Source organism: Actinomycetospora aurantiaca (assembly GCF_037401875.1).
In the GTDB taxonomy this organism is placed as follows: Bacteria; Actinomycetota; Actinomycetes; order Mycobacteriales; family Pseudonocardiaceae; genus Actinomycetospora; species Actinomycetospora aurantiaca.
Genome location: NZ_JBBEGN010000004.1, coordinates 1 through 56,049 on the forward strand (window position 1 = coordinate 1; position 56,049 = coordinate 56,049).

A 56,049-nucleotide genomic window follows, 5' to 3' on the forward strand; every position below is an offset into this window, starting at 1 on the left:
AACGGGCAAGACATCGAATCCGCGTCGTTCGGCTGGCGCGACCTCGTCAGGGAAGCTGCAATGACTCCAGCGCGGTCCGCCGCTCGCCCTCGATGGGGACCGTCTCCTCGCTCGCGCGGTCGATGAAGACCTGGGTGAAGGTGCCCTCGAAGAAGAGCTCGCCGTCGGGACGGCGCATGCCGACCTCGAACCGCACGCTCGACCGCCCGAGCTCTCCGACCCGCAGGCCGACCGAGACCACGTCGGGGAACCCGGCTTGCGCCCGGTACTCGCAGTGCACCTGCTTGACGAGCCCGACGGTGTCGCCGTGGTGGGGGTCGAGGCAGCCGTTCTCGACCATCCAGCGGTTGACGACGCTGTCCATGATGTCGTGGTGCACCACGTTGTTGAGGTGCCCGTAGGCGTCGTCGTCGTTCCAGCGCGTGGTGACGTCCTGCCAGTGGACGTAGTCGTCGTCGCTCACGGGGCCGGTGTTCGGCGATCCGGGCCGATCGGCAAACCCGGGAGGCCTGAGCGAGGCAGCAACATCGAGCACCTCCTGCGCACGATCGCGAGGTCCATGCCGACCTCGGCGCACCTAGGGTCCGCCCGGGACGACTCCGGGGAGGGCGCGCGTGTACGACCCGGCGGGGCTCACCGTCCTGGTGCTCTTCGGCGTCGCCATCCTGATAGCGCAGGTCGTCGCCCGGCGCACCGGCGTCAACGGACCGATCCTCCTGCTCGTCGCCGGCGCCGCTCTCGCGGCCGTCCCGGCGACGGCCGCACTCCGCGTCCCGCCCGAGCTCGTCGTCCTGCTCTTCCTCCCGGCGCTGCTCTACTGGGAGTCGCTGACCACGTCCCTGCAGGCCATCCGCGCCGACCTGCGGACGGTCGTGCTCTCGTCGGTCTTCCTGGTGCTCGCGACCGCAGCCACCGTGGCGGCCGCGGCGCACGTGGTGCTCGGACTGAGCTGGCCGGTCGGCTTCGTCCTCGGCGCGATCGTCGCCCCGACGGACGCGACCGCCGTCGCCGCGGTCGGGGTCCACCTGCCCCGCCGGCAGCTGACGATGCTGCGGGCGGAGAGCCTGGTCAACGACGGGACCGCGTTCGTGCTCTTCGCGGCGGCCGTGGCCGTCGCGAGCGGCGCGGAGCCGTTCTCCACGCCGAACGTGCTCGGGGACTTCGCGCTCTCCTACCTCGGCGGGATCGCGATCGGCGTGCTCCTGGCTCGGCTGGCCATGCTCGCCCGGCGCGTGGCACCCGACGCGCTCACCCAGAACGTCGTCAGCGTGCTCACCCCGTTCGCGGCCTTCCTGCTCGCCGAGGAGGTCCACGCGTCCGGGGTCCTCGCCGTCGTCGTCTGCGGCCTGGTCCTCAGCCGACTCGGCCCGCGGTCCATCGGCGCCGACACCCGGCTCCAGGCCCACGCCTTCTGGCAGATCGTCACCTTCCTCCTCAACGCCACGCTGTTCCTGCTCATCGGACTGCAGCTCCCGGCGGCGCTCGCCTCGGTGTCCGCCACGCCGGGGTTCGCCCTGGCGGCAGCGGCGCTCGTGTCGGCCGTGGTCGTGGTGACGCGACTGGTGTGGATGAACGCCGTCCCCTACCTGGTGCGGGCGCTGGACCGCCGACCGGGCCAGCGCACCCGGAGGATCGGGGCGCGGCAACGCCTCCCCCTCGCATGGGCGGGCTTCCGCGGCGCGGTGTCGCTCGCGATCGCCCTCGCCGTGCCGCTCACGACGGTCGACGGGGCCCCATTCCCGCACCGCGACCTGCTGCTCGTCGTCACCTTCGGCGTCATCCTCGTGACCCTGGTGGGACAGGGCCTGACCCTCCCCGCCGTCGTCCGCGCCGCCCGGTACGACCCGGACACCGCGGTCGATGACGAGATCGCGCTGGCGTACGAACGCATGGCGGACGCGGCGCTGGCCGACCTGCCCCGGCTCGCCGAGGAGCGTGGGATCCCCGAGGACGTCGTGGCCCGCCTGCGCGTCGAGGAGGAGCGCCGGCGCCGGCCCCCACCGGAGCCGGTCGGTGCCGACCGCGAGCACGACCTGCGGCTCGCCCTGGTGCAGGCGCGACGACGCACCCTGCTCCGGTTGCGCGACGCCGCCGTCATCGACGACCAGGTCCTGCTCCGTGTGCAGAGCGAGCTCGACGTCGAGGAGCTGGCGCTGCGTGGCGGGGCCGACCCGGGCTGAGCGGTCGGTCAGGTGCCCGCGAAGGTCCCGGGTGTGCAGCCGTACCGCTCGCGGAAGACGGCGGTGAACCCGCTGGTGCTCGCGTAGCCGCAGCTCGCCGCCACGGCCGCGACGCCGTACCGGCCGGAGCGGAGCATCTCGGCCGCCCGCTCCATGCGCAGGTCCGTCAGGTAGCGGTGGGGCGTCGTCCCGGTCGTCGCCGCGAACAGGCGCAGGAAGTGGAACCGGCTCAGGTTCGCCTGGCGCGCCATGTCGTCCAGCGTGACCCGCTCGCCGAGGTGCGCGTGCAGGTGGTCCACCACGTCCCCGAGCGTCCTCGTCGACAAGCGTCCCGGCGGGCCGACGTCGCGCGCATCGACCTCGCCCGACGAGCCGAGCAGCAGCTGGGCGCCGAGCGCCTGGGCGAGCGACTCGGCCACCACCGACCCGGCCCCGCGTCGCAGGGCGGTGTCCAGCGTCCCAAGCGTCGCCGAGACGACCGGGTCGACCAGGTGCAGCACATCGAGGTCGGCGATCGGGCGGAGACGCCCGGGCCGGGGAAGTCCCTCGCGGATCTCCTCGAGCAGCTCGACGGGCACGTGCACGTGGAGCGTGCTCCGTGGCCCACCCCCGGAGTCCCGCCAGCGCAGGACGTCTCGACGGTCCGGCGCGGTGACCCCGACGACGCCCGGACGGTACCGCGCCGACCGCCACCGCCCCCGGGTCCGCGACTCCAGCCGGAACGTCCCCCGCAGCACCATGACCACGCCGAGGTCCGGGGTCGGGGTCGTCTCGAACTCCGCCGCGGCCGCGGGTTGGTCGACGACCTGCACCAGGGGCGCCGCCCAGTCCAGGTCCGCGCTCGACGCGACCCGCCGTCCCGGCTGGTGCTCTGCGACCGCATGGCTGGCCGGCGCCGCCCTCACCCGGTCGGGTCGACCGGGAGCGCGAGCACCCGGCCGCCCTTGGCCGCCGTGACCACCAACCGGTCGTGACGGGGGCCGGCCAGGCACAGGTTCGTCGGGAAGGTGGGCCCGTCGAAGTCGATCCGGCGGTGCAGGTCCCCGTCGGCGGAGAGCACGAACACGGCGTCGGCGGTGGGAGAGGCGGCGTAGAGCAGGCCCCGGGCGTCCAGGGCGAGCCCGTCCGGTCCGCCCTCGGGCAGGGACACGGACCGGCCGGTCGACTCGAGGCGGCTGCCGTCCCAGTGGTGGGCGGTGATGCACCCGGCGTCGGTGTGGGCGAGGTGCAGGGTGTCGGTGGCGGCATCGAAGACGAGCCCGTTCGGGAAGTCCTGCTCGTCCAGCAAGGTCTCCGTGGTGCCCGCCGCCGGGTCGTGCGCGAGCACCCGCCCGTGACCGGTGTCGCCCGGGGGTCCGGGGTCGGTGAACCAGAGGCGGCCGTCCGGGCCGGCGACGAGGTCATTCGGGGCCCGGGTCCCGGGGATCGGGACGTCGACGACGACGCCGCCGGGTCCCTCGACGCTCTGGAGGCCCGGCCGGGTCGGCCGGGAGGAGCGGCTCGCGCGGACCGCGCCGCCGTTCTGCGCGACCCAGATCCGGCCGTCCGCGTCCTCGGCGAGCCCGTTCGGGCCGCCTCCGATCTCGATCTCCCCGAGCACGCCGCCGTCGGGGTCGATCTCGACGACGAGTCCCCGGGAGAGCGACACCACGAACAGCCGCCCGTCGCGGGTGGCCAGCGGGCCCTCCGTGAAGCCGATGCCCCCGGCGAGGGTGTGCACCGTCATCACGCACCCCCCAGCTGCTCGCGCAGGAGCTTCTTGCTGACCTTTCCGGTGCTGGTCAGCGGCACGTCCCCGCTCGCGAGCAGCACGATGCGGGACGGGACCTTGTAGCTGGCCGCCCGGCCGCGGATCCAGGCGACCAGGGAGTCGGGGAGGTCGGGCACGTCCCGGGAGGCGACCACCGCCGCCACCATGACCTCGTCGCCCGCCGCGTCCGGCAGCCCGACCACGTACGCCTCGCTCACGTCGGGGTGAGCGACGAGCAGGTCCTCGACCTCCAGGGGCGCGATGTTGATGCCCTTGACCTTGAGCATCTCCTTGCGCCGACCGACCACCGTGAGGCGGCCGTCGTCGTCCAGGACGCCGAGGTCGCCGGTGCGCATCCAGCCGCCGGGCCGGAAGACGCCGTCGTCGAGGTCGGGGCGATCGAGGTAGCCGCGGATGACGGCGCCCCGGACCTCGATCTCGCCGGTCGTGCCGGACGGCGCCGGGGTCCCGGACTCGTCGCACACCCGGAGTTCCTGGGTGGGGAGCGCGGTGCCGCTGGTCTGCAGCCGGACCTCGCGCGGGTCGTGCGCGTCGGACATGGCCGAGTGGCCGTACGCCTCGGAGAGGCCGTAGACGCTGCACACCTCGGCGACACCGAGCTCGTCGATGGCCAGGCGCTTCTCCTCGGCGCTGAAGCCCGTCGTCCCGGTGCGCAGCGAGGAGAGGTCGTGCTCGCCGAACGACGGGGCGGCGAGCAGCACCCGGGTGGCGGCGCCGAAGCCGTAGTAGACCGTGCAGCGCTCCCGGGCGATGAACGCCAGGGACTCCTCCCCGTCGATCCGCGGTTCGAGACACAGGGTGGCCCCGACGCCGAGGGCGACGGGCAGGGCGTTCGAGCACCCGTAGCCGAAGAACAGCGGGGCGCCGAGCCAGAGCCGGTCGCCGCGCTCCAGGTGCTGACGGCGGGCGATCTCCCGGGTGTTCGCCATCAGCGTGCCGTGCTCGAGCGGGACCGGCTTGGGACGGGCGGTGCTGCCGCTGGTGAAGAGGATCCACGCCAGGTCCCCGGGTTCCGGGCCAGGAAGGTCTGTGGTCGGCCCGTCGCCCGGCACGCCGTGCGGGAGGGGGTCCTCGGCCGCCCACACCAGCACGTCCTGCCCGGGACCGGGGAAGCCCGCGTCGCGCAGCTCCGCGACGGTGTCGCGGCCGAACACGGCGCGGTCGGTGACGACGAGCGCCACCGCGGCCTCCTCGAGCACGTGCTCGAGCTCGGCCGCGCGGTACCAGGTGTTCAGGGGGACGACCGTCAGGCCGGCGCGGTGGGCGGCGAGCGCGGCGACGATCCACCGCACCCCGTTGGGGAGCAGGACCGCCACGCGGTCCCCCCGGTGCAGGCCGCGCCGGAGGAGGTCGGCGGCGAGCTGCGCGGTCCGCTCCCGCAGCTCGGCGTAGGTGAGCCGACCTTCCCCGCCGACCACCGCCTCGTCGTCGGCGGGAGCGGCGTCGAGGGCGGCGACGAGCGTGGGGTGGGGGGCCGCGGTGTCGACCACCGGCGGCCGGGCGTGCGTCATCATGGATCTTCCCTGGGATCGGACGGGGTTCGGGCGGCGCGCGGAGGCGCCGGTCAGTCGCTGAGGACGCCGGAGCGCTTGAGCGCCGCCACGACCTGGTCGCCCTCGTGCTGCATGTGCTCGCGATTGGCCCGGTCCGCCTCGCGCGCGTCCCCGGCGCGCAGGGCCGCGACGATCGCGGCGTGCTCCTCGTTGGCCTGGCGGCTGGCGGCCGCGGGCAGGCTGTAGACCTCGCGGGGCAGGTTCCGCGAGAGGTGGCGCAGGACCGAGAGGGTGCGCCGGCTCGCCCCGGTGTGGTTGATCAGGGAGTGGAACTCCCAGTTCAGGTCGTGCAGGAGCTCGTGGTCCTCGCTGGCGACCATCTGCGCGTGCAGGTCGTCCAGCCGCTCGAGCACCGGGGCGGTGATGCGCCGCGCGGCGCCGGCCGCGGCCAGGCCCTGGGCCATCCCGTAGATGCGGTAGTGGTCCTCGATGTCCTCGGCCCGGATCGGGACCACGTAGGTGCCGCGGTGCGGCTCCGAGGCCACCAGTCCGTCGTCCTCGAGGGCGATGAGGGCCTCGCGCACCGGGAGCCGGCTGACGCCCAGGTCGGAGGCGATCGTGTCCTGGGGGACGCGCTGCCCGCCGGCCAGGGAGCCGTCGAAGATCATGCTGCGGATGTACTCCGCGACCTCGAGTCCGCTGCGCCGCCGCTGGATCACCGGCCGGTCGCGCCGGCGTCCCGTCACGTCCGCCTCCCGCCCGCCACGATCCGGATAACGTATCAGCATCGTCGGCGTCCGGTCGGCGGTCACGCGGCACCCACCGGCGCCGCGACGTCCCACCGTCGGAGTGCGGAGTCGAGGTCGGCCGGGTCCCCGGCGCCCAGCGGTGTGCCCGAGAGGCGCGGCGCCGGGGCCGGCCCGGGGTGGCCGTCGTCGTCGGGCACGAGGGTCCCCCGCGCCGTCAGGTGTTCGTCGACCGCGGCCTCCGCCATGCTCAGCACGGGTGTGACGCAGGCGTCGACGCCGTCGAACCGCTCGGTCCACTCGGCCCGGGTCCGGACGCCGAAGGCGGCGGCGATCCGTCGCTTGGTCTCCGGCCACCGCGCGCGGTCCCACTGCTCCCCGACCTCGGCCGGGTCGATCCCGAGCCCCGCGAGCAGCGCCCGCCAGAACGCCGGCTCGATGCTGCCGACGGCCATGTACTCCCCGTCCGCGGTCGCGTAGACGTCGTAGAAGGGGGCGCCGGTGTCGATGTCATTGGTCCCGGGCTCCCCCTGCCACCGGCCCTGGGCGGCGCGGCTCCAGATGCCGGTCATGAGCAGGCTGACGCCGTCGACCATGGCGGCGTCGACGACCTGGCCCCGGCCGGTGCGGCCGTCGCGTCCACGGGCGAGCAGCGCCGTGAGCACCCCGACCGCGAGCAGCATGCCGCCGCCCCCGTAGTCGCCGACGAGGTTGAGCGGCGGCACCGGCGCCTCGCCCCGTCGGGCGATCGAGCGCAGCGCGCCGGTCAGGGCCAGGTAGTTGATGTCGTGTCCCGCCTGGTGGGCGCGCGGGCCGTCCTGGCCCCACCCGGTCATGCGCCCGTAGACCAGGCCGGGGTTCGCAGCGCAGCAGGGTTCCGGCCCGAGACCGAGTCGCTCCATCACGCCCGGCCGAAAGCCCTCCAGCAGGACGTCGGCGCGGTCCACGAGGGCGCGGGCGGTCGTGAGGCCGGCGTCGGACTTGAGGTCGAGCCCGATCCACGGTCGCCCGCGCAGCAGCGCGCCGCCGTCGACCGGCCCGGCCGGGCGGTCGATCCGCACCACGTCGGCGCCGGCGTCCGCCAGCACCATCGCGGCGAACGGGGCCGGGCCGAGGCCGCCGAACTCGACGACACGGATCCCGTCGAGGGGTCCGGGCATGACTTCTCCTTCGGATGGGCCGGGTGGGGCCGCGTCAGGCGGCGTACGGGTCGGCGACGCTGCGGCCGCCGCAGACCGGGAGGACCTGGCCGGTGACGTAGGAGGCGCCGGCCAGGTAGGCGACGGCGTCCGCGACGTCGTCGGGACGTCCGGCGCGGCCGACGGGGATGGCGTCGAGGGTCCGGCGGCGGATCTCCGGCGGGAGGCCGTCGGTCATCGCGGTCTCGACGAAGCCCGGCGCGACCGCGTTCACGGTGATCCCCTGCGGACCCAGCTCGATGGCGAGGCTGCGGGTGGCGCCGACCAGCCCGCCCTTCGCGGTGGAGTAGGCCGTCGAGCCGAACGTGCCCAGCCAGGCCCGCGACGCGAGGTTGACCACCGCTCCCCCACCCCGGTGGGCCATCTCCCGGGCCGCGAGCCGGGTGAGGGCCAGCGGGCCCAGGAGGTTGACCTCCTGCAGCCGCCGGAAGTCGGCGGGGTCGAGCTTGGCCACCCGGGCGTCGCGCAGGACGCCCGCGCAGTTCACGAGGACCTGCGGGCCGCCGAGGTCCGCGCAGGTCCGGATCGCGGCGGTTCGCGACGCCGGGTCGGTGACGTCGAGCACGACACCGACGGCGCCAGGGACCGCCGTGGCGGTGTCGTGCACCGCCTCCCGGTCGAGGTCGGCGACGACGACGCGGTGCCCGCTCTCGGCGAGCCGGGCGACGATCGCCCGGCCGATGCCGCCGGCCCCTCCGGTCACCAGTGCGACGGGTGCGTGGGTGCTCACGGCCGCAGCCTCCCCAGGTCGGTGCCGGCGGTCAGGGAGATCTCCTGGCCGGTGACGTCCGCGCCGCCCTCGGACAGCAGGGCGTCGAGTGCGACGGCGAGCGCCCGGACCGACGGCGCGGCCGGGTCGACGGCGAGGACGTTGACGGTGATCCCGTCACGCGCCAGCTCGATCGCGAGCGTGCGGGCCATCGACAGCACGCCGTTGGTGACCGCCGAGGCCGCCGCGCCGTCGGCGAGGCCCATCAGCGGGGCGTGCGGGAGGACGAGCACGAGTCGCCCACCGGCGGTGAGCGCCCCCACCGCCCGCTGCACCTGCTCGAGGGCGTCGACGAGGGCGTCGCCCACCTCGCGGTCGAGCCGCACGTCGTCCAGGTCGCCCAGGGACGCCGGGCCCGGGACCCGGGGGACGACGCAGAACGCCCGGGTGAGGCCGGGGCTCACGCCGTCGAGCGCCTCGCGGACGGTCGGGACGAGGGCACCGTCGCCCAGCACGCCCGCGACGAGGTCCCGGCGGTCGTCGAGCATGCCGGTCATCGGCTCATCACCACGGTGGTCACCGAGCCCCCGTCCGTCCCGTTCACGGTGCCGCCCTTGCAGTAGGCGAGTCCGGTGCGGGCGCCCTCGACCTGCCGGCCACCCGCGTCACCGCGGAGCTGCCAGGTCAGCTCGCACACCTGGGCCGCACCGGTGGCCCCCACCGGGTGGCCGCGGGACAGCAGGCCGCCGGACGGGTTGACCGGCAGCCGGCCCCCGAGGGCGGTGTGTCCGGCGGCCGTCCAGGCCGCGCCGTCGCCGCGTGGAACGAGGCCGAGGCCCTCCATGCGCACGATCTCGGCGATGGTGAAGCAGTCGTGCATCTCGACGAGGTCCACGTCGTCGGGCCCCACCCCGGAGAGTTCCCACGCCTGCTCCCCCGCCCGGCGGGAGACGTCCTCGGCGTTCGGGTCGCCGAGCCCGGCCTGGACCGACCCGCTGACCAACCCCACGCCGAGCACCCGCGGGGTCGACGCGGTGATGCCCAGCCGACGCAGCCCGGCTGGGCTGCACAGCAGCACCGCGGCCGCGCCGTCGGAGATCGGGCTGCAGTCGAGCAGGCCCAGGGGTTCGGCGATCGGGCGGGCGTCGAGGACCTGCTGCAGGTCGATGGGCTTCTGGTACTGCGCGTAGGGGTTGTGCACCGAGTGCGCGTGGTTCTTCACCGCCACCGCCGCGATCTGGTCGCGGGTGGCGCCGTGGTCGGCCATGTACCGCCGGGCGCTCATCGCGTGCCCGGCGGCCATGACGTAGCCGACGGCGGCGTCGAGGTCCCCCGGGTCCGGGCGGACGCCACCGGCGACCCGGTCGGTCATCTTCTCGACGCCGATCACGAGGGCCACGTCGTGCAGCCCGGCGGCGAGGGCCACCCACGCCTCGCGGACCGCGGTGGCCCCGCTGGCGCAGTAGTTCTCGTGGTTGGAGACCGGGCGACCGTCGAGCCCGAGCTGCGCGGCGATGCGCTGCCCCGCGACCGGACCGCCGAAGACGTGACCCACGTACAGGCCGTCGACCGCGTCGAGCCCGGCGCCGGCATCCTCCAGCGCCGTACGCGCGGCCCGGGCCGCCATGTCCTCGAGCGTGACGTCCGCGGGGTACTTGCCGAAGCGGATCATGCCGACCCCGGCGACGTGGGCGGGCGCGAGCGTCATGCCGCCACCTCCTCGGTGCGGGCGCGGAAGCGGTAACCGAGCAGGGTGGTGCCGTCGTCGGCGGTCCCGACGGGGTGGAGCTCGAGCGCCACCGGCTGGTCGAGGGCCACCCGCTCGGGCGCGACGCCGACGACGATCGCCATCAGGCGCACCTCGTCCGAGCGCAGGTCCACCTGGGCGAGGACGTACGGCACCTCGACGCCCGGGGGCGCCTGCCGCACGACCGTGAAGGAGCAGATGCGCCCCTCGGTCGTCAGCGGGACCGTCTCGAGCTCCGCGCCGGACCGGCATCCCGGGCAGAAGCCGCGGGGCGGGAACGTGGTGGTTCCGCACGCCGAGCACCGCGATCCGAGCAGGCGCGGTGGATCGAGGGTGAGCAGGTCGGCCCGGAACGGGCGGTCGACCGTGGCGGTAGTGGACATCGCTCCTCCTGACTCGAGCGTCCGAGCTCGACGCTCCTCCTCAAACTAAATCCTTGATACAAGTTTGTCACCATGCGAAGGTGCTCGGAGTCACCAGCGAGACCGTCGCACCTTGTCAGAGCCCATCCAAGGTCAACTCGCTGGCGGCTCGTTTGTATCAAAGATCAGGTCAGGAGGAGTCGATGAAGACCCGTGCCGCTGTCCTCACCGGACCGCACACGCCGTTCGAGATCGTCGAGCTGGAGCTCGACGAGCCGGGACCCCACGAGGTCCTGCTCAAGATGTCCGCGTCCGGCCTGTGCCACTCGGACCTGCACATGATCGACGGGGACAACATCGTCCGGTTCCCGATCGTCGGCGGTCACGAGGCCGCCGGGGTCGTCGAGCAGGTCGGCTCGGCCGTCACCAAGGTCGCCCCCGGCGACCACGTCGTCTGCAGCTTCACCCCGTCCTGCGGCATCTGCCGCTACTGCTCCACGGGCCGGCAGAACCTGTGCGACATGGGCGCCACGATCCTCGAGGGCAGCATGCCCGACGGCACCTTCCGGATGCGCCACGACCGCCTGGGGGAGGTCGGGGCGTTCTGCATGCTCGGCTCCTTCTCCGAGTACGCCACCGTCTCCGACGCCTCCTGCGTCAAGGTCGACCCCTGGCTGCCGCTCGACACGGCAGTGCTCGTCGGGTGCGGCGTCCCGACGGGGTGGGGTACCGCCGTCAACGCCGGCGACGTACGCCCCGGGGACACCACGGTGATCTACGGCGTCGGCGGCGTCGGGATGAACGCCGTGCAGGGCGCCGTGCACGCCGGCGCGAAGTACGTGGTGTGCGTCGACCCGGTCGCCTTCAAGCGCGAGACCGCCCTGGAGTTCGGGGCCACCCACGTCTTCGCCGACGCCGCCGAGGCCGCGGCGACGGTGGCGGAGCTGACGTGGGGGCAGGGCGCCGACCAGGCGTTGTGCGTCGTCGGCGTCATGGACGAGCAGGTGGTCACCGACGCCTTCGACGTCGTCGGCAAGGGCGGCACCGTCGTGATCACCGGGGTGGCGAACCCCGAGAAGCTCACCGTGCACCTGTCCGGGTCGGCGATGGTCTACAACCAGAAGACCGTCCGCGGGACGCTGTTCGGCTCCTCGAACCCGCAGTACGACATCGTCCGCCTGCTGCGCCTCTACGACGCCGGCCGCCTGAAGCTCGACGAGCTGGTCACCGCGCGCTACACGCTCGACCAGGTCAACGACGGCTACCAGGACCTCCGCGACGGCAAGATCATCCGCGGCGTCCTGGACTTCGAGAAGTGAGCACCCCCATGTCCTCGACCACCCCTCGCTCGGTCGTCGTCGCCACCGTCATCGGCAACTTCACCGAATGGTTCGACTTCGCCGTCTACGGCGCCGTCGCCATCACCCTCGGCCGCGTCTTCTTCCCCTCCGTCGACCCGACGGCCTCGCTGCTCGCCTCCCTGGGGGTCTTCGGCGTGGCGTTCGTGTTCCGGCCGCTCGGCGGCGCCGTCCTCGGCTCGATCGGGGACCGGTTCGGCCGGCGCGTCGCGCTCTCGGCCGCCGTCCTCGGGATCAGCGGGGCCACCACGCTGATCGCCCTCCTCCCCTCCTACGCCGCGATCGGGATCGCCGCCCCCGTGTTGCTCATCCTCCTGCGCTGCGTCCAGGGCATCTCGGCGGGCGGAGAGTGGACCAGCGCCTCCGCGTTCCTCGTCGAGTACGCCCCGGCCGGTCGCCGAGGTGCTCGTGCCAGCCTCGTGTCCGCCTCCGGTGGACTCGCCATCGTCGTGGGGACGGTGACCGTCCTCGCGCTCGAGGCGCTGCTCGAGCCGGCCCAGATGCAGGCCTGGGGCTGGCGGCTGCCGTTCCTGCTCGCGGCACCTCTGGGTCTCGTCGGGCTCTACCTCCGGCTACGCCTCGACGAGACGCCGGTGTACCAGGAGTTGCGTCGCAACGACGATGTCCCGGCCCGGCCCCTGCGCGAGGCCCTGCGCACCGGCCGTCGCACGATGTGGATCGCCTTCGCGTGCGCCTCGATCACCGGGGTCGGCTTCTACTACCTGGCCACCTACTTCGCGAACGCGATGTCCGTCGGCGGCTCCCGCACCACCGCCCTGTGGGTCGCCTCGGTGGCGTTGCTCGTCTACGTCGTGCTCTGTCCCCTCGCCGGGCGCCTGTCCGACCGGATCGGACGGCGGCCCGTCTACATCGGCGGCGCGCTGGGCCATGCCGTGCTCGCCGTCCCGGTCCTGTACCTCGTCGGCTCGGGGTCACCCACGCTCGCGCTCCTCGGCATGTGCCTGTTCGCCGTACCGCAGGCCGGCCTCAACGTGATGTCGTCGATCGTGCTCGTCGAGCTGTTCCCGGCGCGGACCCGGTCGAGCGGTGCCGCGCTCGCGTACAGCCTCGGGGTCGGCCCGATCGCGGGGACCGCGCCTCTCGTGGCGGCTGCGCTGGCCGCGGGGACCGGGAGCACCGTCGCTCCGGCTCTCTACCTGGCCGGGATCGCCCTGGTCGTCGGCCTCGTCCTGGTCAAGGTCCTGCCCGAGACCGCGCACCGCGCGCTGAGCGACGCGCGCCCCGATGTGCGCGCCACGGCCTGAGGAGGTTCGCCATGCCCACGCTGGACGCCGAGGAACAGGCCGTCGTCGACCTCGTCCGCGAGTTCGTCGACAAGGAGGTCAAGCCGCAGGTCAACGAGCTCGAGCACGCCGACACCTACCCCGAGGACCTCATCGAGCAGATGAAGGAGATGGGGATCTACGGGCTCGCCGTGCCCGAGCCCTGGGGCGAGGCGCCCGTGTCGATGCCCTGCTACACGCTCGTCACCGCCGAGCTCGCGCGGGGCTGGATGAGCCTCGCGGGCGCGATGGGCGGCCACACCGTCGTCGCGAAACTGCTCGTCGCGTTCGGGACCCGGGCCCAGCAGGACCGCTACCTGCCGCGGATGGCGACCGGGGAGCTGCGCGCGACCATGGCGCTCACCGAGCCCGGCGGCGGCTCGGACCTGCAGGCCATGACGACCACGGCCCGACGGGAGGGGGACGGGTACGTCGTCAACGGCTCGAAGACCTGGATCTCGAACGCCCGCCGGTCCGGGCTGATCGCGCTGATGTGCAAGACCGACCCGCACGCCGAGCCCCGGCACCGCGGCGTGTCGATCCTGCTGGTCGAGCACGGCCCCGGGCTCGAGGTCTCGAAGGACCTCCACAAGCTCGGCTACAAGGGCGTCGAGACCTGCGAGCTGGCCTTCACCGACATGCGCGTGCCCGCCGACGCCCTGCTCGGCGACACCGAGGGGCGCGGCTTCGCGCAGATGATGAAGGGGCTGGAGACCGGCCGCATCCAGGTCGCCGCCCGGGCGCTCGGGGTGGGGACGGCCGCGTTCGAGGACGCCCTGCGCTACGCGCAGGAGCGCGAGAGCTTCGGCAAGCCGATCTGGCAGCACCAGTCGGTCGGCAACCACCTCGCCGACATGGGGACGAAGCTGACGGCGGCGCGGCAGCTGATCCTGCACGCCGCCGAGCGCTACGACGCCGGGCAGCGCAGCGACATGGAGGCCGGCATGGCCAAGCTGTTCGCCTCCGAGACCGCGATGGAGGTCGCCCTGAACGCCGTGCGCATCCACGGCGGCTACGGCTACTCGACCGAGTACGACGTCGAGCGGTACTTCCGCGACGCCCCGCTGATGATCGTCGGGGAGGGCACCAACGAGATCCAGCAGGGGGTCATCGCCTCGCAGCTGGTCCGACGGGGCGGGCTCGAGCGCCGGTGACCTCGGCGCGGCCGGGCGGGCTCGCCGGCTTCCTCCGGGCGGCACGCGCCCGGGCGAGGGCCCCGGCCGACGTCGGGGAACGCCCACGGCGGGTGCCGGGACTGCGCCGCGAGGAGCTGGCGAGAGCGGCCGGCGTCAGCGTCGAGTACGTCACCCGCCTCGAGCAGGGCCGCAGCCGGAACGCGTCGCCCGAGGTGATCGACGCGCTGGCCCGGGCGCTGGACCTCGGCGAGGTCGAGTACCTGCACCTGCACGACCTCGCGTTCCCCCGACGCGGCCGGCGCGACCGTCGCCCGGCCCGCCGGCACGTCCACCCGGCGGCGCTCGATCTCCTCGAGACCTTCGATGCCGTCAGCCGTCCGGCACTCGTGCTCGGGCGCCGACTCGACGTCCTGGCCTGGAACGACCTGGCCTCGCGCCTCGCGGCCGTCGACTTCGCCACCGTCTCCGCCCGGGCACGCAACGCGGCCCGGATGGTCCTGCTGACGCCCGGGACCGACGAGCGGGACGACCTCGCCGACCGGGTGGCAGCCCTCCTGCGCTTCGAGTCGGGCCGGCACCCGGACGACCCGCTGCTCGCGGAGCTCGTCGTGGAACTCGCGGCGGGCAGCGGGGCGTTCCGGCGCGCCTGGGCCCGGCACCGGGTGCGTCGCCACGGGTCCGGGGAGCACACCATCGTCCATCCCGTGGTCGGCGAGGTCACGGTGACCTACCAGGCGCTCAGGGTGGAGGGCGCCCCGGACCAGACCCTCTACGTCCTCCGGGCCGAACCGCACTCGCCCTCGGCGGCCGCGCTCGGGCGCCTGCAGGAGCTCCGCGGGACCTGACCCCGTCCGACGGTCAGGACGTCACGGCGTCGTAGACGGCGGCGACGTACTCCGCGCTGCGCTCCGAGCCGATGATGCCGGGCGACATCCGGTTCATGACGTAGGAGATCGTCATGCGGCGGTCGAGGTCCAGGACGACCATCGAGCCACCCCACCCGCCCCAGAAGGCGATCCGCCCGTCGGGGAGCCACGGGAGCGTCCGCCGCTGTGGGAGGCCGAACCCGATGCCCCACCGCAGCGGGATGCCGAGGACCAGGTCGGTGCCGTCGGCCTGGGGTTCGAGGATCCGCTCGACGGTGCGCGGACCGAGGAGCCGGATCCCGTCGACCTCGCCGCCGCGGGCGACCACCGAGAGGATGCGCGCCAGCGACCCGGCGTTCCCGTGACCGTTGACCGCTCCGAGCTCGGCGCGCTGCCACTGCGGGGTGTTCGCGTCGGTCGGGGCGGCACCCGCGGCGAAGGTCTTCGCCGCCGGACCGTCGACGGACGGCGGGCCAGGGTCGGCCCCGTCGGCTACGTCGCTACCGGACGGCGGGACGATCGGGGCCACCCGTGGCCGGTCGGCCTCGGGGACGCCGATCCGGAAGTCCGCACCCAGGGGCTCCGCGATCTCGTCGGCGACGAACCGGGTGAGCGAGCGGCCGGTCGTGCGGACGACGAGCTCGCCGATCAGGTGCCCGTAGGTCAGCACGTGGTACCCCGAGGCCGTGCCCGGCGTCCACCACGGCTCCTGCGCCGCCATCCGGGCGGCCGCCCCGCGCACGTCGTAGAAGTCCTCGAGCGTCGCCGGCGGCTCGAGCCCCGACACCCCCGAGGTGTGCGAGAGCAGGTGCCGCACCTCGACCCCGCCCTTGCCGTGCGCGGCGAACTCCGGCCAGTAGCGGGCGACCGGGGCGTCGAGGTCGAGCTCGCCGCGGTCGACGAGGACCAGCGCCGCGAGAGCGGTCACCATCTTGGTGCACGACCAGACGTTGGTGATGGTGTGCTCGTCCCAGGGCGACGTGCGCCCGGCGTCGCGGAACCCGCCCCGGAGATCGACGGCACGGTGCCCGTCGAGGTCGACCACCAGCGACGCGCCGATCTCGTCGCCGTCGTCGAGCCGGCGCTGCAGCGCCGCCCGGACGTGGTCGAACCCCGGGTCGCAGGATCCTCGCAGCGTGGTCACGGTGTTCCCTCCTAGGATCGGACATCGACGGAGCAGGGTGGAGCGAGTCGCGGAGGCCGGCGATGACCTCGCGCACGGAGGGGGCCCAGCCCGACCTCGCGGGCTTCCTCAGGGCGGCCCGGCGCCGGGCCGGAGCGCCCGGGCCGGAGGTCGACGGCCGCTCCCGGCGTGTCCCGGGCCTGCGCCGCGAGGAACTGGGCGAGCTCGCCGGGGTCAGCGTCGACTACGTCAAGCGGCTCGAGCAGGGCCGCAGCCGCACCGCCTCCCCCCAGGTGCTCGACGCGCTCGCCCGCGCGCTGGGTCTCGACGACGTCGAGCGGCTGCACCTGCACGACCTGGCCGCGCCACCGCTCCACGCACGCGGGCGTCGACCGCGTCCGCCGCGGGTCCACGCGGCCACGCTCGACCTGCTCGACACCTTCGACGCGGCCGGCCGCCCGGCGTTCGTCCTCGGCCGGCGCCTCGACGTCCTGGCGTGGAACGGCCTCGCGTGCCGGCTGATCGTCGACTTCGACGCCCTCGCACCCCGGGACCGCAACGCCGCGCGGGTGGTCTTCCTCTCGCCGCACGGCCGGGCGCTCTACCCGGACTGGGACACCGCGGCCACCCAGGTCGCGGCGAGCCTGCGCTTCGAGGCGGGGCGGCATCCCGGTGACCCCCTCCTGCTCGACCTGATCGGTGAGCTCCGGGAGACCGACCCCCACTTCGAGCCCGCCTGGTCGCGGCAACGGGTGCATCGACGCGGCGCCGGCCCCGTGACCTACCGCCATCCCCTCGTCGGCGAGCTCACCCTGCGCTACCAGGCACTCACGGTGAACTTCGACGCCGACCAGACCCTGTACGTGGGTCGGGCGACGCCGGGGTCCGAGGCGGGGCTCGCCCACCTGCGCGAGGCCGTCGGGGCCGCTCAGTCCTCGTGAGCTGTGGCCAGCGACCGCTCGCGCCAGAGGGCGAGATCGTCGGCCCGCCTCGCCGTCACGACCTCGTGCCGCTCGTAGGCGTCGCGACCGAGCAGCAGGTGCGTCGGGAGCTTGTCGGTGTCGACGACCTCCACGATCAGGGCGGCGCCCCGGACCGGGTCGCCGAGCTGCGTGTGGTTCGCGTCGTCCGCCCAGTCCAGCGTCGCGTGCGCCGGGGTGCCGTCGTACGCGTCGACCCGCGACGCCGGGGTCGCCAGTGAGCTCGCGTCGAGGAAGTCGGTCCGGAAGACCCCCGGCTCCACGACCATCGCCCGGACGCCGAACGGCTCCATCTCGGCCGCCAGCGCCTCGCTGATCCCGGCGACGGCGAACTTGGACGCGGCGTAGAGGGCCGCCCCCGGCTCGCCCTCGAAGCCCGCGCGTGACCCGATGTTGACGATCGTGCCGCGGCCCTGCGCCCGCATCGTGGGCAGGACCGCGCGGGTCACCGAGATCAGGCCGAACACGTTCACGTCGAACAGCGAGCGCGCCTCGGCGTCGCTGATCTCCTCGAGCGCGCCGAGCAGACCGCGCCCGGCGTTGTTGACCAGCACGTCGATCCCGCCCAGCTCGCCGACCACCTGCTGCACCGCGTCGCGCACCGACGCCTCGTCGGTGACGTCGATCGTCACCGCGACCGTCCGCTCGTGGCCGCGCAGGTCCTCGGGGAGCGAGGCGACGCGGCGCGCCCCCACCGCCACGTGGTGTCCCGCCGCAGCCGCGGCACGGGCGATCTCCGCGCCCAGCCCTCGTCCGGCTCCCGTGATCAACCAGTTGGACACTCTCGTCTCCTCCGCGTGCGTCCCCGTGTGCGAGGTCCACAGGACAGCAGCGCCCGCGTCCGGGATGTCGCCCGAACCTGGCCCTGCCGGTCGGGGGAACGACGTGACCCCGCGAGGAGGTTTGGAGCGCGACGGGACGGGAGAGGACGGTCGGTTCAGTCGACCGAGGCCTCCAGCCACCGCTCCTCGAGTCCCTCGCGCTCGGCGACGAGACCCTTGAGCTCGGCGTCGAGCTCCATCAGCCGCCCCGGCTCGTTTGCGGCGTCCGCGAGCAGCGTGTGCAGCTGCTTCTCCCGGGAGTCCAGCTTCTCGATGCGGCGCTCGATGCGCTGGATCTCCTTGCGCGCCGCGCGCTTGTCGGCCTCCGACGTGCCGGACGACGTCGACGACGAGGCCACCGGGCGGGGCCCGGCGGACGTCTCGAGCTGCTGGTCCCGGCGGCGCAGGTACTCCTCGATGCCGCCGGGCAGATCGGTGATCCGCCCGTCGCCGAACAGCGCCACCACCCGGTCGCACACACGCTCGGTGAGGTACCGGTCGTGGCTGACGACGACGAGCGTGCCCGCCCAGCCGTCGAGGATGTCCTCGAGCTGCTGGAGGGTGTCGACGTCGAGGTCGTTGGTGGGCTCGTCGAGCATGAGCACGTTCGGCTCAGTCACGAGCAGGCGCACCAGCTGCAGGCGGCGCCGCTCGCCGCCGGAGAGGTCCGAGACCGGTGTCCACTGCCGCGCGGCCGGGAAGCCGAACCGCTCGGCCAGCGCCGACGCGGTGTGCTCCCGCCCGCCGATGAACACGCGCTCCGCGATGTCCTCGACCGCCTGCAGCACGCGGCGGTCGCGGGGCAGGTCGGAGAGGTCCTGGGAGAGGTGGGCGAGCCGCACGGTCGTGCCCTGCACCCGCTGTCCGGCGTCCAGGTCGCGCTCGCCGGCCAGGGCGCGCAGCAACGACGTCTTCCCCGACCCGTTGACCCCGACGATCCCGACCCGGTCCCCCGGGCCGATCCGCCAGGTCTGCCGGTCGACGAGCGTGCGGCCGTCGGGCAGGCGCAGCGTCGCGTCCTCGAGCTCGAGCACGGTCCGTCCGAGGCGGTGGCGGGCCATCGTCACCAGCTCGACGGAGTCGCGGGGCTCGGGGACGTCCGCGATGAGCGCCTCCGCCGCCTCCACCCGGTAGCGCGGCTTGGAGGTGCGGGCCTGCGGGCCGCGCCGCAGCCAGGCGAGCTCCTTGCGCGCCAGGTTGCGACGACGCTGCTCGGCGGCGTCCGCGAGCCGCGCCCGCTCGGCCCGGGCGAAGATCCAGTCGTTGTACCCGCCCTCGTACTGCTCGACCTGCCCGTCGACCACCTCCCACGTGCGCGAGGCCACGGTGTCGAGGAACCAGCGGTCGTGGGTCACGACGACGAGCGCGGTCCGGCGGGCGAGCAGGTGCTCCGCGAGCCAGCGCACGCCCTCGACGTCGAGGTGGTTGGTGGGCTCGTCGAGGACCAGCAGGTCGAGCTCCTGCACGAGCGCCGCCGCGAGCGCGATCCGCTGGCGCTCCCCGCCGGAGAGCCCGTCGACCGGCGCGTCGAGGCCCCGCTCGCCGCCGGGGCGCAGCCCCTCCACGACGGTGCGGGACCGCGCGTCCGCGGCCCACTCGTGGTCGGGGATCTCGCCACCGAGCACGGACGCCCGCACGGTCGCCCCGGCGGGCTGGGACTGCTGGGTCACCGAGGCCATCCGCAGCCCGCGCACCGGGCTCACGCGCCCGTCGTCGGGAAGGAGCCGTCCCGCGAGGATGGAGATCAGGGTCGACTTGCCGCCGCCGTTGCGGCCGACGACGCCGACGCGGTCGCCGGTGTCGACGCCGAGCGACACGCCGTCGAGCACGGGCCTGGGCCCGCCGAAGGCGATCGCGACGTTCTCGAGGTTGACCAGGTTGGGCACGGACTGCCTTTCCGACGGAGGTCGAGCTCCCCTATCGGCGTGCTCGATGGGATGCTTCGTCAATCCCGCTCAGGCGTACATGTTCGGCCCGGGGTCCGGCGCGGGCGGGCCGCCGGGGCCGCGGGGCGGGCGGGCGGGGTCGCCGTCGATCACGCGGGCTCCGGGGACGGGGCCGTGCGCCACGCGCACGGTCCGGCACACGCCGGCCCCGGACAGCTCGGCGGCGACGCGGACCGCGGACGGGCCGTCCGCGCAGAGGAAGACGCAGGTGGGCCCGGAGCCGGAGACGACCCCCGCGAGCGCCCCGGCCGCGACCCCGGCCCGCAGCGTCCGCCGCAGGCCCGGGTCCATGCTGACCGCGGCCGCCTGCAGGTCGTTGCCCAGCAGCAGGGCCAGCGAGCGCGCCTCCCCGGACGCCACCGCCTCGAGCACCGGCTCGACGTCACCGACGCGCTTGACGGGGCTCTCGGGCGTCGAGGTCGAGCGCAGCCGGTCGAGCTCGCCGAACACGGCCGGCGTCGAGAGCCCGTGGTCCTGCAGCGCGACCACCCAGTGGAAGGTGTGCCGGGAGAGCACCGGGACCAGGTTCTCCCCCCGGCCGGTGCCCAGCGCGGTCCCGCCGTGCAGGGCGAACGCGACGTCGCTGCCGACGTCGGCGGCGACCTCCATCAGGGCCTCGCGGCCGAGGTCGAGCCGCCACAGCGTGGTGAGCGCGAGCAGGGTGCCGGCGGCGTCCGCACTGCCGCCGGCCATGCCGCCCGCGACCGGGATGGACTTGCGGATGCCGATCCGGACATCGGGTTCGCGGCCCGCGACCTCGGCGAGCGCGACCGCGGCCCGCCACGCGAGGTTCGAGGCGTCCAGCGGGATCTCGGCGCGCTGCGCGTCGGTGACCTCGCCGAGCAGCTCCACCCCGGGGGCGCCGGGTCCGATGCGGTCCACGTGGCGGCCGGTGTGGGTGCTGACCACCGAGATCTCGTCGAACAGGTTGAGGGCCTGGAACACGGTGACGAGGTCGTGGTAGCCGTCCGCGCGCAGGTCACCCACCGCGAGATGGAGGTTGATCTTGGCCGGGACGCGGACGGTCACCGGGGGACCGACGGCGGAGAGCACCCGTCCAGGGTACGGAAGGCCCGGCGGTCGGTCGCTCGCGACCGGTCCGGCCCGGGAACCTCTCGAACCGGACGCACGTTGGTCGGTCAGTACCCGAGATCCCCCAGGCAAGGAGCCATGGACCCGAGTCACAGTCCCGTCACCACCTGTCCTGACGCGCAGGTGGTGACCCCCCGATGATCGCCACGATCCTCGGCATCCTGCTCGGCCTCGTCGTGGTCGTCGTGATCACGGCCGCGACCGGCTACTTCGTGGCGCAGGAGTTCGGCTACATGGCCGTCGACCGGGCGCGGCTGCGTGCCCGGGCGGCCGACGGCGACGCCGGCGCCTCCCGCGCCCTCGACATCACGCGCCGCACCTCGTTCATGCTCTCCGGCGCCCAGCTCGGCATCACCGTCACCGGGCTGCTCGTCGGCTACGTCGCCGAACCGCTGATCGGCGACGGCGTCGGCGAGCTGCTCGGCGTCGCCGGGGTGCCCGCCGCGGTCGGCATCGCGATCGGCACCGTGATCGCGCTGCTGGCCTCCACCGTCGTCCAGATGGTCTTCGGGGAGCTGTTCCCGAAGAACCTCGCGATCGCGCGCCCGGAGCCGGTGGCCCGGGCGCTGGCGCTGTCCACCAAGGTCTACCTGGCCGTGTTCGGGTGGCTGATCCGCATCTTCGACGCGGCGTCGAACGCGCTGCTCAAGGCCCTGCGCATCGAGCCGGTGCACGACGTGGAGCACTCCGCCACGCCCCGGGACCTCGAGGCGATCATCGACGACTCCCGCGACTCGGGCGACCTGCACCCCGAGCTCGCGGCGATGCTGGACCGGTCCGTCGACTTCTCCGACCGCACCGCCCGCGCCGCGATGATCCCCCGACCGCGCGTCAGCTGGGTCCGCGCCGACGACACCGTCGCCGACCTCGTCGAGCTGATGGCCGGCGGGCACTCCCGGTACCCCGTCCTCGGCCGGGTCCCCGACGACGGCGACGGCGGTGACGCCCGGGCCCCCGAGCTCGTCGGGGTCGTGTGCCTGCGCGACGTCCTGGCCCACGACGGGGAGGCCGGGGTCCCGGTGAGCAGCCTGATGCGGCCGCCGGTCCTGGTCCCCTCGTCGCTGCCGCTGCCCCAGGTGCTCGCGACGCTGCGCGCCGAGGGCGAGGAGCTGGCCTGCGTGCTCGACGAGTACGGCGACCTCGCGGGCGTCGTCACGGTGGAGGACATCGCCGAGGAGCTCCTCGGCGAGATCACCGACGAGCACGACCCCGCCGACGCCGACCGCGCCCGGCCCGCCGACGACGGGTGGCTGGTGCCCGGCGACCGGCACGTCGACGAGGTGGGCCGGCTCATCGACGCCGACCTGCCCGAGGGCGACTACCAGACCGTGGGCGGGCTGGTGGTCGCCGAGCTGGAGCGGCTGCCCGAGCCCGGGGACAGCATCGTCGTCACCATCCCCGACGACGATCCCGACGAGCCCGACCGGACGCTGCGCGCCACGGTGCGCGCGGTCGACCGGCGCGTGCCCTCCGAGGTCCACCTGCAGTGGGTCCCGCTCCCCAGCCCGACCGGCACGGAGGTCTCCCGATGAGCGTGACGGCCGTCGTCGTCTCGATCCTGCTGATCGTCGCGTCCGCGTTCTTCGTGGCCGTGGAGTTCGCCCTGGTCGCTGCCCGCACGTACCGCCTCGAGGAGGAGGCGGCGCGCAGCGCGTCGGCGCGGGCGGCGCTGCGCAGCGCCCGTGACCTGTCGTTGCTGCTCGCGGGCTCGCAGCTCGGGATCACGCTCTGCGTGCTCGGCCTCGGTGCGGTCACCAAGCCCGCGGTCGACGAGGCCCTCGAGCCGGTGATCACCGGCTGGGGCCTCCCGTCCGCCGTCGCGGGCGTGGCGTCGTTCGTCATCTCCCTGGTGGTGGTGACGTTCCTGCACCTCGTGGTCGGGGAGATGGCCCCGAAGTCGTGGGCCATCGCGCACCCGGAGCGCTCGGCGATGCTGCTCGCACTGCCGATGCGGGCCTTCATGGTCGTCACCCGCCCGCTGCTCGTGGTGCTCAACGGGGCCGCGAACCGGTGCCTCCGGGCGCTGGGCGTGGAGCCGGTCGACGAGATGGCGGGCGGCCGCGGCCCGGACGACCTCCGCGAGCTGATCGACCACTCCGCCGAGACCGGGACCCTGGACCCGGAACGGCGCGACCAGCTGCTGGCGGCCCTGGAGCTCGACCGCACCCCGGTGCGCGACCTCGTCCGCGAGCCGGTGGGCGTCCGGGCGGACGCCGACGTGGCGTCCGTCCGGAACACCGCCCGCGACAGCGGGCACCTGCGGCTCGTCGTCACGCAGGACGGCCGGGCCGAGGGCTTCGTGCACGTCCGCGACGCGCTCGCCGCCGACCCGTCCACCACCGCGCGGACGTTGATGCGCCCGCTCCTGCGGCTCCCGGCCGACACCCCGCTGCAGAGTGCGGTCTCCACGATGCGCGAGCAGCGGGCGCACCTGGCCCTCGTGGAGGACGACGGCGGCAGCATCGGGGTGCTGACCCTCTCGGACCTCGTGGAGCGGCTGCTCCCGGCGCCCGCGTAGGTCCGTCCCGGCGTCAGCAATGGTCCGTTGCTGACGCCGGACGTCAGAGAGACGCCATTCGCACGTCAGCTCGCGGCGGGCCGCCGTGCTCGTCCTCGAGTGCGACACGGCGCAGGTCGGACGGCCCCGGGAGTTGCCTCAGGTAGCACTCGCGAACGCCGACCGACTCGCCCGCCCGCGAGTGCTACAGGGCGCAGGCCAGGCGGCCCCGGGATCTGCCTCACGTCGCACTCGGGCGGCGGGTCGGGGCCACTGGCGAAGGGCGCCCATGGCCCGTCTACTCGAGCAAAGGGGCCCTTCGCTCAATCGGCGGGCGGCACGGCGGCCAGGGCGGCGAACGCGTCGACGCCGAGCCGTTCGGCGCGCGTGGTCGGGTCGATCCCGGCCGCGCGCAGCCGGCGCTCGGCCTCGGCGGGCGATCCGGCCCACCCCGCCAGTGCGGCGCGCAGCCCCTTGCGCCGCTGGGCGAACGCGGCGTCGACGACCGCGAACACGTCCTCCCGGCGTCCGCGGGGCGTGGGGCGGCGGGTGAACGCGACGAGGGCCGAGTCGACGCCGGGGACGGGCCAGAACACCCCGCGCGGCACGGGACCCGCGCGGCGTGCGTCGGCGTACCAGGCGAGCTTGGCGCTCGGCCCGCCGTAGGCCGGGTCCCCGGGGCGTGCGGCCAGCCGGTCGGCGACCTCGGACTGCACCATCACCAGACCCCGCCGCAGCGCCGGCAGTTCGGCGAGCAGGTGCAGCACCACCGGCACGGCCACGTTGTAGGGCAGGTTCGCGACGAGGGCGGTGGGGGCCGCGGGGAGCTCGTCCGCGGTGATCCGCAGGGCGTCGGCGGTGACGACGTGCAGCGGGCGCTCCGGGGCGTGCGCCGCGGCGGTGGCCGGTAGCCGCCCGGCCAACGTCGGGTCGATCTCCACCGCGACCACCGCCGCCGCCTCGTCGAGCAGCGCCAGGGTCAGCGAGCCGAGCCCCGGGCCGACCTCGAGCACGACGTCGTCCGGGTCGAGCTCCGCCAGCCGCACGATCCGGCGGACGGTGTTGGCGTCGTGCACGAAGTTCTGGCCGAGCTTCTTGGTGGGCCGGACGCCGAGCTCCGCGGCCAACGCCCGGATCTCACCGGCCCCCAACAGACGAACGGGCCCCGGGATCACGTGTCCATGATCCCAGGGCCCGTTGCGGGTCGTGCGTGGTGCTACTTCTTGCCGCAGACCGGCCAGGCGCCGTAGCCGCCGCGGTCGTCGCGGACCTTCTCGGCCACCGCGATCTGCTCCTCCTTGGAGGCCAGGTCGGCGCGCGCGGCGTACTGCCCGCCGCCGTAGGCGTTCCAGGTCTGCCGGTCGAACTGCAGGCCGCCGTAGTAGCCGTTGCCGGTGTTGATCGACCAGTCGCCGCCGGCCTCGCACTTGGCCATGCGGTCCCACTTGGCGGTGCTGCCGATCGCCGGGCCGGCCTTCTTGGTGCCCTTGCGGACCACACCGCCGACGGGCGCCTTGGTGACCGTGGGGGCACCCAGGGCGGTGCGGCCGGTCTCCTTGCCGTCGGTGGTGTTCACCGTGAAGTTCTGGACCTGCTCGCCGGCCTGACCGGGCTGCTCGACGCGGGTCTTGCCGGCGTCCAGCGTCGGGTCGTCGATGGTCTGCATCGGCGGGGCGATCGGCTTCGTCTCGGTGACCTGGGTGACCGCGTTGCGCACGATCGTGATCGCCGCGCCGTCGACGAGGCCGCCGGCGTTGACGGTGTCCAGCGGACCCATCTGCAGGCCGCGCTGTGCGAGGAACTCCTGCACGGACGCGGCGGTGGTGCTGATCTGCTGCGGAGCGCCGCCGCCGTCGACGAAGGTGACGTTCTTCGGCAGCTGCACCGCGAGGTTCATCCCCTCCGAGGGGATGAGCGAGCCCAGCGGCACGGACGCGGCGAGGGCCTGCGTCGGCATGCCCAGCTGGCCGAGCGCCTCCGCGACCGTCGAGGCCGTCGTCGTGATCGTCTGCGGCTTGCCGTCGACCACGAGGTTGACCTGGCGCGAGTGGTTGACCACCAGCCGGTCGCCGTCGCGGATCTCGGCGTTCGGCGAGGGCGACATCTGGTCGGCCGGGCCGACCTCGATGTCACCGGAGGCGAGCGCGCCCGCGACCGTGCCGGAGAAGGTGTGCACGACCTGGTCGACGCCGTCGACCGTGACCGTGATCTCCTTGTCGAGGGCGACCGCGGTGCTGCCCCCGGCGGCGACCGCGATGAGGGCCGCGGCGACGCCGCCCTTGACCGCCAGCGAGTAGCGGCCGGTGTCGGTGAGGTCGCGCTCGCGGTAGGTCTCCGGGTCGAGCCCGGCGGGCGCTGCCGCGGGCGTGGGCTCCGCGGTGAGGGTGCCGGTGGCCCCGGTGAGGCCGGTGCGCGACTCGAGGTCGTTCCAGTCGTCCAGGTCCGGGACGGCGAGCGCCCCGGTCGCGGAGCCGGGCGCTGCCCAGCCCGGTCCCGCGACCGGCAGCGGGCCGGTGATGTCATCGGCCCAGGTGGGGAGCGGACCCGTCTGGTGGGTGGCGGCGCCGCGACGGGCCTGCCACTCGGCGGTGCTGGCGTTCAGGCCGTCCCAGCCGTCCTCGGTCCACCGCTGCTCGAGGGAGTCGAACCAGCCGGTGTCGGCCTGCTCGTCGTCCCGGGCGATGGTGCGCGTCGAGTCGGTGCTCATCGGGCGACCGCCGCAGGGTGAGCAGCGATCAGCGCGAGGGGGGAGCGCAGTGGAGCCACAGAGGAAATCCGCTTCATCCGTGCGTCCGGGCAGGAACCGCATCCGGGTCGAACCCCGATCCGGAACCCTGGGGAAGGTTCCGGGTCATCCCGGATGCCGGGGGTTGGTTCCATCCCGGCGAGTCACGGCACGGTAACGACTCGGGTGTCAGCACCATCAAGCCGACACGAACGTGGTGCGCCGAACGGCAGCCCGGCGACGACGAACGCGGTCACCGCGTGCTCTTTCGGTCGACGCAGCGTCACGGCTGAGGTTGTTCGTCCAGTCGGAAGGTCCGCTGGGCGTTCCGGGTGGCCGCCGCCGCGAGCTCCTCGGCCGCCTCGTCACGCAGCTCCGCGAGGTCTCGCACCGTGTGGGGGATCACGTACGGCTCGTTCGGCCCACCGCGGAACGGGTGCGGCGTCAGGAACGGGGCGTCGGTCTCGGTCAGCACGAGGTCGGCCGGGGCGTGGGCGGCCGCCTCACGGAGGTCGGCGGCGTTCGCGTTGCGGAACGTCGCGGTGCCCGAGAACGACATCAGCCAGCCGTGCTCGGCGCACACCCGCGCCAGCTCCGGGCCGCCGGAGAAGCAGTGGAAGACCACCGTCGCCGGGGCCCCCTCGGCGCGGAGCACGTCGACGATGCCGTCGTGGGCCTCGCGGTCGTGGACGACCAGGGGCAGCCCGGTGCGCTTCGCCAGGTCGACGTGCCATGCGAAGGCCTCGCGCTGGACCTCCAGCGGCGCGCAGTCCTCCCGCCGGGTGGTCCAGTAGTCGTCCAGCCCGGACTCCCCCACCGCGACCACCCGGGGCAGCGTCGTCAGCCGCTCGATCTCGGCCCGGGCGGTGTCGTCGAGGTCGTTCGACCGGGTCGGGTGCAGTCCGACCACCGCGAACACGCGCGGGTCGGTCCCGGCCGCCCAGGCGGCCCACTGCGCGGAGGCGAGGTCGTCCGCCGTCGTCACCATCGCCGTGACCCCGGCCGTTCCCGCGCGGTCGAGGACCGCCGCGAGCGTCTCCGGGTCCGTCGCCCCGCACGCGTCGAGGTGGGTGTGCGCGTCGACGACGCCGCCGTCGATCGGCTCGGGGACCGGCGGCGGGACGCGATCCTTGCTACTCACCGGGATGGATCGGCGCCCACGACGGCCCGGTCTCGCCCAGCGCGGTGTCGAGCTTGGCGAACAGCGGCGTGGGACGCGCCAGCGGCCGCCCGACGGGGATCGGGGTCGACTCCCACCGGGCCTGCTCGCCGGCGTAGTCGCCGGTGAGCACCGAGTGCGTCGTGCCCAGGCCGGTCTCGCCGGCGTCCTCGCGGTGCGGCTGGGCCGCCCACACGCCGGTGCCGCCGAGGGCCTCGTGCACCTTCTGCGCGGCGTGCGGCAGGAACGGCGTCAGGAGGGTGTTCGCGTCCTGCACGACCTGCAGGGCGGTGTGCAGGATCGTGTCGCGCCGTGCCGGGTCGTCCTTGCGCTTCCACGGCTCCTCGTGGCTCAGGTAGGCGTTCGCCGCGCCGACCACGCGCATCGCCTCTCCGATCGCCTGCTTGAACCGCGAGTGGCCCAGGTGGGCGCCCACCGTGGAGAACGCCGCGCGCGACTGCGCCAGGAGCTCGGCGTCGGCGGGCTCGGGCCGGGTCGGCTCCGGGACCGCCCCGACGTTCTTCGCCGCCATCGACACCGAGCGGTTGACCAGGTTGCCCCACTCGTTGGCGAGCTCGAAGTTCGTGCGCCGGACGAACTCCTCCCAGGTGAAGTCCGTGTCCTGGTTCTCCGGCCCGGCCACGGCGATGAAGTAGCGCAGCGCGTCCGGCCCGAACTCGCGCAGGAAGTCCCCGACGTAGATGACGGTGCCGCGACTCGTCGAGAACTTGGACCCGGACATCGTCAGGAACTCGCTCGAGACGACCTCCGTCGGGAGGTTGAGCGTGCCCAGCTCGCCCGGGCTGCCGCCGCGGTCGCCCGCGCCGTTGTTGCCGAGCAGGATCGCCGGCCACATCACCGAGTGGAAGGTGATGTTGTCCTTGCCCATGAAGTAGTAGGCGGAGGCCTCCGGGTCGTGCCACCACTGCTTCCAGGCGTCCTTGTCGCCGGAGCGCTCGGCCCACTCCACCGAGGCCGACAGGTAGCCGATGACCGCGTCGAACCAGACGTAGAAGCGCTTCATCGGCGCGTCGGACCAGCCGTCGAGCGGGATGCGCACGCCCCAGTCGATGTCCCGGCTGATCGCGCGCGGCCGGAGGTCGTCGATGAGGTTGCGGCTGAAGTTCAGGACGTTCGGCCGCCACTGGGTGCGCGTGTCCAGCCAGCGGTGCAGCGACTGCGAGAAGGCCGGGAGGTCGAGCATCAGCTGCTCGGTCTCCCGGAACTCGGGGGTCTCGCCGTTGATCCGGCTCCGGGGCTCGCCGAGGTCGGCCGGGTCGAGCTGGTTGCCGCAGTTGTCGCACTGGTCGCCGCGGGCCTGCGGGTAGTTGCAGATCGGGCAGATGCCCTCGATGTAGCGGTCCGGCAGCGTGCGCCCGGTCGACGGGCTGATCGCTCCGAGCGTCGTCTCCGGCAGCACGTAGCCGTTGCGCCACAGGGCGGTGAAGAGCTCCTGGGTGACCCGGTGGTGGTTGTCGGTGGAGGTGCGGGTGAACAGGTCGTAGGACAGGCCCAGGCCCACCAGGTCGTCCTGGATCACCCGCGAGTAGCGGTCGACGAGCTCGCGCGGGGTGGTGCCCTCCGCGTCCGCCTGCACCTGGATCGGGGTGCCGTGCTCGTCGGTGCCCGACACCATGAGCACCCGGTTGCCGACCATCCGCTGGTAGCGGGAGAACACGTCGGAGGGCACACCGAAGCCGGACACGTGGCCGATGTGCCGGGGGCCGTTCGCGTAGGGCCACGCGACGGCGGTCAGCACGGACTCGCTCATGATTCCATTCTCCCGCTGACGTCGAGCCGCTTCCGATCGGGCTACATCGCCCTCACATCGCTCCGAACTGCCGGTCCCCCGCGTCGCCGAGGCCCGGGACGATGTAGCCGTGGTCGTTGAGCCGCTCGTCCACCGTGGCGGTGACCACCCGGACGGCCGGGTGCGCCCGCGCGAGCCGGTCCACCCCCTCCGGAGCCGCGACGACGCACACCGCGGTCACGTCGTCCGCCCCGCGCGCGGTCAGCAGGTCGATCGTGTGCGCCATGGACCCGCCGGTGGCGAGCATCGGGTCGAGGACGAACACCGGCCGGCCGGCGAGGTCGGCGGGCAGCGACTCCATGTACGGGGTCGGCTGCAGGGTCTCCTCGTCGCGGGCGACGCCGACGAACCCCATGAGGGCGCCGGGGACCTGGGCGTGGGCGGCCTCGGCCATCCCCAGGCCCGCGCGCAGCACCGGGACGAGGACCGGCGGGGCCACGAGGGCGGCTCCGGTGGTGTCCGCGACCGGCGTCGTCACGCGGACGTCGGTCACGGGCGCGTCGCGCAGGGCCTCGTAGACCAGCATCGTCGTGAGGTCGCGGACCGCGGCACGGAAGGCGGCCCGGTCGGTGCGGGCGTCGCGCAGGCTGGCCAGGCGCACGCGGGCGAGCGGGTGGTCGACGACGAGCAGCATGGGTGCGGAACCTACCGACGCGGCGTCTGGGAGCCTGGGCGCGTGGTCGCCGACGCCTATCGCTCCGGTCACGCCCGCGTCGCCGAGCTGGTCTCCGCTCTTCCCGACGACGAGTCGGGGCGGGCCGTGCCCGCCTGCCCCGACTGGTCGGTGCACGACCTGCTCGCCCACCTGGTCGGCACCGCCGCCGACGTGAGCGCGCGCCGCACCGCGGGGCTGGCCGGCCCGGACTGGACCGCCGCCCAGGTGGCGGCGCGGCGAGACGCGGACGTCGCCGACCTCCTCGCGGAGTGGGACCGCCACGTCGACGCGACCGCCGAGGCACTCGAGGACCGGCGGGTCCCGACGACGGTGCTGGGTGACCTGCTCGTCCACGAGGGCGACCTCGCCGAGGCGCTCGGCGCCCCGCAGCCCCCGTGGGACGGGTGGGCGTCGGCGGCGTCGGTGCTGGTGCGGCAGGTGGTGAAGGGGATCCGCGGGCGGGAGACGCTGGTGGTGCGGGCCGGGGGCACGGAGTGGCGCAGCCCGGACGACGCGGAGCCGGACACCGTGCGCAGCGTGCTGTCCGTCGATCTCTACGAGCTCTACCGCGGGCTGCAGAGCCGACGCAGCCGCACCCAGATGCGGCGCTGGGACTGGGAGGGCCCGACCGACCCGTGGGTCGACGCCCTGCCCGTGCACGGACCCCGGGACGACGAACAGCCGGTGCCCCCTCCCCGGCGATGAGGAGGGGACACCGGCTGCGCGGTGTCGCGGACGACTCAGCCGAGCAGGCCGGTGATCGTCTCGACGATCGTCGTCTCCTCGGTGCTGGACTCGTCGACCGTCGTCGTGTCGCCGTTGGTGATGGTGCCGGCGGCCGTCGCGACGTTGTTACCCGAGCCGATCTCGTTGTCGTTCAGGATGTCGCAGACGTTCGAGGCCGACAGGTCCTGGTCGCCACCAGTGGTGTCGCCCAGCGAGTCCCCGGAGCCGTTCTCGGACGCGGCCTGGACCGCGTTGGAGCAGCCCGAGGCCGGGGCCGACTCGTGGGCGGAGGCGACACCGGCGAGCGAGCCGAGGCCCGCACCCGCGATGGCGGCGGAGACGACGATCTTGCGAAGGACGGACATGGTTCTCCCAGCAGAAGGGCCCGGAGCGGGCCGGAGGGTGTCCCCGCCCGGGTCGGGTCCCGGGCAGGTCGATCGGAGCGGCACGGCGATGGCGCCGTGACCGCGGAGGGGAGCGGGGTGGACCGGTCTCGACCGGTCCACCCTCCTGCTCCGAACGGGGAGGACCCGTCCGGGAAGCGGACTACGAGAGGTCGGGCAGCCCGCCACCGTCGCCGGCGGGTGCCGGGGTCACGGTGGTGGTGTCGCTCGACGTGTCGGTGACCGTCGAGGAGCGCGTGATGTCGGTGGTGTCACCGTTGGTGATGGTGCCGAGCGCCGTCGCGACGTTGTTGCCGCTCAGGATCTCGTTGCCGTTCAGGATGTCGCAGGTGTTGCTCAGGCCGAGGTCCTGCGCGCCACCGGTCGTGTCGCCGAGCGAGTCGCCCGAGGAGTTCTCGCTGGCCGCCTCGGCGGCGTTCGAGCAGCCCTGGGCCGGGGCCGACTCGTGGGCGCTGGCGATCCCGGCCAGCGAGCCGAGACCGGTCCCGACGACGGCGACGGTGAGGATGGACTTGCGGAGCATCGACATGGGATGACCTCCTGGGTCGGTCGGCCACGAACGGCCGGGGGAGCGGATCGCGAGGGCCCGTCACGACGGACCCGGGAGGGTGGCCCGCCGGACGTCGTGTCCGGCGGACCGTCAGGGCAGGCGGGGCTCAGCCGAAGAGGCCGCCGAGCAGGTCACCGAGGCCGCCCGCGCCACCGGCCGGGACCGTGGTGTCCGAGGTCTCGGTGGTCGTCTCGGTGTTGGTGCGGGTGATGTCGGTGGTGTCGCCGTTGGTGATCACGCCGCCGGCGGTCGCCACGTTGTTCCCGCTGAGGATCTCGTTGTCGTTGAGGATGTCGCAGGTGTTGCTGGCGTCGAACGCCTGGTCGCCACCGGTGGTGTCGCCCAGGGTGCGGCCCGCGCCGTTCTCGCTCTCGCCCTTGATGGCGTTCGAGCAGCTCTTGGCGGCGTCGTGGCCGCCGTGGCCGTGGCCGCCGTCGTGCGCCATGGCGGCACCGGTCATGGAACCGAGGCCGGCACCGACGATGGCGGTGGTGAGGACGGCCTTGCGCAGCATCGACATTCTGTATTCCCCCGATGATTGTCTGACGGATTCCGGGGCCCGCCGCTCGGAGTCGAGCATCAAGGCCACTGCGCATCTCAACGGTCGGCCTAGTCGTGGGTCACGGGACAATCACGACGTTCCCCCGTTCGTGGTGCAACGAACGGCGGCGCTGATCCGATGGCGCAGGTCGGCGCTTTTCCGACGGCATTCGCGACGTTCCTGTCGGCAGGCCCCACGAACGACGACGGGCCGGCACCCGCCCTCGAACGGGTGGGTGCCGGCCCGATGCCGGAACGGGGCGCTCAGCCCGTGGTGGTCGTGCTCGTGTCGGTGCTGGTGCGCGTGCGCGTGATGTCGGTCGTGTCGCCGTTGGTGATGGTGCCGGCGGTGGCCGCGTTGTTGTCGCTCAGGACCTTGTTGCCGTTCAGGATGTCGCAGGTGTTCGAGGCCGAGAGGTCCTGGTCGCCGCCCGCGGTGTCGCCCAGGGTGCGCCCGGCGCTGTTGGAGCTCTTGGCCGCGGCCGCGTTGGAGCAGCCCTTGCCGGAGTCGCCGTGGTGCTCGTGCGCTGCGGCCACGCCCGCGGTGGAGGCGAGCCCGGCGCCCAGGATCGCGCTGGCGAGGACGGTCTTGCGGAAGACGGACATGGTGTGCGGACCCCCGAGGTCGGTGACGGACGTGTCCCGCGCCCGTGAGCTCGCACGATGCGGTCGACGGGCTGACGACGGGACCGACCGGCCCAACGGCGGGCCCGGGGTCACGTCACGTCGCCGAGGGAGGGTTCGCCCGAACGAGAGGGGGCGGCGCGAACGCACGAACGGCCGGCACCCGGGGGTCCGGGGGCCGGCCGTGGCGTGGTCGTGGGTCGCGCGGGCTCAGTTGAAGGGGAAGCCCGGGCCGAAGAACGAGTCGATGGAGGTGGTGCGGGTGACGGTGCGCGTGATCGTGGTCTGGTCACCGTTGCGGATGGTCCCGGCGCCCGACGCGGTGTTGTTCCCGCTGCCGTAGACGTTGCCGTTCCCGTTGCCGCAGGAGTTCGAGACGGAGATGGTCTGCGACCCGCCGGTGACGTTCCCGAGGGTGCGGCCGACCGAGGTCTTCGAATTCGCCTTGACGGAGTTCGAGCACGATCCCGACGGCGCGGCACTCGCGATCCCGGCGGTCGAGGCGATTCCCACACCCACGACGGCGGCGGCGACGGCGGCGCGACCGAGGACGTTCTTCATGGCAGTTCCCCCAGGGTGTCGAGCTGTTTCCCGGAGTGCTGGTCCGCATTCCGGTCTCGCCCCGGGTATCGACGGTCCGTCGAATGTCGCAACAGCATTCCGCGGACGTCCGCCGAACGAGTGACGACATGCGTCGGGCCGGGCCTCCACGCCGCTGGGGAGCGAAGTCGCCGGAAAGGCGACGTTGGCGTGGGGACCCGGCCCGAGGCGGATGCCCGAGATCAGACGGGGAGGAGCCCGCCGAGGATCGTCTCGATCGTCGAGGTCGTGGTCTCGGTGGAGGTCTCGTCGACGGTCGTGGTGTCGCCGTTGGTGATCGTGCCGCCGGTGGCGGCGTTGTTCCCGCTCAGGATCTCGTTGCCGTTGAGGATGTCGCAGGTGTTGTCCAGGGCGATGTCCTGGTCCCCACCGGTGGTGTCGCCCAGGGTGCGGTCGGCACCGTTGCTGCTCTTGGCCGCGGCCGAGTTGGAGCAGCTCTTGCCGGCGTCGCCGTGGTGCTCGTGCGCCATCGCGACACCCGCGGTGGAGGCGAGCCCGGCGCCCAGGATGACGGTGGCGACGGCGGCCTTGCGGAACATCTGCATCTGAGGATTCCCCCGAATCATGGAGCTCTCGGTCCGGCCGCAGCGAGATGCTGTGCGCCGGTCGGTCACGGTGCGCTCAACGCGGGGGGACGAAGCGAGGTCACGGCTCCGTCACGACGTTCGCCCGTTCGAGGTGGAACGCTCTGCTGACCTGCGACGATGGACTCGCCTTCGTCGGAGTGGCACGGAGGGCGCGATCACACCGTGTCACTCGTCCGGGATCTCCAGGTCCCTCACTCGCCTCCGCGTCGTCCGGGTGCCGCTCGTCGTCAGCAATGGTCCGTTGCTGCCACCTGACGTCAGAACGGCGCCACTCGCGCATCCGGTCGAGGCCCGTCACCGCCGTGTCGCGGCCTGTCGTGGAGGATCAACAGCGACAGGGCGGTCGACGGGGCACGAGAGGCCGCGACAAGGCCGGCGCGCACGACGAGCGGGCGCTCAGCGCCGGCGCAGGGCCCGCCGAGGAGCACCGCGCACCCGCTCGAGCCGGGCCGGACACATCGAGCTCCACACGCGCCGCGCGGACCGATCGGTCCCCGCCCCACTCCGCGCGGCGGAACGAGATCTCGCCCGGAACGACGAACGGCCGGCCCGCCTCCCCGAGGGGAACGCGGACCGGCCGTGGCTCGCCGGAGGCGGGACGTCAGCCCATGATCGACTTGACGATCGTGACGTCCTTCGTCTTCGTGTCTTCCGTCGTGATCTCGGTGTTGTCGCCGTTCTGCACGTCGCCGAAGAGCGCGACGTTGTTGTTGCTGAGGAACTGGTTGTTGCTGAAGTTCCCGCACACGTTGCTCGGCGAGATGTTCTGCGACCCGCCAGTGATGATGCCGCCGAGGACGTCGCCGGAGCCGTTCGAGTTGTGGGCGTCGACGGCGTTGGTGCAGCCGTCCTTCGAGCCCTCGTGCGACGTGCCGTGCGAGTCGTGCGACGACGAGTGGCTCTTCTCGTGGCCCTCGGGGCAGTCACCGGCGAACGCGGCGCCGGTGGTGGACGCGAGGCCCGCGCCGATGATGGCGGTCGTCAGGACGGTCTTGCGGAGCATCGACATGGTGACTCCTCCAGGAGCGCGAAGCGGGATGGGCCGATCGCGGGTCCGGGCGCCGCGTGGGAGGGCGACTGCCGACGCGGACCGGATCGGGGACGTGCGGACGACCCGGCCGGGGGCGAGCCCGGCCGGGCCGCAGACGCGGGGACCGTCCGGCACTCCGGCACTCGGGGGGAGTCGGAGCGGGGCCGACGGCACGTCGCCGCGGGAGGACGACTCAGATGCCGAAGATCTTGGTGATCTCCTTGGTGATGGTCGTGGTCTCGGTCTTGCTGTCGTTCACGACCTTGTTGCTGCCGTTCTGGATGCTCCCGCCGGCGACGTTGTTGCCGTTGAGGAACGAGTTGCCCGAGAAGTTGTCGCAGACGTTGCTCGGGGACACGTTCTGGTTGCCGCCGAGGACGCCGCCCAGCTTCACGTCGCCGGTGCCGTTCGAGTTGTCGGCCTTGACGAGGTTCGAGCAGCCGGACGAGGCCTTCTCGTGGCCACCGTCGTGGTGGTCGGAGGCGAAGGCGGCACCGGAGGTGGACGCGAGGCCCGCGCCGATGATCGCGGTGGTCAGAACGGTCTTACGGAAGGCAGACACTCTTTCTCCCCTGGCTCGTGGTCGAACGCGGCCGTGTCGGTCGCGCACCGTGCGTCGCGACACGACTACGCATCACGACCCGGTGACTTCAACGCCTCGATCGAGTGAAGGTCACGGCCAGGTGACGATCCGGGTCACGACGATCTCCACGATCGGGTGCTGAGTAGGGGATCCGACGAACCACTTCACCCGAACGGAGCAGGAAACGACGACGGGCCGGCACCCGGTCGGGATCGTGTCCCGGGGTGCCGGCCCGTCGGTCGTGCGGGTCGAGCTGGTCGAGCTGACTGCCTGCCCGCAGTCGGGAGGACTCAGTCCTCGGCGCCACCGACCGTCGTCGTCGAGTCCGTGGTGCTGGTGCGGGTCAGCGTCTGGGTGAGCGTGTCCCCGTTGACGACCGAGCCACCCAGCAGGGCGACGTTGTTGTTGGACAGGATCTCGTTGCCCGTGAGGATGTGGCAGAGGTTCGAGGCCGACAGGTCCTGGTCGCCGCCGGTGGTGTCGCCCAGCGAGTCGCCCGAGCCGTTCTTGGACTCCGCCGCGACGCTGTTGCTGCAGCCGCCGTCCTTCGGCTGGCTCATGTGCTTGCCGTGGCCGTGGCCGCCGTGGTGGCCGCCGTCGCCCGGGTCGTCCCCGGCGAACGCCGCACCGGACATGGAGCCGAGGCCGGCCCCGATGATCGCCGTCGCCAGCACGGTCTTGCGGAACATCGACACGTTCATTCCCCCGTGGATCTGAGGTGTCCTACGGCCCGCTGGTCGCGGGTCCGCGCCATCACGACGGCCTCAACGGGGACGGCAGACGGGGGTCACGGCTCGCGCGGTTACTTCATTCGTTCGAGCGTCATCCGCTGTGCAGACTCAAGCACTAGCCCGATCGCACTAACGAGCGAGCTGACGGACCAGTCCGACCACGATCGAGCCCAGTTCGGCGCCCGCGTCCTCCTGCAGGAAGTGCCCCGCGCCGTGCAGCACCGCGTGCTCCCGGTCCGCCGCGCCCGGCACGTGCTCGCGCAGCATCGGCGCCATCGGCCCGGTGATCGGGTCCGAGTCGGAGAACGCCAGGAGGAACGGGCGGGTGTAGTGCCCCAGGGCCTCCCAGGCCGCGCGGTTCGCCGACGTCTCCGGGTCGTCCGGGCGCGTGGGCACGAGCAGGGGCATCGCCCGCGGCCCGGCCTTGTACGACTCGTCCGGGAACGGCGCGTCGTAGGCCGCCCGCGCCGTCGGGGCCAGGCCCCGCGCGCAGCCCGACGCCACCAGCCGCCCGACGTCCAGGGCCTCCGCCCGCTCCACCGCGCGCCGGAAGCGCCACCACGGTTCGGGCATGTCGACGTCCCCGGTCGGCAGGCCGGTGTTCGCGGCGACCACCGCCCGGAACCGCTCCGGCGCCTCGGCGACCAGTCGCAGCCCGATCAGGCCGCCCCAGTCCTGGCCCAGGAGGACCAGGTCGTCGAGACCCAGCACGTCCACGACCGCCTCCCGCACCCAGGCGACGTGCCGGGCGTAGGAGTGGTCGGACACCTCGGCCGGCTTGTCCGATCGGCCGAACCCGACGAGATCGAGGGCCACCGCGCGGACCCCGACGCCCGCGAGCGTGTCCAGGATCGAGCGGTAGAGGTAGGACCACGTCGGCTCCCCGTGCAGCAGGAGCACCGTCGGGCCCGCGTCCGGTCCGACCCGGTAGGTCGCGACGCGCACCGGCTCCGGCCCGCCGTCGGGGTCGGCCACCTCCACGAAGACCGGCTCGTACCCGAAGCCGGTGAGTCCGCTGAAACGCTCGTCCGGGGTCCGCAGCAGCCGCACTCCGCGCAGCGTGCCAGGGTCCGCCGCCGGGGGCGAGCGACGTCGCAGGCCCGTCGGGTGACGCCCCGAACGGCCTGGTCACGCCACGGCCCCTAGGGTGGGCCGCCGCACGTGATCACCCGCAGGAGACACCGGAGGCCGACCGTGGCCCAGGACATCGTCCCGATCACCCTCGCGCTCACGGGTGGGGACCTGGTCACCCTCTGGGCGCCGCGCTGGCGGGAGGACGGCGAGGAGTGGGAGGCGTTCCTCGGCGACGACGACCACGTGTTCGCGTTCGCCGACGCCGCCGACCTCGCCGCCTGGATCCGCACCAGCGACGCCGACGGGCTGGAGCACGACCTCCTCGACCACCCGGCGTGGCCGGTGGTGGGCGGGCTCTCGGTCGACGAGCTCACCCCGGAGGACATCCAGCGCTACGACGTCGTCGGGGTCCCCGAGCTGGTCGCCGAGGAACCGGACACCTGGTCGGTCGACGACCTGGCCGAGATCACGACGATGGCGCGGTCGCTCGCGGACGTGTGCGACCTCGCGGTGGTCGTCGAGATCCTCGACTCCACCCCCGCCTTCGCCGCCCTCGGCAGCCAGTACGGCGCCGCGGCGTTCGGCGGCCGGGAGGGCGCGGCGCTGTGGGCCGAGCTCGCGGACGTCGTCGCCGAGCGCTGGGACGAGGTGCTCGACGCCCTGGACGCGCTCGTCACGACCCCCGAGGTCGACGTCGAGCTCGCCGCGAAGCTGCGGGCGACCGCGACCCCCGCCCCCGAGGAGACGGCCGACACCGACGACGACACCGACGAGGGCTCCGGCAGCGCCGAGGACGCGGAGAACCACCCCGCCGATCCGGAGGCGGTGGCGGACGACCCGCAGGACTCCGCGGTCGACGGTCCGCTCGCGGACGCCCCCGAGGACGTGCGGGCCGACACCGCGGGCGAGTCGCTGCGCTCCGACCTCGTCGACGCCGAGGAGGAACCGGAGCCCGGCTTCTGGGAGGAGGTCGGCATCGACCCGATCTCGGTGCTGTCCGCCGAGGGCGAGGTGATCACCCTGCGGTGCTTCCTCGACGACGAGCCGGTCTTCCTGGGCAAGGACGGCCGCATCGAGGTGTTCGCGAACGAGCGGGCCCTGCGCACGTGGATCGCGGGCGAGGGCGCCGAGGGCCACGACCTCGCGGAGGTCTCCACCTGGGCCGACGTCATGACGGCGGCCGTGGGCGGCGACCTGGAGGTCGAGGTGGCCCCGGAGAACCGGTACGCCCTGCTCGGGCTCGCCGAGGACCTGCTCGAGGGCCCGCAGGCGGTCGACCCGGCGCAGCTCGAGCTCGCCGTCGAGCTGCTGCTCGACGCCGCCGACTGGGCCGGCGACACCGCCACCCGGGAGGCGCTCGCGCCGTCCGAGTCGCTCGGGTGGTTGGTCTCGTTCGTCCTGCGCCCCGACCCAAACCGCCTCACCCCGAGCCCGCCGTTCACGCGCGAGTCCACCCGGTGGCGTGAGCTGGAGGACCGACTGCTGGGGCGGCTGCGCCACCCGTGACCCGTGTGGCGTACGAGGTGACACCGACGTGGCGGTGACCGGGGGCGCGTCCGAACGGGTCATCCGCCCTGGCTAGCCTGCGTCCTCGATGACCGACGTCGAGCTCGACCCCGTGTCGTCGTCCGACCTGGCCGTGTCCCCTCGGAGAGTGGCTCCTGTGATCGACACCAACCAGACCATGTCCTTCGATCGGATGCGCAGCATGCTCGTCCGGGCCGCCGAGGTCAGGGACTCCGAGCAGCAGCAGATCTTCGACTCGCTCGACGAGATCCACGGTCGGCTCGCGGCGCTGGACGCCCTCGGTGCGATCCGCAAGCGCCTCGCGGAGGTGCCCGACCGCACCGAGATGAGCGTGCTCGCCGAGCGCCTCGACGAGACCGTCGCGAAGCTCGACGCGCAGGAGTCGGCGATCTCGTCGCTGGCCCGCCTGGTCGAGGGGATCGTCGACCGCGTCGCCGACAAGCTCGCGACGCCGTTCGCGCAGCTCGACGGCCGGCTCGACGGCGTCACCGGCCGCTTCGAGGGCGTCGCCGGCCGGATGGACGGCCTCGAGGACCGGATCGGCGGGCTGCACAAGCGCCTCGACGACCTCGACAACCGTCTCGACCGCCACGAGATGCGTCTCGACGGCATGCCCGCCGCGGTCACCGGGCCGGTGCGCGAGCGGCTGGAGGCGGTCGAGTCGTCGCTGCGCGGGCAGGTCGAGGAGACCTCCCGCGCCCTGTCGGAGACCTCGCGCGCGCTCTCCGAGGAGATCGCCTCCTCCCGCCAGGCCGCGCACGGCGACGCCGAGGAGGCCCGCACCCAGGCCGGGACGACGTCCCGCGAGCTGACCACCCGTCTCGAGGAGCTCGCCGGCCGGCTGGACGGCCTCGGGACCCGGGTCGAGGGGGTCGAGACCTCGCTCGCGGGCCGGGTCGACACCGTCGAGTCCACCGTCGGCACCCGGATCGACGGCGTCGAGGGCAAGCTCGCGGGCACGGCGGACGAGGTCGGGAAGTCCCTGACGGGCCTCACCGCGCGCGTCGACGGCGTGGAGACGAACCTCCGCGACCGGGTGTCCTCGCTCGCGTCGTCCCTCGAGGCGTCGCTGGACAAGCTCGACGGCACCCTGGTCAACCGCCCCGACCACGAGGCCGTGGTCGCGCTGGTCAACCGCTCGAACGAGGAGTCCGAGCGTCGCCAGGCCGGTCAGCTCGACGAGGCCCTCTCGACGTTCGCCGAGATCATCCTCGGGTCCGGCGGGCAGCAGCAGGGTCCGGCGCCCCGCCCGGCGGCCCGGCGCAGCAACCGCAAGCCCGCGCTGACCTCCGGCCGCGACATCTCGCTCAACGGCGAGCACGCCCCGGAGGACGACGAGGGCTGATCCCTCCCGTTCCCGACTCTCGGCCCGTCCCCGGCTCCCGGGGACGGGCCGTCGTCGTCCGGCTAGGGTCGGTGCACGATGCCCCACCGCCTCAGGAACGGCACGGCCGCGCTCGTCGTCGCCCTGCTCGTCCTGCTCGGCGCCGCCCCGACGGCGTCGGCGGTTCCCGCCCAGGCCGAGTGCCCGCAGGTGAACCAGCCGGCCCCACCGGTCGACGAGTCGGAGGCGCCCCGGGCGGGCGGCTCCGCCCCGGCGCCGCTGCCGGTCCCGCCCGAGCCGGTCGGGGGCGAGCAGATGGGCACCTGCGGCACCGTCGTCCCCGCGGGCGCGCCCGCGCCGCCAGAGGTCGGGGTGCAGTCCTACGTCGTCGCCGACCTCGACACCGGCGCGGTGCTGGCGGCGAAGGTCCCGCATGCCCGGCTGCGGCCCGCGTCCCTGCTCAAGACGCTCACCGGCCTGCTCGCCGCGCAGCGACTGCCGCTGGACGAGGTGCTGGTCGGGACCCAGGACGACGCGAACCAGGAGGGCACCCGCGTCGGGATGGGGCCCGGCGGGCAGTACACGGTCCGGCAGGTCTTCGACGCCATGCTCATGGCCTCGGGCAACGACGCCGCGCACGCCCTCGCCGTGCGGCTCACCGGCTCGGTGCCCGCGACCGTGGACCTGATGAACCGCACCGCGGCCGGGATCGGCGCCCTCGACACCCGCGCCGCGACGCCGTCGGGCCTGGACGGCCCGGGACAGAGCTCGAGCGCCTACGACCTCGCCAGCATCTTCCGGCTCGGGATGCGGGAGGCGCCGTTCGCGCAGGCGGTGGGCACGCGGCAGATCCAGTTCCCGGGGTTCGGGCCGACGCCGCCGTTCGCGGTCGACAACGACAACAGGATCTTCCGCTACCCGGGCGCGCTGGGCGGCAAGACCGGGTTCACCGACGACGCCCGCCACACCTACATCGGCGCCCAGGACCGCGGCGGTCGCCGGCTCGTCGTCGTGCTCATGCACGGCGAGCAGCGGCCGGTGCCGATGGTCGAGCAGGGGGTGGCCCTGCTCGACTACGGCTACGCCCTCCCGCGCGACGCCTCCGTCGGCCGGCTCACCGAGCGGGCGCCCGACACCGGGTCGGCGGCGCAGACCGGCGACCCCTCCCCCGCGTCCGCCGCCGACACCCCGGACTCCCCGGCCACCGGCGACACGAGCTGGGGGACGTGGCTCGCGATCGGCGTCGTCGTCGCCCTCGGCCTCGTCGTGCTGCTCGCCCGCCTGCGGCGCCGGTCCTGACGCGGCCGTAAAGGACCGACCCGGAAACGGGACGAACGGGCCGTTCGTCACCTTCTTCGGTGACGAACGACCCGTTCGTCCGGTATGAGGGCGAGAGCTCAGCGCCGTCGACGCATCCCGTTGATCCCGAGCAGTCCGCCGACCATGCCGAGCACCGCGCCGGCGCCGAGCAGACCCGCCGTCGTCCGGGCGCCGGGGGCGCGGCCGACGCTGATGGCGGGCCGGACGATCACCGGGGCCGGCTCCGGGATCTCCTCGCGCTCGTTCTCCTTGAGCGTCGCCGCCCAGGCGGTGACGAACAGGATGAAGCGGGAGACGAAGTTCGCGAACACCAGCAGACCGATGATCGGTCCGAACGCCGCCCCGGCCGGGGAGTTGGTGACGCTCGCGATGTAGATGGTCATGATCTGCTGCAGGATCACGAAGCCGATCGACGCGAGGATCGCCGCCCGCCCCGCGGACCGCAGCGTCACGGGCTCGCGCGGCAGGCGGGCGATCACCCAGAGGAAGACCAGCCAGTTCGCGGCCAGGGTGATGACGATGCCGATCAGGCTCAGCACCACCTGCACCCACGTCTGCCCGGCCAGCCCGAGGAACTCCGCGACGATCCGGCCCGCGCCGTTGGCGACGGCGGTGATGGCGAACGACAGCGCCAGCGCCACCCCGAGCCCGATCATGGCCAGCAGGTCGCCGGCGTAGCGCTTGACCACGGTCGGCGGGTCGCCGCGCTGGTCCCACTGCTCGGAGAGTGCCTCGCGCAGGTTGCCCATCCAGCCGAGCCCGGAGTAGAGCGCACCGAGCAGGCCGACGAGGCCGACCGCGTTGCGCTGCTGGATCGCCTGCTGGATGACCTGGTTCAGGAGGTCACCGAGCCCGGGCGGCGCGGCCTGGGTGATGCTCACCGAGATCTGGTCGAGCAGCTGCTGGTTGTTGGCCAGCACGAACGCCGCGGCCGCGAACGCGATCATGAGCAGCGGGACCAGCGCCAGGATCGAGAAGTACGTGATCGCCGCGGCGTAGTGGTCCCCGTGCTTCTCGGTGTAGCGCGTGCCCGCGCGCACCACGTGGTCGAGCCACGGGTACTTCTCGCGGATCTGCTCGAACTTCGTCTTCTCGGCCGGCTCCGCCGTGCCGTACATGGTGGTGCTCATGCCCGCCCTCGTCTCCCCGACCGGATTCGGCACTGACCTACCCGGCGGAGGCCCCGGTCACGCGGGGGCGACCTGGGCGGCACCGAGATAGGGGGCCGGGTCGAACCGCGCGTTGCGCTCCCGGAACGAGCGCGCGGAGCCCGGCCACAGCAGCGTCAGGCGGCCGCTGGCCTCGTCGAGGTACCAGCTGCGGCACCCACCGCGGAGCCAGACGGTGTCGCGGGCGGCGTCGTCGACGTCGCGCACGTACGCCCGCTCGGCGGCCGCGGACACCTCGAGCGGGGCGCCCGTCGCCCGCAGGTGGGCCAGCGCACCGAGCACGTAGTCGATCTGGGTCTCGATCATGTAGACCGCGGAGTTGTGGCCCAGGCTCGCGTTCGGGCCGTCGAGGACGAACATGTTCGGGAACCCGTGCACCGCGGTCGAGGCGTACGCGCTCATCCCGTCCGACCAGTGCCGGGCGAGGCTGCCCCGACGCCCGTGCACGCGCTCGGCGTAGGGCTGGCGGGTGGTGTGGAAGCCGGTGGCCAGCACCAGCGCGTCGAGCGCGTGCCGGCGGCCGGACGCGGCGACCGCGGCGCCCGGCTCCAGCCCCGTGAGGGCGGTGTCCTCCAGCGTGACGTCGTCGCGGTCGAGCGCCGGGTAGAGCTCGTCGGACAGGACGATGCGCTTGCACCCGATCTCGTAGCCGGGCGAGAGCCGGGCCCGCAGCCCGGCGTCGCCGACCTGGGCGTGCAGGTGCCGCTGGGCCCGGTCCCGCAGCTCGTCGATCGCGGGCCGGACGCGGCGGCGGGCGGCGACCGCCTGCTCGGCGTCGTCGAAGATGTCCTCCCGCAGCCGCCGGGCGGCCGCCGGGTCGCGGGTGAAGCGGGAGCGCTCGGCCGCGGTGTAGGCCCGGTCGCCCCGCGGCAGCACCCACGCGGGCGTGCGCTGGAGGACGACGAGCCGCCGGGCCCGGCCGGCCAGCCGCGGGATCACCTGCGCGGCCGAGGCCCCGGTGCCGACGACGCCGACCCGCAGGCCCGCCGGGTCGAACCCGGGGTCCCAGCGGGCGGTGTGCAGGACCGGGCCGGCGAAGTCGTCGAGGCCGGGGACGTCCGGGATGCGCGGCTCGGTCAGCCGGCCGGCGGCGAGCACCAGGACGCGGGCCCGCCACGTCCCGCGACCGGTGTCGATCTCCCAGTGCTCCCCCGTCCACCGGGCGCTGCGCATCTCGGTGCCGAGCCGCAGGTGCCCGGTGACGCCCTCCTCGTCGACCGCGGTGCGCAGGTAGTGCTGGATCTCCGCGCCCGGCGCGTAGACCCGCGACCAGTCCGGCGCCGGGCGAAACGAGAACGAGTACAGGTGCGACGGCACGTCGCACGCGACCCCGGGGTAGCGGTTGTCGCGCCACGTCCCGCCCACGTCGTCGGCCCGCTCCAGCAGCACGAAGTCGTCGACGCCCTGCCGGCGCAGCCGGATCGCCAGACCGAGGCCCGCGAACCCGGCCCCGACGATCGCGACGTCCGTGGTCGCGCTCATGCCACCGTCACCCGCTCCGGGTCCACCTCGCCGTAGAGCGTCGTGCGCTGCCGGACCCCGCGGCCGAGCTCGGCGGCGACGGCGTGGACGTCGTCGACGGTGAGGGACCGCCCGGCCTCCGGGCCGGCGTCCGGGTCCAGCGCCCCGTCGAGCAGCAGGCCGCCGAGGTCGTCCGCGCCGCCGCGCAGCACCGCGAGCACGGTCGGGTGGTCGAGCTTCGGCCACGCCGCCTGCACGTGGTCGATGCGGCCGTGGAACAGCAGGCGCACGACGGCGTGCAGCGCGCGCGTCTCGCGGACCGACGCGCCCCGGGCCGCCACCCCGGGCGGCACGGCGACCAGCGGCATCGCGATGACCTCGGTGAAGCCGCCGGTCTCGTCCTGGAGCCGGGCGAGGGCCCGCAGGTGGGCGACCTGCTGCGACGCGGTCTCGACGTGCCCGTAGACGATCGTCGCGGTCGACCGGAGCCCGACGCGGTGCGCGGTGCGGACCAGCTCGACCCAGCGGGCGGCGGGGATGTCCGTGCCGCCGGTCAGCGCCGCGCGGACGTCGTCGTCGAGGATGCGGGCGGCCGTGCCCGGCACCGAGCCGAGGCCGGCCGCGCGGGCCGCCGTCAGGAAGTCCTCCACCGACGTCCCCCGGCGGGCCGCCGCCGCCTCGACCTCGGCGGGGCGGAAGGCGTGGACGTGCAGCGGGCGGCGTCCGGCGACGCGCGCGACCAGCTCCACGGCCGCGTCCGGTCCGGCGTCCTCCGGGAGCGGGCCCTGCAGGCACACCTCGGTCGCGCCGAGCTCCCAGGCCTCGTCGACCAGCGCGTCCAGGTGCTCCGGGGTCGCGACGAGGCCCGGGTCGAGGTTGCGGTTGACGACGACGGTGAGGTCGTCGCCGACGGCCCGGCGCCGGACGTCGTCGGCGAGGGCGCAGAGCTCGTCGAGCTCCTCGCCGTCGGCACCCAGCAGCGCCACGTACCCGTCGTCGGGAAGCCCCGCGGGGTCGTCCCGGGCCGCCCGGAGCCACGGTGTCACCGGGGGGCCACCAGACCGTCCGCATCGGCCAGCTTCCCGACGGCGGGTGCGACGGCGGGGTCGATCCACCCCGGTTCGCGCTGGTAGCGCGGGTAGACGGTGAGCCGCGGGCGGAGCGTGAAGCCGGACGCGTCCGTGACGGCGGCGAGGGCGTCGAGCCCGGGCCAGGGGCGCTCGGGGTTGACGTGGTCGGGCGTGACGGGCGAGACGCCGCCCCAGTCGTCGATGCCGGCCCGCAGCAGCAGGGTCTGGTCGGCGGTCGCGTCGTCCGCGTCGCCGAGCTCCCCCGCCAGGTTCGGCGGGGCCTGCACCGTCACCCCGAGCGGCATCAGCAGCCGCGCGACCGCGACCGCCGCGACGAACTCGTCGAACTCCGCGTCCGGCTCACCGCGCATCGCGGTGTCCGGCTTCGCGCGGAAGTTCTGGACGATGACCTCCTGGACGTGCCCGTACTCCTGCGCGAGTCGCGCGAGGGCGAGCAGGGACTCGGCCCGGTCGCGCAGCGACTCCCCGATGCCGACGAGGATGCCGGTGGTGAACGGCACGCGCGCCCGCCCGGCGTCGGCGATCGCCGCCAGCCGCACCGCGGGGTCCTTGTCCGGGGACCCGAAGTGCGCGCCGCCGGGCTCGACGAGCAGCGTCGACGTCGACTCCAGCATCATCCCCATCGACGGCGCGACCGGCCGGAGCACGGCGAGCTCGTCGGGGGTCATGACGCCGGGGTTGAGGTGCGGCAGCAGCCCGGTCCCGTCGAGCACCGCCTGCGCGGCGGTGCGGACGTAGTCGATGGTGGAGGCGTACCCGCGGGCGGAGAGCCACGCGTCCGCGGCCCGCCAGCGCGCCTCCGGCCGGTCGCCGAGGGTGAACAGCACCTCGGTGCAGCCCTGGTCGGCGCCCGCGCGGGCGATGTCGAGGACCTCGTCGAGCTCGAGGTAGGCCGCGGGGACGCGCCCGGGCACCGTCGCGAACGTGCAGTAGTGGCAGCGGTCGCGGCACAGGCGGGTGAGCGGGACGAAGACCTTGGGGCTGTAGGTCACCGTGCCCGGGCGGCCCTCGTGGGCGAGGTGCTCGTCGCGACGGCGGCCGGCACGCTCGAGCAGCGACTCCAGCGCGTCACCCCGGGCGCGCAGCAGCGTGACGACCTCGTCGACGGCCGGGAGCCCGGCCGCGTCCCTGTGATCACCCACCACCCGAACGTACGCCCGCCGCGGCCACGGCCGCACCGCCCGCGGGACGGAGGGGTCCGTTCGCGCGCCGTCGTCGCTAGTGTGAAGTGGACCACTCACAGCAGAGGGGACATCGTCATGAAGCTCGCGCTGTACCTGCCGAACTTCCGCACCGAGGTCACGATCAAGGAGCTCGAGGACCTGACGGACCTCGCCGAGGAGCTCGACTTCGACTCGGTGTGGACGCTGGACCGCATCGTGGTCCCGGAGGCCTCGGACCGCGAGGAGCTCCAGCACACGTTCGGGATGATGGACAACCTGCCGCACGCCCTGCCCGTGCAGTCGCGCGGCCAGTGGTTCCAGGGCTACCCGCTGCTGCCGTGGCTGGCGGCGCGCACGTCCAAGGTCCGCATCGGGCAGAGCATCATCGACACCCCCTTCCGCGCGCCGGGCGTCCTCGCCGCGGAGCTGGCCACCATCGACCACCTCTCCGGAGGGCGCCTCAACGTGGGCCTGGGCGCCGGCTGGATGCCCGAGGAGTTCGCCGCCGCGAGCGCGTCGGACATCTTCCCGAAGCGGCACAAGCACGTCCGCGAGACCATCGAGGTCCTCCAGGGCGTCTGGGGCAACGAACTGTTCGAGTACCACGGCGAGTTCGCCGACTTCGACCGCTGCGGGTTCGGCGCCAAGCCGCTGCAGCAGCCGCGCCCGCCGATCTTCATGAGCGGCCTCAAGGACCCGCTGCGCTCCGCCCGGCGCATCACGAAGTACGACCTCGACGGCTGGATCGGCATCCAGGACTCGCCGGAGGGCCTCGCGAAGTGGCTCACCGCGATCGACGAGCAGTTCGAGGAGATCGGCAGCCCGAAGCGGTCGAAGGACCTCGAGATCTGCAGCATGATCTGGACGGTCATCACCGAGGAGGAGACCGACCAGAGCACCGCGGGCGGCGTGGCGTCGAACCTGCTGGTGGGCACCGAGAAGCAGGTCACCGACCGGCTCAAGGCGTACAAGGACGCCGGCCTGACGATGCCGCTGATCTGGCCGCCGTTCGTCGACGTCCCGGTGTCGAAGACCCTCGACGACCTCAAGCGGATCAAGAACGACATCCTGCCGAAGGTCGAGGCCGCCTGACGGGTCCGACCGCCCCGGGCCTCGCGGGCCCTCAGGAGCGTTCGTCGCCGCCCGCGAGGCCCATCCGGGCCACCACGAGCGACTCCACGATCCCGATCAGGGCGTAGAGCGCGACGCACGCGGCGGTCACCACGACGACCGCCGCCCACATCTCGATGTAGCGGAAGCCCGCCACGGCGGTGATCATGCGCGTCCCGCTGCCGCGGCCGGTGGCGAGCCACTCGGCCATGAGTGCACCCACCATGGCCGCCGGCACCCCGACGCGCGCAGCCGCGAAGACGGCGGGGACCGCCGAGGGCAGCATCACGCGGCGCAGCCGCGTGAGCCGTCCGCCGCCGTACACGGTGACCAGCTCCATGGCCCAGGGCGACGCGGAGCGCAGCCCGAAGACCATCGTCACCAGGGCGGGGAAGAAGACCACGATCCCGCCGATGACGCCGGTCGCGGTCAGCCCTCGGCCGAAGGCGAGCACGATCAGCGGCGTCATCGCGACCAGCGGCACCGAGCGCAGCAGGGTCGCGACCGGCATCAGGGCCTGCTCCACCGAGCGCGACACGACGAACACCGAGGCCGCGATACCGGCCGCGGCCAGGCCCGCCACGTACCCGATGCCCGCGTCGACGAACGTCACCCCGAGGTCGCCGAGCACCTGTGCCCGGTTCGCCGCCGAGGCGGGGAGCCCGAACAGCCACTCGGCCACGTCCCACGGGGTCTTCCCGATGAGGGCGCGGACGCCGAACACCTGCAGGAAGAGCGTCCAGAGCACGAGGATGACCACGAGCGACACCCCGACCGGGACGAGCCGGCGGGCGATCGCGGCCAGCGCCTCGCGCCCGAACCCGCCGCCGGACGCGGGCGGGGTGGGTCCGGCGGTGCCCGGGTCGACGGTCGGGGCGCTCACGGACCGACCTCCCGGCCGGCCGACCAGGGGGTCGCGACCCGCTCGACGAGCCCGAGCGCGAGGTACCCGACGCCGGCGACGAGCCCGCACACCACCGCGATCCCCCACGTGCGCGGGGCGTCGAGCTGCTGCTGCGCAAGGGTCATCGCCACGCCCAGCCCGGTGTCGAGCCCCCCGAGGTACTCCCCGATGATCGCGCCGAGCACGGCGGAGGGAGCAGCGATCTTCAGCGCGGCGAGCACCGCGGGCGCCGCCGAGACGATCTGCACGCGGCGGATCCGCTCCAGGCGCCCGCCGCCGAAGACCGTCACCACGTCCAGGGCCGCGCGGTCGGCGGAGCGCAGTCCGAGCAGGGTGCCGACGGTGGTGGTGAAGAAGCAGAAGATCGCGGCGAGCGCGATCGACGGGGTCCGCCCGCCGAACACGACCGCCAGGATCGGTCCCACCGCCACGACCGGCAGGCAGTAGCTGATCACGGCGATGTTCAGGACGAGCGTCTCGAGCCACGGCAGGGCCACCACGAGCAGCGCCAGCAGGATCGCGAGGCCGTTGCCCCACAGGAACCCGGACAGCGCGGTCGAGGCGGTGGCGGCGACGTTCGGGAGGTAGAAGCCCGCACCGTCGGCGACCATCGCGGCGAGCATCTGCGGCGGGGTGGGCACGGCGCCGCTCCCGCCCGGGGGCGCCCCCGCGGGCGGCGGGAAGAACACCAAAGCCGCCACCCACCAGACGGCGATCACCGCGAGCCCGCCGACCAGGCCGCCCACCCACGCGGGCCGCCGGCCGCTCATCCCGGCACCTCGGCCTGGACACGGCCGAAGATGAGCTCGGAGAGCCGGTCGTGCAGGGCGTGGAATTCCGGGGTGCGCATCATCTCCGGCTGCCGCGGGCGCGGCAGGTCGATCGGGACCACCTCGACGATGCGTCCCGGCCGCGGGCTCATGACGGCGACCTCGTCGGACAGGAACACCGCCTCGGCGATGCCGTGGGTGACCATGAGGGTGGTGGCGCGCCGGGCGGTCCAGATGCGCTGCAGCTCGAGGTTCAGCCGCTGGCGGGTCATGTCGTCGAGGGCGCCGAACGGCTCGTCGAGCAGCAGCACCGTCGGCTCCAGGACGAGCGCCCGCGCGATCGACACCCGCTGGCGCATGCCGCCGGAGAGCTGCGCGGGCTTGGCCTTCTCGAACCCCTCGAGGCCGACCAGCGCGACGAGCTCGCGCACCAGCTCCTCGTTCGCCTCCCGCCCGGAGACCTGCAGGGGCAGCCGGATGTTCGACTCCACCGACCGCCACGGCAGCAGCGCCGGGTCCTGGAAGGCGACCCCCAGCTCACCCGACGTCCGGAGCTGCGCGGGCGTCCGGCCGGTGACCGCGACCGTCCCCGCGCCGGGCTCCTCCAGCCCCGCGAGCACCCGCAGCACCGTCGACTTCCCGCAGCCCGACGGGCCGATCAGCGACACGAACGAGCCGTCGTCGGTCCGCAGGTCGACGTCGTCCAGGGCGCGGGTCACGCGGCGGCCCCGCCCGAACTCCTTGGTCAGCCCGGCGATCTCGATGCCCGGGCGGACGTCACTCACGGCAGGGCCACGCGCAGCGACGGATCCTCGGCGTAGACCTCGCTCAGCAGCGAGAGGTCGAAGAGCTGCTCGCGCGTGACGGTCGTCCCGGCCAGGGAGAGCGCCCGCAGGTTCTCCTCGACGAGGGTGTCGGTCATCGTGAACAGCCCGTTCGCGCGGGTGTCGGGGGAGATCACCAGGGCGTTCTGGTCGGTGGCCTCCTTGATCTGGCCGGGCACGTCGAGCCCGAGGTCGCGGCCGTACACCTCGACCGTCAGCCGGGCGACCTCCGGGATCTCGCGCACGGCGTCGTTCCACCCGCGCACCTCCGCGCGCAGGAACGCCTTGAGCTTGGCCCGCTCGGTGTCGATCGTCTCCTGGAGCACCGTCACCGTCTCCGCCACGAGGGGGAGCCCGTGGTCGGCGAAGAGGAACGTGGTGTTCGCGAAGCCGCGGCGGGCCAGCGAGTTCGGCTCGTTGGTGATGTAGGCGAGGTAGCCGTCGATCTCGCCGGTGGTCAGCGGGGCGGCGTCGAACTGGACCGGGACTCGGGTGATCTGGGCCGCGTCGATGCCGTTGGCCCGCAGCAGCCCGTTCCACACCTGGTCGTTCGAGTCCTGGACGCCGATGCGCTTCCCGATCATCGCCCGGGGCTCCGGGATCGGGTTCGCCGCGCCGGAGACGATGCAGAACGGGTTCTTCTGGTAGGTCGCGCCGACGATCTTCAGCGGGGCGCCCTGCAGGATCGCCGGCGCGGTCAGGGCCGGCGCGGACAACCCGGCCCAGCAGTTGCCGGACACCAGGTTCGCCTCCACCCCCGTCGAGGCCGAGCCCCCGGCGAGCAGGTCGATCCCCTCGAACCCGGCCTCGCGGTAGTAGCCGCGCGCGTCGGCCATGTACTCCCCGGCGAACTCGGTGTTCTTGATCCACGAGAGCTGGATCGCCTCCCGGCCGTACGCGTTCGAGCCGGGTGCCGCCGGCGCCGCGCCCGGATCCGATCCGCCGCCGCACGCGGCCAGCAGGGCCCCTCCCCCGACCGCGCCCGCCGCCAGGCCGGACCAGCGGAGGAAGGAACGGCGCCCGATCGCGGGCGCGGCCGAGGTGGTCGGCACGGGACCTCCAGGTCTCACAGGGGAACGCCCGCCCGGAACCGGACGGTGCGGCAGGAAACCTAGGAAGCGACCGTGACGCCCGTGTTTCGCCCGCCGTTCACGGGCGTGACATCACCGCGCGGCCTCCCGGCACAGCGCCCACACGCGGTCGCGGGTCATCGGGAGCCGGCGCGGCCGGACGCCGACCGCGTCCCGGATCGCGTTGGCGACGGCGGGTGCGACCGGGTTGTAGGGCGACTCGCTCATCGACTTCGCGCCGAACGGTCCGAGGGCGTCGACGGTGTCGGCGAAGAGCACCTCGGTGCGCGGCACGTCCCCGAACTGCGGGAGGTGGTAGTCGCGCAGCACGCGGGTGGTCACCCGCCCGGCGTCGTCGAGCCGGACCTCCTCGTACAGCGCCGTGCCGAGGCCCTGCGCGACGCCGCCCTCCACCTGGCCGCGGCACTGCTGCGGGTTGACGACGACGCCGGCGTCGGCCACGTGCACCGAGCGCAGGATCCGGACCTCCCCCGTCGCGGTGTCGACCGCGACCCGCACGGCGTGCACGTTGAACGCCACCGACCGCGGGGAGCCGCCGTGCGCGCCCTCGGCGCGGGCCCCAGACAGGTCCGTCAGCGCGACGGTGCGCCCGTCGGGGGCCCGCACGCCGTCCGGACCGAGCACGCAGTCGCCGGGCGCGATCCCGAGCCGCGCGGCGGCCTTGCCGCGCAGCTCGGCGGCGAGGGCCTCGGCCGCGCGCGCGACCGCGGACCCGGCGACGACGGTGCCGGTGGACCCGAACGCGCCCGTGTCCTGCCCCACGGCGTCGGTGTCGCCACCGTGCCGCTCCACCTGGTCGACCCGGGCGCCGAGGGCGGCCGCCGCGATCTGCGCGTGGACGGTCGCGGTGCCGTTGCCGAACTCCGCCGTCCCCACGCGGACGCGGTACCGCCCGCCGTCGAGCGCGACGCTCGCCCGGGCCCGGTGCCCGCGCGGCGGGATCGTCGCGATCATGGCGGCGGCCATGCCCTCGCCGACCCGCCACGTCGGGCCGGTGGGGGCCGGGTCGCCGTCGCGGTCCAGCGCCGCGCGGGCGTCCTCGAGGCACTGCGGCAGGCCGTCGGAGCCGAAGGCGAGGTCGTCGGGGTGCTCGGCGGGGTCGGCGCTCGCGACGAAGTCCTCGCCGGGGCGCACGACGGTGCGTCGACGCAGCTCGAAGGGGTCGAGGCCGAGCTCGCGGGCCAGCTCGTCCAGGGCGCCCTCGATCGCGAACTGCACCTGGCCCAGCCCGTAGCCGCGGAACGCGCCGGACGGCGGGGTGGTGGTGTAGACCGCCTCCGCGTCCACCCGCTTGTTCGGGCAGCGGTAGAGCGCCATCGACTCGTGGCAGCCGTGGAACATCACCCCGGGCGAGTGGTTCCCGTACGCCCCGGCGTCGGAGAGCACGTCGATCGCGAGCGCGGTGAGCGCGCCGTCGGGCCGGGCGGCGACGGTGACGGAGACCCGCATCGGGTGCCGGGTGGGCGTGGCCGTCAGCGACTCGGTGCGCGTCAGCTCCCACTGCACCGGGCGGCCGGTGCCGAGGGCGGCCAGGGCGGTGAGGTCCTCGGTGAGCAGCTCCTGCTTCGACCCGAACCCGCCGCCCACGCGCGCGGTGTGCACGCGCACCGACGCCGGCGGGCGGTCGAGCAGGCGGGCGAGCTCGTCGCGGACCAGGAACGGCACCTGCGACGAGGTCCGCACGACGAGGCGGCCCCCGGCGTCGACCCAGGCCCGGCTGCCGTGGGTCTCCAGCGACGCCGGCGACACCCGCCCGGTGTGCCAGGTGCCGGTGACCACCGCGCCCCCGTCGCGTCGGGCCTCCGCGATGCCCGCCGCCACGTCGCCGACCCCCTGGTGCAGGGCCGCGACGACGTTGCGGGCCGGGTCGGCGATCCGGCTCGAGGCGGGCTTGTCGCCGTGGACCGGCGGAGCGTCCCGGGCGGTCTCGGGATCGAGCACCGGCGGGAGCGGCTCGTAGTCGACGACGACGGCCCGCGCGCCCGCCTCGGCGGCGGCGAGGTCGGTCCCGACGACGGCGGCGACCCGCTGCCCGTGGAAGCGGACGACGTCGTCGAGGACCCGGGTGTCGTCCGGGTCGTCGAGGCGGTTCTCGTGGCGGGCGGTGGAGTACAGCGTGGCCGGGGTATTGACGTGCGTGAGCACGGCCAGCACCCCGGGCACGGCGAGTGCGGCCGCGGTGTCGATCCGGGTGACGCGGGCGTGAGCGTGCGGGCTGCGCACGACGACGAGGTGGGCCGTGCCGGGCGGGGCGTCCCCGTCCAGCGTGTAGGGCTCGAGCCCCCGGACGACGCGGTCCGTGGCCGGGGCGGGGACGGAGGCCCCGATCCCGCCGTCCGGCTCGACGGTCCGCCGGCCGTCGAGGGCGTCGGCGATCGCCCGGTAGCCCGTGCAGCGGCAGAGGTTCCCCTGCAGGACGCGCGCCCGCTGCGCGGGGTCGGCCAGCGGGTCGGAGGCGATCGCGGCGGTGGTGACCATCCCCGGCGTGCAGAACCCGCACTGGAAGCCGGCGGCCGCCGCGAACCGCGGGCGCGGGTCGGCGGGGCCCTCGGGCAGCCCGGCGGCGGTGGTGACGACGGCCCCCGTCGCGCGCACCGCGGGGTAGAGGCAGGAGTGCACCGGCCCGCCGTCCACCAGCACCGTGCACGCCCCGCAGTCGCCCGCGTCGCAGCCCTTCTTCACCGCGTGGTGGCCGTGCTCGCGCAGGAAGGTGCGCAGGCACTGCCCGGGGCGGGGTTCCGCGTCGAGCCGGACGCCGTCCACCGTCGTCACCCCGGTACCTCCCCGAGCTCGACGCGGATCTCCTCGGCCAGGAGGAGGGTCATCGCCCGCCGCCAGGCCGGCGAGCCGTGCGGGTCGTCGTACCAGCCACCCCCGACACCCACGGCGTCCCCGAGCGCCGCGACGTCCGCCGCCAGGGTCCCGGCGTCGGGCACCGCGGGGTAGCGCAGGACGGCGGGGCGGGGCAGCGAGGCCGTGACCGCCAGGGTGAACCCGGACCCGTCGTCGGGACCGTCGAGCCGGCCCGCCAGCAGGGCCGCGCTGCGCCCGAGCGGGGACAGCGACGCCTTGCGCAGCGCGGTCCGGCCGCGCAGGGCCCGCGCCGGGAGGTGGATCGAGCGCAGCACCTCGCCCGGGGCGAGCGCGGTCCGCTGCGGCCCGACGACGAGGTCGACGACGGGAGCGGTCCGCTCCCCGCCGTCGCGATCCCAGAGCGTCGCCGTGCCGTCCAGGGCGGCCGCGAGGGTGATCATCGGACCGGCCGGCAGCCCGAGGCAGACGTTCCCGCCGACGGTGGCGACGCGCTGCACCTTCCACGAGCCGACGAGCGCCTCGCAGCAGCCGGCGAACAGACCGACCGCCGGCCACGCCGGGTGTGCGGCCGGGTCGACCCCGGCGAGCGTCGCGAACGTGGTAGTGGCGGCGAGCGTGAGGCCGTCGTCGTCCACGTGCAGGGGCTCCCAGCCCAGGGCCGTCAGGTCCACGAGCCCGGCGAGGTGGGGCTGGGGCGTCGAGAACAGCCAGGTGCCGCCGCCGAGCAGGGTGCGGTCGGCCCCGAGGGTCGGCTGGAGCGCGCGGAGGGCGAGATCGTCGGGGGGTCGTGCGAACGTCCCGACCGTGAGCAGGTCCATCGATCCCCTGGTCAGTACCGCACCCGGTCGGCCTTGGCGAGCCACGCGTCGAACGGCGCCCGCGGGTCGAGCTCCGCCGTGGCGCCCAGGGCCTCCACGCGCGTCGGCCAGGTGCCGGGGTCCCGGGCGAAGAGCTCGTAGAACTCCCGGTCGTCGAACCCGCCGCGGGCCGCGTCGTGCCGGTCCGCGGCGTACACGACGCGGTCGAGCCGGGCCCACAGCGAGGCCGACACGCACAGGGGGCAGGGCTCGCAGCTGGTGTAGAGGGTCGCACCGGCCAGCGAGAAGTCGCCGCGCTCGCGGCACGCGGCGCGGATCGCGGTCACCTCGGCGTGCGCGGTGGGGTCCATGTCCCGGGTGACACGGTTCTGGCCGCGCGCGATGACGCGGCCCTCGGCCACGATCACCGCCCCGAACGGGCCACCTCCCTCGGCGACGTTGCGCTCGGCGAGCGTGACGGCCTCGCGCAGCCAGGCCGCGTCGCCGGTCACCGGGCCGCCCGGACCCGCGCGGCCTCCCGACCGGCGTCGGGGTTGAGGTGCCTCTCCCGGCTCCCCGCGAGCTTCGCCGCGAGGTGCTCGCCGACGGTCGTCGGCAGGTACGGCACGGCGTCGGGCAGCGGCAGGGTCTCGACGGCGGCGTCCGGGTCGCCGTCGTGGAAGAAGGCCGCCGACCGGCGGCGGCGGACGCGCCCGTGCTCCACCGGCGGCCGCACCCGGTGCAGCGTCGAGCGCCAGGTGTCCCCGGTGACCCGGGCGGTGAGGTCGCCGAGGTTGACCAGCAGGGCGCCCTCGTCGGGAACGACGTCGTGCCAGGCGCCGTCATGGAGGATCTGCAGCCCGGCGACGCGGTCGGCCCAGAGCACGGTGACGATGCCGTAGTCGGTGTGCTCGCCCATGCCGGTCGGCCCGTCGCCGTCGGTGAGGTCGGGTGTGAGGTCCTCGGGGAGGTCGTCGAGGGCGTAGTGGTTCAGGCGCAGCACCTCGACGGGGTCCTGCGCGAGCCGCCGGAAGATCTCGCGGTCGCCGAGGGCGTCGCCCATCGCCGTCGTGAGGGCGCGGGCGATCCGGCGGGCCTCGCCGACCCACGCCTCGACGCCCTCCCGGAAGTCCGGCAGGTCCGGCCACACGTTGCCGTCGCCGCCCGACGCCGGCCCGTCGGCGGCGGTCCCGACGTTGAAGGCCTCGAAGAAGTCGTTCCCCTGCTCGACGCCCAGGCTGCGGCTCAGCGACTCGTTGCGCGGCGGGGTGTAGCCGCGGTTGGTGCCGTCGGTGACGACCAGGGCCCGCTTGTCGTCCTCGGGCAGGGCGAAGAACGCGTCCAGGGCGTCGGTGAGCCCCGTGAGCGCGGCGGAGCGGATCCCGTGCCCCACGACCTGCATGAACCCGACGCCGCGGCAGGCGGCGTCGAGCGCGATCGCGGTGCGGGGCCGGCCACCGGGGTCGCCGTCGAGGTACGGGGAGAGGTCGACCGTGGGGACGACGAACATGCTCGCCTCCGGTGCTCGCGTCGGGATCTCGGCGAGCGTCGCTGCCCGGACCGACACTCTAGAGGTG

The 56,049-nt window shown here is 74.1% G+C and carries 53 protein-coding genes and 1 pseudogene; 13 read left to right on the top strand and 41 right to left on the bottom strand.

The window, feature by feature from the left end; translation table 11 throughout:
- Positions 1–46: 46 nt before the first annotated feature.
- Complete coding sequence (locus WCD74_RS10420; RefSeq protein ID WP_337694793.1) at positions 47–463, bottom strand: acyl-CoA thioesterase; 417 nt, start codon at positions 461–463, stop codon at positions 47–49.
- Between the two features lie 151 nt (positions 464–614).
- On the opposite strand from WCD74_RS10420, the gene WCD74_RS10425 reads away from it, so the two are divergent.
- A complete protein-coding gene (locus WCD74_RS10425) occupies positions 615–2,180 on the top strand; it encodes a Na+/H+ antiporter (RefSeq protein ID WP_337694794.1) in 1,566 nt (521 codons plus the stop codon).
- Between the two features lie 8 nt (positions 2,181–2,188).
- Here WCD74_RS10425 and WCD74_RS10430 read toward each other — a convergent pair whose 3' ends face one another.
- The 9 genes from WCD74_RS10430 to WCD74_RS10470 all read right to left on the bottom strand — a co-directional run bounded on the left by WCD74_RS10430 (position 2,189) and on the right by WCD74_RS10470 (position 10,228).
- Positions 2,189–3,085: a helix-turn-helix transcriptional regulator gene (locus WCD74_RS10430; protein ID WP_337694795.1), complete on the bottom strand. Its 897-nt coding sequence runs from the start codon at positions 3,083–3,085 to the stop codon at positions 2,189–2,191.
- Complete coding sequence (locus tag WCD74_RS10435; protein WP_337694796.1) at positions 3,082–3,906, bottom strand: SMP-30/gluconolactonase/LRE family protein; 825 nt, start codon at positions 3,904–3,906, stop codon at positions 3,082–3,084. Before WCD74_RS10435 ends, WCD74_RS10430 begins: the two co-directional genes overlap by 4 nt.
- The gene (locus WCD74_RS10440; RefSeq protein WP_337694797.1) at positions 3,906–5,465 is read right to left on the bottom strand and encodes a class I adenylate-forming enzyme family protein; all 1,560 of its coding nucleotides are present in this window, start codon (positions 5,463–5,465) and stop codon (positions 3,906–3,908) included. The genes WCD74_RS10435 and WCD74_RS10440 overlap by 1 nt, the downstream gene beginning before the upstream one ends.
- A 50-nt stretch (positions 5,466–5,515) precedes the next feature.
- On the bottom strand, positions 5,516–6,190 hold the full coding sequence (locus WCD74_RS10445) for a GntR family transcriptional regulator (protein WP_337694798.1): 675 nt from the start codon (positions 6,188–6,190) through the stop codon (positions 5,516–5,518).
- Positions 6,191–6,252: 62 nt separating this feature from the next.
- Positions 6,253–7,350 (bottom strand): CaiB/BaiF CoA transferase family protein, encoded by a 1,098-nt coding sequence (locus WCD74_RS10450; RefSeq protein ID WP_337694799.1) that lies wholly within the window; start codon positions 7,348–7,350, stop codon positions 6,253–6,255.
- A gap of 34 nt (positions 7,351–7,384) precedes the next feature.
- The gene (locus WCD74_RS10455; RefSeq protein WP_337694800.1) at positions 7,385–8,119 is read right to left on the bottom strand and encodes an SDR family NAD(P)-dependent oxidoreductase; all 735 of its coding nucleotides are present in this window, start codon (positions 8,117–8,119) and stop codon (positions 7,385–7,387) included.
- The gene (locus WCD74_RS10460; RefSeq protein WP_337694801.1) at positions 8,116–8,655 is read right to left on the bottom strand and encodes an SDR family NAD(P)-dependent oxidoreductase; all 540 of its coding nucleotides are present in this window, start codon (positions 8,653–8,655) and stop codon (positions 8,116–8,118) included. Before WCD74_RS10460 ends, WCD74_RS10455 begins: the two co-directional genes overlap by 4 nt.
- The gene (locus WCD74_RS10465) at positions 8,652–9,806 is read right to left on the bottom strand and encodes a thiolase family protein (RefSeq protein WP_337694802.1); all 1,155 of its coding nucleotides are present in this window, start codon (positions 9,804–9,806) and stop codon (positions 8,652–8,654) included. The genes WCD74_RS10460 and WCD74_RS10465 overlap by 4 nt, the downstream gene beginning before the upstream one ends.
- Positions 9,803–10,228 (bottom strand): Zn-ribbon domain-containing OB-fold protein, encoded by a 426-nt coding sequence (locus WCD74_RS10470; protein ID WP_337694803.1) that lies wholly within the window; start codon positions 10,226–10,228, stop codon positions 9,803–9,805. The genes WCD74_RS10465 and WCD74_RS10470 overlap by 4 nt, the downstream gene beginning before the upstream one ends.
- Positions 10,229–10,410: 182 nt before the next feature.
- Here WCD74_RS10470 and WCD74_RS10475 point away from each other — a divergent pair, with 182 nt between their 5' ends.
- From WCD74_RS10475 to WCD74_RS10490, 4 genes are read left to right on the top strand one after another with little or no spacing between them, the layout of a single operon-like run.
- A complete protein-coding gene (locus WCD74_RS10475; protein WP_337694804.1) occupies positions 10,411–11,526 on the top strand; it encodes an NDMA-dependent alcohol dehydrogenase in 1,116 nt (371 codons plus the stop codon).
- Positions 11,527–11,534: 8 nt separating this feature from the next.
- Positions 11,535–12,830 (top strand): MFS transporter, encoded by a 1,296-nt coding sequence (locus WCD74_RS10480; RefSeq protein WP_337694805.1) that lies wholly within the window; start codon positions 11,535–11,537, stop codon positions 12,828–12,830.
- An 11-nt stretch (positions 12,831–12,841) separates the two neighbouring features.
- A complete protein-coding gene (locus tag WCD74_RS10485) occupies positions 12,842–14,002 on the top strand; it encodes an acyl-CoA dehydrogenase family protein (RefSeq protein ID WP_337694806.1) in 1,161 nt (386 codons plus the stop codon).
- Positions 13,999–14,829 (top strand): helix-turn-helix domain-containing protein, encoded by an 831-nt coding sequence (locus WCD74_RS10490; RefSeq protein ID WP_337694807.1) that lies wholly within the window; start codon positions 13,999–14,001, stop codon positions 14,827–14,829. The genes WCD74_RS10485 and WCD74_RS10490 overlap by 4 nt, the downstream gene beginning before the upstream one ends.
- 13 nt (positions 14,830–14,842) lie before the next feature.
- On the opposite strand, the gene WCD74_RS10495 is transcribed toward WCD74_RS10490, so the two are convergent.
- A complete protein-coding gene (locus WCD74_RS10495; protein WP_337694808.1) occupies positions 14,843–15,994 on the bottom strand; it encodes a serine hydrolase domain-containing protein in 1,152 nt (383 codons plus the stop codon).
- A 62-nt stretch (positions 15,995–16,056) separates the two neighbouring features.
- Between WCD74_RS10495 and WCD74_RS10500 the strand changes: the two genes are divergently transcribed.
- A complete protein-coding gene (locus WCD74_RS10500; RefSeq protein ID WP_337694809.1) occupies positions 16,057–16,914 on the top strand; it encodes a helix-turn-helix transcriptional regulator in 858 nt (285 codons plus the stop codon).
- Here the strand turns inward: WCD74_RS10500 and WCD74_RS10505 are convergent.
- The 3 genes from WCD74_RS10505 to WCD74_RS10515 all read right to left on the bottom strand — a co-directional run bounded on the left by WCD74_RS10505 (position 16,902) and on the right by WCD74_RS10515 (position 20,773).
- Positions 16,902–17,735: an SDR family oxidoreductase gene (locus WCD74_RS10505; protein WP_337694810.1), complete on the bottom strand. Its 834-nt coding sequence runs from the start codon at positions 17,733–17,735 to the stop codon at positions 16,902–16,904. The genes WCD74_RS10500 and WCD74_RS10505 overlap by 13 nt on opposite strands.
- A gap of 155 nt (positions 17,736–17,890) precedes the next feature.
- Positions 17,891–19,660: an ABC-F family ATP-binding cassette domain-containing protein gene (locus WCD74_RS10510; RefSeq protein ID WP_337694811.1), complete on the bottom strand. Its 1,770-nt coding sequence runs from the start codon at positions 19,658–19,660 to the stop codon at positions 17,891–17,893.
- 69 nt (positions 19,661–19,729) lie between these two features.
- Positions 19,730–20,773, bottom strand: a complete 1,044-nt coding sequence (locus WCD74_RS10515) for a 4-(cytidine 5'-diphospho)-2-C-methyl-D-erythritol kinase (RefSeq protein WP_337694812.1) — start codon at positions 20,771–20,773, stop codon at positions 19,730–19,732.
- Between the two features lie 176 nt (positions 20,774–20,949).
- Here WCD74_RS10515 and WCD74_RS10520 point away from each other — a divergent pair, with 176 nt between their 5' ends.
- Both WCD74_RS10520 and WCD74_RS10525 read left to right on the top strand, forming a co-directional pair.
- Positions 20,950–22,344, top strand: coding sequence for a hemolysin family protein (locus tag WCD74_RS10520; RefSeq protein ID WP_337694813.1), 1,395 nt, complete (start codon positions 20,950–20,952; stop codon positions 22,342–22,344).
- On the top strand, positions 22,341–23,330 hold the full coding sequence (locus WCD74_RS10525) for a hemolysin family protein (RefSeq protein WP_337694814.1): 990 nt from the start codon (positions 22,341–22,343) through the stop codon (positions 23,328–23,330). The genes WCD74_RS10520 and WCD74_RS10525 overlap by 4 nt, the downstream gene beginning before the upstream one ends.
- A gap of 302 nt (positions 23,331–23,632) precedes the next feature.
- Here the strand turns inward: WCD74_RS10525 and rsmA are convergent, their stop codons facing one another.
- The 5 genes from rsmA to upp all read right to left on the bottom strand — a co-directional run bounded on the left by rsmA (position 23,633) and on the right by upp (position 29,637).
- The gene (gene rsmA / locus WCD74_RS10530; RefSeq protein WP_337694815.1) at positions 23,633–24,484 is read right to left on the bottom strand and encodes a 16S rRNA (adenine(1518)-N(6)/adenine(1519)-N(6))-dimethyltransferase RsmA; all 852 of its coding nucleotides are present in this window, start codon (positions 24,482–24,484) and stop codon (positions 23,633–23,635) included.
- A gap of 41 nt (positions 24,485–24,525) precedes the next feature.
- Positions 24,526–26,016: a resuscitation-promoting factor gene (locus WCD74_RS10535; RefSeq protein WP_337694816.1), complete on the bottom strand. Its 1,491-nt coding sequence runs from the start codon at positions 26,014–26,016 to the stop codon at positions 24,526–24,528.
- A gap of 301 nt (positions 26,017–26,317) precedes the next feature.
- The gene (locus WCD74_RS10540; protein ID WP_337694817.1) at positions 26,318–27,175 is read right to left on the bottom strand and encodes a TatD family hydrolase; all 858 of its coding nucleotides are present in this window, start codon (positions 27,173–27,175) and stop codon (positions 26,318–26,320) included.
- The gene (gene metG / locus WCD74_RS10545; protein ID WP_337694818.1) at positions 27,168–28,964 is read right to left on the bottom strand and encodes a methionine--tRNA ligase; all 1,797 of its coding nucleotides are present in this window, start codon (positions 28,962–28,964) and stop codon (positions 27,168–27,170) included. Before metG ends, WCD74_RS10540 begins: the two co-directional genes overlap by 8 nt.
- A 52-nt stretch (positions 28,965–29,016) precedes the next feature.
- The gene (gene upp / locus WCD74_RS10550; RefSeq protein WP_337694819.1) at positions 29,017–29,637 is read right to left on the bottom strand and encodes a uracil phosphoribosyltransferase; all 621 of its coding nucleotides are present in this window, start codon (positions 29,635–29,637) and stop codon (positions 29,017–29,019) included.
- A gap of 42 nt (positions 29,638–29,679) precedes the next feature.
- On the opposite strand from upp, the gene WCD74_RS10555 reads away from it, so the two are divergent.
- Positions 29,680–30,363: a maleylpyruvate isomerase family mycothiol-dependent enzyme gene (locus WCD74_RS10555; RefSeq protein WP_337694820.1), complete on the top strand. Its 684-nt coding sequence runs from the start codon at positions 29,680–29,682 to the stop codon at positions 30,361–30,363.
- 35 nt (positions 30,364–30,398) lie between these two features.
- Here the strand turns inward: WCD74_RS10555 and WCD74_RS10560 are convergent, their stop codons facing one another.
- The 10 genes from WCD74_RS10560 to WCD74_RS10605 form a co-directional block, all read right to left on the bottom strand.
- Positions 30,399–30,749 (bottom strand): hypothetical protein, encoded by a 351-nt coding sequence (locus WCD74_RS10560; protein WP_337694821.1) that lies wholly within the window; start codon positions 30,747–30,749, stop codon positions 30,399–30,401.
- Between the two features lie 181 nt (positions 30,750–30,930).
- On the bottom strand, positions 30,931–31,317 hold the full coding sequence (locus WCD74_RS10565; RefSeq protein ID WP_337694822.1) for a hypothetical protein: 387 nt from the start codon (positions 31,315–31,317) through the stop codon (positions 30,931–30,933).
- Between the two features lie 127 nt (positions 31,318–31,444).
- Positions 31,445–31,858: a hypothetical protein gene (locus WCD74_RS10570; RefSeq protein ID WP_337694823.1), complete on the bottom strand. Its 414-nt coding sequence runs from the start codon at positions 31,856–31,858 to the stop codon at positions 31,445–31,447.
- A gap of 284 nt (positions 31,859–32,142) precedes the next feature.
- Complete coding sequence (locus tag WCD74_RS10575) at positions 32,143–32,484, bottom strand: hypothetical protein (protein ID WP_337694824.1); 342 nt, start codon at positions 32,482–32,484, stop codon at positions 32,143–32,145.
- Between the two features lie 228 nt (positions 32,485–32,712).
- The gene (locus WCD74_RS10580) at positions 32,713–33,063 is read right to left on the bottom strand and encodes a hypothetical protein (protein ID WP_337694825.1); all 351 of its coding nucleotides are present in this window, start codon (positions 33,061–33,063) and stop codon (positions 32,713–32,715) included.
- A 221-nt stretch (positions 33,064–33,284) separates the two neighbouring features.
- The gene (locus WCD74_RS10585) at positions 33,285–33,647 is read right to left on the bottom strand and encodes a hypothetical protein (protein ID WP_337694826.1); all 363 of its coding nucleotides are present in this window, start codon (positions 33,645–33,647) and stop codon (positions 33,285–33,287) included.
- Positions 33,648–34,290: 643 nt separating this feature from the next.
- Positions 34,291–34,698: a hypothetical protein gene (locus WCD74_RS10590; protein ID WP_337694827.1), complete on the bottom strand. Its 408-nt coding sequence runs from the start codon at positions 34,696–34,698 to the stop codon at positions 34,291–34,293.
- A gap of 214 nt (positions 34,699–34,912) precedes the next feature.
- Entirely contained in the window at positions 34,913–35,281 is a 369-nt protein-coding gene (locus tag WCD74_RS10595) for a hypothetical protein (protein WP_337694828.1), read from the bottom strand.
- A 311-nt stretch (positions 35,282–35,592) separates the two neighbouring features.
- Entirely contained in the window at positions 35,593–35,991 is a 399-nt protein-coding gene (locus WCD74_RS10600; RefSeq protein WP_337694829.1) for a hypothetical protein, read from the bottom strand.
- 171 nt (positions 35,992–36,162) lie between these two features.
- The gene (locus WCD74_RS10605) at positions 36,163–37,083 is read right to left on the bottom strand and encodes a haloalkane dehalogenase (RefSeq protein WP_337694830.1); all 921 of its coding nucleotides are present in this window, start codon (positions 37,081–37,083) and stop codon (positions 36,163–36,165) included.
- Positions 37,084–37,227: 144 nt separating this feature from the next.
- Here WCD74_RS10605 and WCD74_RS10610 point away from each other — a divergent pair, with 144 nt between their 5' ends.
- The 3 genes from WCD74_RS10610 to WCD74_RS10620 all read left to right on the top strand — a co-directional run bounded on the left by WCD74_RS10610 (position 37,228) and on the right by WCD74_RS10620 (position 41,257).
- Positions 37,228–38,613: a SatS C-terminal domain-containing protein gene (locus WCD74_RS10610; RefSeq protein WP_337694831.1), complete on the top strand. Its 1,386-nt coding sequence runs from the start codon at positions 37,228–37,230 to the stop codon at positions 38,611–38,613.
- Between the two features lie 178 nt (positions 38,614–38,791).
- A complete protein-coding gene (locus WCD74_RS10615) occupies positions 38,792–39,979 on the top strand; it encodes a PA containing protein (RefSeq protein WP_337694832.1) in 1,188 nt (395 codons plus the stop codon).
- A 78-nt stretch (positions 39,980–40,057) separates the two neighbouring features.
- Positions 40,058–41,257 carry a D-alanyl-D-alanine carboxypeptidase family protein gene (locus WCD74_RS10620; RefSeq protein WP_337694833.1) on the top strand — a complete coding sequence of 400 codons (1,200 nt, stop codon included), beginning with the start codon at positions 40,058–40,060 and terminating at the stop codon, positions 41,255–41,257.
- 98 nt (positions 41,258–41,355) lie between these two features.
- Here WCD74_RS10620 and yhjD read toward each other — a convergent pair whose 3' ends face one another.
- The 4 genes and pseudogenes from yhjD to cofG all read right to left on the bottom strand — a co-directional run.
- Complete coding sequence (gene yhjD / locus WCD74_RS10625) at positions 41,356–42,408, bottom strand: inner membrane protein YhjD (RefSeq protein ID WP_337694834.1); 1,053 nt, start codon at positions 42,406–42,408, stop codon at positions 41,356–41,358.
- Between the two features lie 57 nt (positions 42,409–42,465).
- Positions 42,466–43,929 (bottom strand): flavin-containing monooxygenase, encoded by a 1,464-nt coding sequence (locus WCD74_RS10630; protein ID WP_337694835.1) that lies wholly within the window; start codon positions 43,927–43,929, stop codon positions 42,466–42,468.
- Positions 43,926–44,954: an FO synthase gene (locus tag WCD74_RS10635; protein ID WP_337694836.1), complete on the bottom strand. Its 1,029-nt coding sequence runs from the start codon at positions 44,952–44,954 to the stop codon at positions 43,926–43,928. Before WCD74_RS10635 ends, WCD74_RS10630 begins: the two co-directional genes overlap by 4 nt.
- Positions 44,955–44,977: 23 nt before the next feature.
- A pseudogene (cofG, locus tag WCD74_RS10640) lies at positions 44,978–46,144 on the bottom strand (7,8-didemethyl-8-hydroxy-5-deazariboflavin synthase CofG); the annotation flags it as partial.
- A 114-nt stretch (positions 46,145–46,258) separates the two neighbouring features.
- Here cofG and WCD74_RS10645 point away from each other — a divergent pair.
- Positions 46,259–47,254 (top strand): LLM class flavin-dependent oxidoreductase, encoded by a 996-nt coding sequence (locus WCD74_RS10645; protein ID WP_337694838.1) that lies wholly within the window; start codon positions 46,259–46,261, stop codon positions 47,252–47,254.
- Between the two features lie 31 nt (positions 47,255–47,285).
- On the opposite strand, the gene WCD74_RS10650 is transcribed toward WCD74_RS10645, so the two are convergent.
- From WCD74_RS10650 to WCD74_RS10685, 8 genes are all read right to left on the bottom strand, one after another.
- Entirely contained in the window at positions 47,286–48,155 is an 870-nt protein-coding gene (locus tag WCD74_RS10650) for an ABC transporter permease (protein WP_337694839.1), read from the bottom strand.
- Positions 48,152–48,946: an ABC transporter permease gene (locus tag WCD74_RS10655; RefSeq protein WP_337694840.1), complete on the bottom strand. Its 795-nt coding sequence runs from the start codon at positions 48,944–48,946 to the stop codon at positions 48,152–48,154. The genes WCD74_RS10650 and WCD74_RS10655 overlap by 4 nt, the downstream gene beginning before the upstream one ends.
- Positions 48,943–49,731 carry an ABC transporter ATP-binding protein gene (locus WCD74_RS10660; RefSeq protein WP_337694841.1) on the bottom strand — a complete coding sequence of 263 codons (789 nt, stop codon included), beginning with the start codon at positions 49,729–49,731 and terminating at the stop codon, positions 48,943–48,945. The genes WCD74_RS10655 and WCD74_RS10660 overlap by 4 nt, the downstream gene beginning before the upstream one ends.
- On the bottom strand, positions 49,728–50,822 hold the full coding sequence (locus WCD74_RS10665; protein ID WP_337694842.1) for an ABC transporter substrate-binding protein: 1,095 nt from the start codon (positions 50,820–50,822) through the stop codon (positions 49,728–49,730). Before WCD74_RS10665 ends, WCD74_RS10660 begins: the two co-directional genes overlap by 4 nt.
- 111 nt (positions 50,823–50,933) lie before the next feature.
- On the bottom strand, positions 50,934–53,633 hold the full coding sequence (locus tag WCD74_RS10670) for a molybdopterin-dependent oxidoreductase (RefSeq protein WP_337694843.1): 2,700 nt from the start codon (positions 53,631–53,633) through the stop codon (positions 50,934–50,936).
- Complete coding sequence (locus WCD74_RS10675; protein WP_337694844.1) at positions 53,630–54,493, bottom strand: FAD binding domain-containing protein; 864 nt, start codon at positions 54,491–54,493, stop codon at positions 53,630–53,632. The genes WCD74_RS10670 and WCD74_RS10675 overlap by 4 nt, the downstream gene beginning before the upstream one ends.
- 11 nt (positions 54,494–54,504) lie before the next feature.
- The gene (locus WCD74_RS10680) at positions 54,505–54,984 is read right to left on the bottom strand and encodes a nucleoside deaminase (RefSeq protein WP_337694845.1); all 480 of its coding nucleotides are present in this window, start codon (positions 54,982–54,984) and stop codon (positions 54,505–54,507) included.
- The gene (locus tag WCD74_RS10685; protein WP_337694846.1) at positions 54,981–55,982 is read right to left on the bottom strand and encodes an isopenicillin N synthase family dioxygenase; all 1,002 of its coding nucleotides are present in this window, start codon (positions 55,980–55,982) and stop codon (positions 54,981–54,983) included. Before WCD74_RS10685 ends, WCD74_RS10680 begins: the two co-directional genes overlap by 4 nt.
- Between the last annotated feature and the right edge of the window lie 67 nt (positions 55,983–56,049).

Excerpts from the sequence above, each read along its gene's own strand:
- WCD74_RS10435 (WP_337694796.1), bottom strand. The coding sequence starts at position 3,906 with ATGACGGTGCACACCCTCGCCGGGGGCATCGGCTTCACGGAGGGCCCG.
- WCD74_RS10440 (WP_337694797.1), bottom strand. The coding sequence starts at position 5,465 with ATGATGACGCACGCCCGGCCGCCGGTGGTCGACACCGCGGCCCCCCAC.
- WCD74_RS10450 (WP_337694799.1), bottom strand. The coding sequence starts at position 7,350 with ATGCCCGGACCCCTCGACGGGATCCGTGTCGTCGAGTTCGGCGGCCTC.
- WCD74_RS10460 (WP_337694801.1), bottom strand. The coding sequence starts at position 8,655 with ATGACCGGCATGCTCGACGACCGCCGGGACCTCGTCGCGGGCGTGCTG.
- WCD74_RS10465 (WP_337694802.1), bottom strand. The coding sequence starts at position 9,806 with ATGACGCTCGCGCCCGCCCACGTCGCCGGGGTCGGCATGATCCGCTTC.
- WCD74_RS10470 (WP_337694803.1), bottom strand. The coding sequence starts at position 10,228 with ATGTCCACTACCGCCACGGTCGACCGCCCGTTCCGGGCCGACCTGCTC.
- WCD74_RS10475 (WP_337694804.1), top strand. The coding sequence starts at position 10,411 with ATGAAGACCCGTGCCGCTGTCCTCACCGGACCGCACACGCCGTTCGAG.
- WCD74_RS10480 (WP_337694805.1), top strand. The coding sequence starts at position 11,535 with ATGTCCTCGACCACCCCTCGCTCGGTCGTCGTCGCCACCGTCATCGGC.
- WCD74_RS10485 (WP_337694806.1), top strand. The coding sequence starts at position 12,842 with ATGCCCACGCTGGACGCCGAGGAACAGGCCGTCGTCGACCTCGTCCGC.
- WCD74_RS10500 (WP_337694809.1), top strand. The coding sequence starts at position 16,057 with ATGACCTCGCGCACGGAGGGGGCCCAGCCCGACCTCGCGGGCTTCCTC.
- WCD74_RS10520 (WP_337694813.1), top strand. The coding sequence starts at position 20,950 with ATGATCGCCACGATCCTCGGCATCCTGCTCGGCCTCGTCGTGGTCGTC.
- WCD74_RS10525 (WP_337694814.1), top strand. The coding sequence starts at position 22,341 with ATGAGCGTGACGGCCGTCGTCGTCTCGATCCTGCTGATCGTCGCGTCC.
- WCD74_RS10535 (WP_337694816.1), bottom strand. The coding sequence starts at position 26,016 with ATGAGCACCGACTCGACGCGCACCATCGCCCGGGACGACGAGCAGGCC.
- metG (WP_337694818.1), bottom strand. The coding sequence starts at position 28,964 with ATGAGCGAGTCCGTGCTGACCGCCGTCGCGTGGCCCTACGCGAACGGC.
- upp (WP_337694819.1), bottom strand. The coding sequence starts at position 29,637 with ATGCTGCTCGTCGTCGACCACCCGCTCGCCCGCGTGCGCCTGGCCAGC.
- WCD74_RS10560 (WP_337694821.1), bottom strand. The coding sequence starts at position 30,749 with ATGTCCGTCCTTCGCAAGATCGTCGTCTCCGCCGCCATCGCGGGTGCG.
- WCD74_RS10565 (WP_337694822.1), bottom strand. The coding sequence starts at position 31,317 with ATGTCGATGCTCCGCAAGTCCATCCTCACCGTCGCCGTCGTCGGGACC.
- WCD74_RS10570 (WP_337694823.1), bottom strand. The coding sequence starts at position 31,858 with ATGTCGATGCTGCGCAAGGCCGTCCTCACCACCGCCATCGTCGGTGCC.
- WCD74_RS10575 (WP_337694824.1), bottom strand. The coding sequence starts at position 32,484 with ATGTCCGTCTTCCGCAAGACCGTCCTCGCCAGCGCGATCCTGGGCGCC.
- WCD74_RS10580 (WP_337694825.1), bottom strand. The coding sequence starts at position 33,063 with ATGAAGAACGTCCTCGGTCGCGCCGCCGTCGCCGCCGCCGTCGTGGGT.
- WCD74_RS10585 (WP_337694826.1), bottom strand. The coding sequence starts at position 33,647 with ATGCAGATGTTCCGCAAGGCCGCCGTCGCCACCGTCATCCTGGGCGCC.
- WCD74_RS10590 (WP_337694827.1), bottom strand. The coding sequence starts at position 34,698 with ATGTCGATGCTCCGCAAGACCGTCCTGACGACCGCCATCATCGGCGCG.
- WCD74_RS10600 (WP_337694829.1), bottom strand. The coding sequence starts at position 35,991 with ATGTTCCGCAAGACCGTGCTGGCGACGGCGATCATCGGGGCCGGCCTC.
- WCD74_RS10615 (WP_337694832.1), top strand. The coding sequence starts at position 38,792 with ATGTCCTTCGATCGGATGCGCAGCATGCTCGTCCGGGCCGCCGAGGTC.
- WCD74_RS10620 (WP_337694833.1), top strand. The coding sequence starts at position 40,058 with ATGCCCCACCGCCTCAGGAACGGCACGGCCGCGCTCGTCGTCGCCCTG.
- yhjD (WP_337694834.1), bottom strand. The coding sequence starts at position 42,408 with ATGAGCACCACCATGTACGGCACGGCGGAGCCGGCCGAGAAGACGAAG.
- WCD74_RS10630 (WP_337694835.1), bottom strand. The coding sequence starts at position 43,929 with ATGAGCGCGACCACGGACGTCGCGATCGTCGGGGCCGGGTTCGCGGGC.
- WCD74_RS10645 (WP_337694838.1), top strand. The coding sequence starts at position 46,259 with ATGAAGCTCGCGCTGTACCTGCCGAACTTCCGCACCGAGGTCACGATC.
- WCD74_RS10655 (WP_337694840.1), bottom strand. The coding sequence starts at position 48,946 with ATGAGCGGCCGGCGGCCCGCGTGGGTGGGCGGCCTGGTCGGCGGGCTC.
- WCD74_RS10675 (WP_337694844.1), bottom strand. The coding sequence starts at position 54,493 with ATGGACCTGCTCACGGTCGGGACGTTCGCACGACCCCCCGACGATCTC.
- WCD74_RS10685 (WP_337694846.1), bottom strand. The coding sequence starts at position 55,982 with ATGTTCGTCGTCCCCACGGTCGACCTCTCCCCGTACCTCGACGGCGAC.